Annotated in this window: 59 protein-coding genes, 1 other RNA gene, 1 pseudogene and 1 riboswitch (2 of these 62 running past the window's edge); of the genes and pseudogenes, 55 read left to right on the forward strand and 6 right to left on the reverse strand. The window is 36.2% G+C overall.

Going from position 1 to position 57,671, the window contains the following annotated elements; translation table 11 throughout:
- The 19 genes from ABH957_RS22000 to ABH957_RS22090 all read left to right on the forward strand — a co-directional run.
- Nucleotides 1–304, forward strand: the end of a protein-coding gene (locus ABH957_RS22000) for a heptaprenyl diphosphate synthase component 1 (protein ID WP_215587527.1). The gene continues 449 nt to the left of window position 1, outside the view; 304 of the gene's 753 nt are visible here — the last part of the coding sequence; its start codon lies beyond the left edge, outside the window; it ends in the stop codon at nucleotides 302–304.
- Nucleotides 305–333: 29 nt separating this feature from the next.
- Nucleotides 334–1,047 carry a 2-heptaprenyl-1,4-naphthoquinone methyltransferase gene (gene menG, locus ABH957_RS22005; protein ID WP_002086620.1) on the forward strand — a complete coding sequence of 238 codons (714 nt, stop codon included), beginning with the start codon at nucleotides 334–336 and terminating at the stop codon, nucleotides 1,045–1,047.
- 38 nt (nucleotides 1,048–1,085) lie between these two features.
- Nucleotides 1,086–2,048, forward strand: a complete 963-nt coding sequence (gene hepT / locus ABH957_RS22010; protein WP_002011823.1) for a heptaprenyl diphosphate synthase component II — start codon at nucleotides 1,086–1,088, stop codon at nucleotides 2,046–2,048.
- A 124-nt stretch (nucleotides 2,049–2,172) separates the two neighbouring features.
- Complete coding sequence (gene ndk / locus ABH957_RS22015) at nucleotides 2,173–2,619, forward strand: nucleoside-diphosphate kinase (RefSeq protein ID WP_000415879.1); 447 nt, start codon at nucleotides 2,173–2,175, stop codon at nucleotides 2,617–2,619.
- Nucleotides 2,620–2,919: 300 nt separating this feature from the next.
- The gene (aroC, locus tag ABH957_RS22020; protein ID WP_404512210.1) at nucleotides 2,920–4,092 is read left to right on the forward strand and encodes a chorismate synthase; all 1,173 of its coding nucleotides are present in this window, start codon (nucleotides 2,920–2,922) and stop codon (nucleotides 4,090–4,092) included.
- A complete protein-coding gene (aroB, locus tag ABH957_RS22025) occupies nucleotides 4,092–5,177 on the forward strand; it encodes a 3-dehydroquinate synthase (RefSeq protein ID WP_002011826.1) in 1,086 nt (361 codons plus the stop codon). Before aroC ends, aroB begins: the two co-directional genes overlap by 1 nt.
- 117 nt (nucleotides 5,178–5,294) lie before the next feature.
- The gene (gene hisC, locus ABH957_RS22030) at nucleotides 5,295–6,407 is read left to right on the forward strand and encodes a histidinol-phosphate transaminase (RefSeq protein WP_404512212.1); all 1,113 of its coding nucleotides are present in this window, start codon (nucleotides 5,295–5,297) and stop codon (nucleotides 6,405–6,407) included.
- A gap of 158 nt (nucleotides 6,408–6,565) precedes the next feature.
- Entirely contained in the window at nucleotides 6,566–7,840 is a 1,275-nt protein-coding gene (gene aroA / locus ABH957_RS22035; RefSeq protein ID WP_404447436.1) for a 3-phosphoshikimate 1-carboxyvinyltransferase, read from the forward strand.
- A gap of 107 nt (nucleotides 7,841–7,947) precedes the next feature.
- Nucleotides 7,948–9,210: a tetratricopeptide repeat protein gene (locus ABH957_RS22040; protein ID WP_002086616.1), complete on the forward strand. Its 1,263-nt coding sequence runs from the start codon at nucleotides 7,948–7,950 to the stop codon at nucleotides 9,208–9,210.
- Nucleotides 9,211–9,283: 73 nt separating this feature from the next.
- Nucleotides 9,284–9,820 carry a ReoY family proteolytic degradation factor gene (locus tag ABH957_RS22045; protein WP_002086615.1) on the forward strand — a complete coding sequence of 179 codons (537 nt, stop codon included), beginning with the start codon at nucleotides 9,284–9,286 and terminating at the stop codon, nucleotides 9,818–9,820.
- 153 nt (nucleotides 9,821–9,973) lie between these two features.
- Nucleotides 9,974–10,429 (forward strand): YpiF family protein, encoded by a 456-nt coding sequence (locus ABH957_RS22050; protein ID WP_002064531.1) that lies wholly within the window; start codon nucleotides 9,974–9,976, stop codon nucleotides 10,427–10,429.
- 144 nt (nucleotides 10,430–10,573) lie between these two features.
- Nucleotides 10,574–11,086 (forward strand): menaquinol-cytochrome c reductase iron-sulfur subunit, encoded by a 513-nt coding sequence (gene qcrA / locus ABH957_RS22055; RefSeq protein ID WP_002135282.1) that lies wholly within the window; start codon nucleotides 10,574–10,576, stop codon nucleotides 11,084–11,086.
- Nucleotides 11,087–11,761: a menaquinol-cytochrome c reductase cytochrome b subunit gene (qcrB, locus tag ABH957_RS22060; RefSeq protein WP_000932700.1), complete on the forward strand. Its 675-nt coding sequence runs from the start codon at nucleotides 11,087–11,089 to the stop codon at nucleotides 11,759–11,761. It begins immediately after the preceding gene.
- Between the two features lie 43 nt (nucleotides 11,762–11,804).
- Complete coding sequence (qcrC, locus tag ABH957_RS22065) at nucleotides 11,805–12,572, forward strand: menaquinol-cytochrome c reductase cytochrome b/c subunit (protein WP_002011836.1); 768 nt, start codon at nucleotides 11,805–11,807, stop codon at nucleotides 12,570–12,572.
- A gap of 499 nt (nucleotides 12,573–13,071) precedes the next feature.
- On the forward strand, nucleotides 13,072–13,662 hold the full coding sequence (lhaT, locus tag ABH957_RS22070; protein ID WP_404512214.1) for a lipoprotein heptaprenylglyceryl N-acetyltransferase LhaT: 591 nt from the start codon (nucleotides 13,072–13,074) through the stop codon (nucleotides 13,660–13,662).
- 25 nt (nucleotides 13,663–13,687) lie between these two features.
- Nucleotides 13,688–14,374, forward strand: coding sequence for a lipoprotein intramolecular transacylase Lit (gene lit, locus ABH957_RS22075; RefSeq protein WP_002064533.1), 687 nt, complete (start codon nucleotides 13,688–13,690; stop codon nucleotides 14,372–14,374).
- Nucleotides 14,375–14,481: 107 nt separating this feature from the next.
- A complete protein-coding gene (gene ypjB / locus ABH957_RS22080; RefSeq protein ID WP_002141040.1) occupies nucleotides 14,482–15,267 on the forward strand; it encodes a sporulation protein YpjB in 786 nt (261 codons plus the stop codon).
- A gap of 105 nt (nucleotides 15,268–15,372) precedes the next feature.
- Nucleotides 15,373–16,053: a zinc metallopeptidase gene (locus tag ABH957_RS22085; RefSeq protein ID WP_002086606.1), complete on the forward strand. Its 681-nt coding sequence runs from the start codon at nucleotides 15,373–15,375 to the stop codon at nucleotides 16,051–16,053.
- A gap of 133 nt (nucleotides 16,054–16,186) precedes the next feature.
- Nucleotides 16,187–16,837, forward strand: a complete 651-nt coding sequence (locus ABH957_RS22090) for a uracil-DNA glycosylase (RefSeq protein ID WP_404447426.1) — start codon at nucleotides 16,187–16,189, stop codon at nucleotides 16,835–16,837.
- Between the two features lie 28 nt (nucleotides 16,838–16,865).
- On the opposite strand, the gene ABH957_RS22095 is transcribed toward ABH957_RS22090, so the two are convergent.
- Nucleotides 16,866–17,747, reverse strand: a complete 882-nt coding sequence (locus ABH957_RS22095; RefSeq protein ID WP_404447424.1) for a YitT family protein — start codon at nucleotides 17,745–17,747, stop codon at nucleotides 16,866–16,868.
- A 615-nt stretch (nucleotides 17,748–18,362) separates the two neighbouring features.
- Here ABH957_RS22095 and ABH957_RS22100 point away from each other — a divergent pair.
- From ABH957_RS22100 to ABH957_RS22185, 18 genes and pseudogenes are all read left to right on the forward strand, one after another.
- A pseudogene (locus ABH957_RS22100) lies at nucleotides 18,363–19,718 on the forward strand (RNA-guided endonuclease TnpB family protein).
- 396 nt (nucleotides 19,719–20,114) lie between these two features.
- A complete protein-coding gene (locus tag ABH957_RS22105) occupies nucleotides 20,115–20,459 on the forward strand; it encodes a nucleotide pyrophosphohydrolase (RefSeq protein ID WP_002011846.1) in 345 nt (114 codons plus the stop codon).
- On the forward strand, nucleotides 20,456–21,256 hold the full coding sequence (dapB, locus tag ABH957_RS22110) for a dihydrodipicolinate reductase (protein ID WP_404512216.1): 801 nt from the start codon (nucleotides 20,456–20,458) through the stop codon (nucleotides 21,254–21,256). The genes ABH957_RS22105 and dapB overlap by 4 nt, the downstream gene beginning before the upstream one ends.
- A gap of 14 nt (nucleotides 21,257–21,270) precedes the next feature.
- The gene (mgsA, locus tag ABH957_RS22115; RefSeq protein ID WP_000684753.1) at nucleotides 21,271–21,666 is read left to right on the forward strand and encodes a methylglyoxal synthase; all 396 of its coding nucleotides are present in this window, start codon (nucleotides 21,271–21,273) and stop codon (nucleotides 21,664–21,666) included.
- 11 nt (nucleotides 21,667–21,677) lie between these two features.
- Nucleotides 21,678–22,382, forward strand: a complete 705-nt coding sequence (gene bshB1 / locus ABH957_RS22120) for a bacillithiol biosynthesis deacetylase BshB1 (protein WP_404512218.1) — start codon at nucleotides 21,678–21,680, stop codon at nucleotides 22,380–22,382.
- Nucleotides 22,379–23,524, forward strand: coding sequence for an N-acetyl-alpha-D-glucosaminyl L-malate synthase BshA (gene bshA / locus ABH957_RS22125; protein ID WP_002086596.1), 1,146 nt, complete (start codon nucleotides 22,379–22,381; stop codon nucleotides 23,522–23,524). Before bshB1 ends, bshA begins: the two co-directional genes overlap by 4 nt.
- Nucleotides 23,511–24,704, forward strand: a complete 1,194-nt coding sequence (locus ABH957_RS22130; protein ID WP_404512220.1) for a CCA tRNA nucleotidyltransferase — start codon at nucleotides 23,511–23,513, stop codon at nucleotides 24,702–24,704. The genes bshA and ABH957_RS22130 overlap by 14 nt, the downstream gene beginning before the upstream one ends.
- Nucleotides 24,689–25,669, forward strand: coding sequence for a biotin--[acetyl-CoA-carboxylase] ligase (locus ABH957_RS22135; RefSeq protein ID WP_002086594.1), 981 nt, complete (start codon nucleotides 24,689–24,691; stop codon nucleotides 25,667–25,669). The genes ABH957_RS22130 and ABH957_RS22135 overlap by 16 nt, the downstream gene beginning before the upstream one ends.
- Nucleotides 25,670–26,011: 342 nt before the next feature.
- Nucleotides 26,012–26,848: a 3-methyl-2-oxobutanoate hydroxymethyltransferase gene (panB, locus tag ABH957_RS22140; protein ID WP_404447414.1), complete on the forward strand. Its 837-nt coding sequence runs from the start codon at nucleotides 26,012–26,014 to the stop codon at nucleotides 26,846–26,848.
- Entirely contained in the window at nucleotides 26,848–27,696 is an 849-nt protein-coding gene (panC, locus tag ABH957_RS22145) for a pantoate--beta-alanine ligase (protein WP_002086591.1), read from the forward strand. The genes panB and panC overlap by 1 nt, the downstream gene beginning before the upstream one ends.
- A gap of 12 nt (nucleotides 27,697–27,708) precedes the next feature.
- The gene (gene panD, locus ABH957_RS22150; RefSeq protein WP_000490176.1) at nucleotides 27,709–28,092 is read left to right on the forward strand and encodes an aspartate 1-decarboxylase; all 384 of its coding nucleotides are present in this window, start codon (nucleotides 27,709–27,711) and stop codon (nucleotides 28,090–28,092) included.
- A 130-nt stretch (nucleotides 28,093–28,222) separates the two neighbouring features.
- The gene (gene dinG, locus ABH957_RS22155; RefSeq protein ID WP_404512222.1) at nucleotides 28,223–31,027 is read left to right on the forward strand and encodes an ATP-dependent DNA helicase DinG; all 2,805 of its coding nucleotides are present in this window, start codon (nucleotides 28,223–28,225) and stop codon (nucleotides 31,025–31,027) included.
- A 250-nt stretch (nucleotides 31,028–31,277) separates the two neighbouring features.
- Nucleotides 31,278–31,448 (forward strand): YpmA family protein, encoded by a 171-nt coding sequence (locus ABH957_RS22160; protein ID WP_002086589.1) that lies wholly within the window; start codon nucleotides 31,278–31,280, stop codon nucleotides 31,446–31,448.
- Nucleotides 31,449–31,455: 7 nt separating this feature from the next.
- Nucleotides 31,456–31,959: a cell wall elongation regulator TseB-like domain-containing protein gene (locus ABH957_RS22165; RefSeq protein WP_113937064.1), complete on the forward strand. Its 504-nt coding sequence runs from the start codon at nucleotides 31,456–31,458 to the stop codon at nucleotides 31,957–31,959.
- A gap of 18 nt (nucleotides 31,960–31,977) precedes the next feature.
- Entirely contained in the window at nucleotides 31,978–33,165 is a 1,188-nt protein-coding gene (gene aspB / locus ABH957_RS22170) for an aspartate transaminase AspB (RefSeq protein WP_113937065.1), read from the forward strand.
- Between the two features lie 121 nt (nucleotides 33,166–33,286).
- On the forward strand, nucleotides 33,287–33,994 hold the full coding sequence (gene dnaD / locus ABH957_RS22175) for a DNA replication protein DnaD (RefSeq protein WP_000728546.1): 708 nt from the start codon (nucleotides 33,287–33,289) through the stop codon (nucleotides 33,992–33,994).
- 15 nt (nucleotides 33,995–34,009) lie between these two features.
- On the forward strand, nucleotides 34,010–34,657 hold the full coding sequence (gene nth, locus ABH957_RS22180; RefSeq protein ID WP_000933020.1) for an endonuclease III: 648 nt from the start codon (nucleotides 34,010–34,012) through the stop codon (nucleotides 34,655–34,657).
- Between the two features lie 3 nt (nucleotides 34,658–34,660).
- The gene (locus ABH957_RS22185) at nucleotides 34,661–35,179 is read left to right on the forward strand and encodes a YpoC family protein (protein ID WP_113937066.1); all 519 of its coding nucleotides are present in this window, start codon (nucleotides 34,661–34,663) and stop codon (nucleotides 35,177–35,179) included.
- Between the two features lie 26 nt (nucleotides 35,180–35,205).
- Here the strand turns inward: ABH957_RS22185 and ABH957_RS22190 are convergent, their stop codons facing one another.
- Both ABH957_RS22190 and recU read right to left on the reverse strand, forming a co-directional pair.
- Nucleotides 35,206–37,926 carry a PBP1A family penicillin-binding protein gene (locus ABH957_RS22190; protein ID WP_404512224.1) on the reverse strand — a complete coding sequence of 907 codons (2,721 nt, stop codon included), beginning with the start codon at nucleotides 37,924–37,926 and terminating at the stop codon, nucleotides 35,206–35,208.
- 66 nt (nucleotides 37,927–37,992) lie between these two features.
- Entirely contained in the window at nucleotides 37,993–38,595 is a 603-nt protein-coding gene (gene recU / locus ABH957_RS22195; protein WP_002030800.1) for a Holliday junction resolvase RecU, read from the reverse strand.
- Nucleotides 38,596–38,698: 103 nt separating this feature from the next.
- Between recU and ABH957_RS22200 the strand changes: the two genes are divergently transcribed.
- Nucleotides 38,699–39,724 carry a DUF2515 domain-containing protein gene (locus ABH957_RS22200; RefSeq protein WP_219301832.1) on the forward strand — a complete coding sequence of 342 codons (1,026 nt, stop codon included), beginning with the start codon at nucleotides 38,699–38,701 and terminating at the stop codon, nucleotides 39,722–39,724.
- A gap of 343 nt (nucleotides 39,725–40,067) precedes the next feature.
- Here ABH957_RS22200 and ABH957_RS22205 read toward each other — a convergent pair whose 3' ends face one another.
- On the reverse strand, nucleotides 40,068–40,214 hold the full coding sequence (locus ABH957_RS22205) for a phage portal protein (RefSeq protein ID WP_306475192.1): 147 nt from the start codon (nucleotides 40,212–40,214) through the stop codon (nucleotides 40,068–40,070).
- Between the two features lie 118 nt (nucleotides 40,215–40,332).
- Between ABH957_RS22205 and ABH957_RS22210 the strand changes: the two genes are divergently transcribed.
- Entirely contained in the window at nucleotides 40,333–40,575 is a 243-nt protein-coding gene (locus ABH957_RS22210) for a hypothetical protein (RefSeq protein WP_002011865.1), read from the forward strand.
- Nucleotides 40,576–40,590: 15 nt separating this feature from the next.
- Nucleotides 40,591–40,935: a YppE family protein gene (locus ABH957_RS22215; protein ID WP_002011864.1), complete on the forward strand. Its 345-nt coding sequence runs from the start codon at nucleotides 40,591–40,593 to the stop codon at nucleotides 40,933–40,935.
- Nucleotides 40,936–40,960: 25 nt separating this feature from the next.
- On the opposite strand, the gene ABH957_RS22220 is transcribed toward ABH957_RS22215, so the two are convergent.
- Nucleotides 40,961–41,152: a YppF family protein gene (locus ABH957_RS22220; RefSeq protein WP_404512226.1), complete on the reverse strand. Its 192-nt coding sequence runs from the start codon at nucleotides 41,150–41,152 to the stop codon at nucleotides 40,961–40,963.
- A gap of 177 nt (nucleotides 41,153–41,329) precedes the next feature.
- Here ABH957_RS22220 and ABH957_RS22225 point away from each other — a divergent pair, with 177 nt between their 5' ends.
- The 13 genes from ABH957_RS22225 (at nucleotide 41,330) to pbuX (ending at nucleotide 53,040) form a co-directional block, all read left to right on the forward strand.
- Nucleotides 41,330–41,992 (forward strand): YppG family protein, encoded by a 663-nt coding sequence (locus tag ABH957_RS22225; protein ID WP_305927271.1) that lies wholly within the window; start codon nucleotides 41,330–41,332, stop codon nucleotides 41,990–41,992.
- A gap of 156 nt (nucleotides 41,993–42,148) precedes the next feature.
- On the forward strand, nucleotides 42,149–42,574 hold the full coding sequence (locus ABH957_RS22230; RefSeq protein ID WP_002011871.1) for a CotD family spore coat protein: 426 nt from the start codon (nucleotides 42,149–42,151) through the stop codon (nucleotides 42,572–42,574).
- A 56-nt stretch (nucleotides 42,575–42,630) separates the two neighbouring features.
- A complete protein-coding gene (locus ABH957_RS22235) occupies nucleotides 42,631–43,185 on the forward strand; it encodes an SLOG family protein (protein WP_002011870.1) in 555 nt (184 codons plus the stop codon).
- Nucleotides 43,186–43,282: 97 nt separating this feature from the next.
- Entirely contained in the window at nucleotides 43,283–43,618 is a 336-nt protein-coding gene (gene gpsB / locus ABH957_RS22240) for a cell division regulator GpsB (RefSeq protein ID WP_000622428.1), read from the forward strand.
- 87 nt (nucleotides 43,619–43,705) lie between these two features.
- Nucleotides 43,706–44,097: RNase P RNA component class B (gene rnpB / locus ABH957_RS22245), an RNA gene on the forward strand.
- 180 nt (nucleotides 44,098–44,277) lie between these two features.
- Entirely contained in the window at nucleotides 44,278–45,417 is a 1,140-nt protein-coding gene (locus tag ABH957_RS22250; protein WP_002011868.1) for a THUMP domain-containing class I SAM-dependent RNA methyltransferase, read from the forward strand.
- A gap of 61 nt (nucleotides 45,418–45,478) precedes the next feature.
- Entirely contained in the window at nucleotides 45,479–45,661 is a 183-nt protein-coding gene (locus ABH957_RS22255; RefSeq protein WP_113937070.1) for a DUF3921 family protein, read from the forward strand.
- A gap of 138 nt (nucleotides 45,662–45,799) precedes the next feature.
- The gene (locus ABH957_RS22260) at nucleotides 45,800–47,737 is read left to right on the forward strand and encodes an ATP-dependent DNA helicase (RefSeq protein ID WP_002011942.1); all 1,938 of its coding nucleotides are present in this window, start codon (nucleotides 45,800–45,802) and stop codon (nucleotides 47,735–47,737) included.
- A gap of 118 nt (nucleotides 47,738–47,855) precedes the next feature.
- Nucleotides 47,856–49,373 carry a carboxypeptidase gene (ypwA, locus tag ABH957_RS22265; RefSeq protein WP_404447386.1) on the forward strand — a complete coding sequence of 506 codons (1,518 nt, stop codon included), beginning with the start codon at nucleotides 47,856–47,858 and terminating at the stop codon, nucleotides 49,371–49,373.
- A 48-nt stretch (nucleotides 49,374–49,421) separates the two neighbouring features.
- The gene (locus ABH957_RS22270) at nucleotides 49,422–49,895 is read left to right on the forward strand and encodes a GNAT family N-acetyltransferase (protein ID WP_113937072.1); all 474 of its coding nucleotides are present in this window, start codon (nucleotides 49,422–49,424) and stop codon (nucleotides 49,893–49,895) included.
- Nucleotides 49,896–50,049: 154 nt separating this feature from the next.
- On the forward strand, nucleotides 50,050–50,796 hold the full coding sequence (locus tag ABH957_RS22275; protein WP_016101466.1) for a type I methionyl aminopeptidase: 747 nt from the start codon (nucleotides 50,050–50,052) through the stop codon (nucleotides 50,794–50,796).
- 116 nt (nucleotides 50,797–50,912) lie between these two features.
- Nucleotides 50,913–51,014: riboswitch (purine riboswitch) on the forward strand.
- A 107-nt stretch (nucleotides 51,015–51,121) separates the two neighbouring features.
- A complete protein-coding gene (locus tag ABH957_RS22280) occupies nucleotides 51,122–51,715 on the forward strand; it encodes a xanthine phosphoribosyltransferase (RefSeq protein ID WP_002086571.1) in 594 nt (197 codons plus the stop codon).
- Nucleotides 51,716–51,717: 2 nt separating this feature from the next.
- Nucleotides 51,718–53,040, forward strand: a complete 1,323-nt coding sequence (pbuX, locus tag ABH957_RS22285; protein ID WP_404447378.1) for a xanthine permease PbuX — start codon at nucleotides 51,718–51,720, stop codon at nucleotides 53,038–53,040.
- A gap of 14 nt (nucleotides 53,041–53,054) precedes the next feature.
- Here the strand turns inward: pbuX and ABH957_RS22290 are convergent, their stop codons facing one another.
- On the reverse strand, nucleotides 53,055–54,218 hold the full coding sequence (locus tag ABH957_RS22290) for a DUF418 domain-containing protein (RefSeq protein ID WP_404491134.1): 1,164 nt from the start codon (nucleotides 54,216–54,218) through the stop codon (nucleotides 53,055–53,057).
- Nucleotides 54,219–54,454: 236 nt separating this feature from the next.
- On the opposite strand from ABH957_RS22290, the gene ABH957_RS22295 reads away from it, so the two are divergent.
- Together ABH957_RS22295 and ABH957_RS22300 are read left to right on the forward strand one after the other, a co-directional pair.
- A complete protein-coding gene (locus ABH957_RS22295) occupies nucleotides 54,455–54,577 on the forward strand; it encodes a hypothetical protein (protein ID WP_273541939.1) in 123 nt (40 codons plus the stop codon).
- Nucleotides 54,578–54,795: 218 nt separating this feature from the next.
- A protein-coding gene (locus tag ABH957_RS22300) for a dynamin family protein (protein ID WP_404512228.1) crosses the window boundary here: on the forward strand, nucleotides 54,796–57,671 show its 5' portion. It continues 784 nt past the right edge of the window; 2,876 of the gene's 3,660 nt are visible here — the first part of the coding sequence; it begins with the start codon at nucleotides 54,796–54,798; its stop codon lies beyond the right edge, outside the window.

Below are 57,671 nucleotides of genomic sequence, written 5' to 3' on the forward strand. Positions count from 1 at the left end.
AATAATTGAATCTGCGCTTTTGCAAAAAACATGTGATCATTTTCAGTTATCTAATTGGAAACCATATATAACTTATGTGTTAGGAAAAAATCGTCTTCAAAAAGAGTGTCAATTGTATGCTGATAAACAAAATTCACCTGTTTTTCAAGCAGTCCAAAAAATCTCATTGGATGATGATAAAAATCTGGAAACAGTAATTAATGAATGGCTTATGGAAATGAGAAAGCAGGAAGAAAATTTTTTAGAGAATCATACAGAAGTTAATGAGATAATTTCTATGTTAAGAGATAAATCAAGGAAATAAGCAACTTTACATTGGAAGAAGGTACGAGCATGCAACAATCAAAAGAAGAAAGAGTACATGACGTATTTGAGAAAATTTCTGATAAATACGATGTGATGAATTCTGTAATTAGTTTTCAAAGGCATAAGGCATGGCGCAAAGAAACGATGCGAATTATGGATGTGAAACCCGGGAGTAAGGCACTTGATGTATGCTGCGGGACGGCAGATTGGACAATTGCACTAGCGGGAGCTGTAGGTGAAGATGGGAAGGTTTACGGTTTAGACTTTAGCGAAAATATGCTAGCTGTCGGTAAACAAAAGGTAGAAGCTTTAGAATTAAAGCAAGTAGAACTTATGCATGGAAATGCAATGGAACTTCCTTATGAAGATAATACGTTTGATTATGTAACGATTGGTTTTGGGTTACGTAACGTTCCGGATTACATGCAAGTATTAAAAGAAATGACGCGTGTAGTAAAGCCTGGTGGAAAAGTAATTTGCCTGGAAACATCCCAACCAACGATGATAGGTTTTCGTCAAGGGTATGTCTTATACTTTAAATATATCATGCCGTTATTTGGAAAGATGTTTGCGAAAAGTTATAAAGAATATTCATGGCTTCAGGAATCTGCTAGTACATTCCCAGGGATGAAAGAGTTAGCACGTATGTTTGAAGAAGCTGGGCTTAAGAATGTGCAAGTGAAACCATTTACTTTTGGTGTAGCAGCTATGCATTTAGGTATTAAACCAGAATCAAAATAGAAAATAGAAAAAAGACGTTTTAGGTTAAGGTGAACAATATGAAGTTACAACTTATGTACTCTTTTTTACGATCGGATATTAATGTTATAGAAAAAGAATTGAAGAAGACAGTTGCTTCTGAGCAGCCGTTAGTAGAAGAAGCGGCATTACAGCTTATTGAAGCAGGTGGGAAGCGGATTCGCCCTGTTTTTGTTTTGCTTGCAGGGAAATTTGGGGATTATAAGTTAGATGCAATTAAGCATGTTGCGGTTGCATTAGAACTAATTCATATGGCTTCGCTTGTTCACGATGATGTCATTGATGCTGCGTTTTTACGACGCGGTAGCGCAACAGTGAATGCGAAATGGGGAGATCGTATTGCAATGTATACAGGAGACTACTTGTTTGCGAAGTCTCTTGAATGTATAACAAATATAGAAATTCCAGATGCACATCAAGCGTTGTCTCATACAATTTTAGAAGTTTGTAAAGGTGAAATCGAACAAATTAAAGATAAGTATAACTATGATCAAAATTTAAGAACGTATTTAAGAAGGATAAAACGAAAAACAGCATTGTTAATCGCCGCAAGTTGTCAGTTGGGAGCGATTGCTGCTGGTGCTAATCGTGATACTGTAAATCGTCTATTTTGGTACGGATATTTTGTTGGTATGTCTTATCAAATTATTGATGATATTTTAGATTTCGTATCGACAGAAGAGAAGCTTGGAAAGCCTGCTGGTGGTGATTTATTACAAGGTAACATTACATTACCTGTTTTGTATGCCATGGAAGATCCAGTTCTTCGTCAAAAAATTACATCTGTACATGAAAATACAACAGCAAGTGAAATGAAAGAAATTATTGATGATATTAAAGCGAGCGAAGCTATTGATAAAGCATTTTCATTTAGTGAACGTTATTTACATAAAGCATTAGAAATAATAAAACCACTCCCTCGTGGACAGGCGAAGTATGCGTTGCAAAATGTCGCAAAGTATATTGGAAAACGAAAATTTTAGTGTTTTGTCTAAAAAATAAAATAATCTCTCTATTTCAAAACTATTGCGCAATTGTGATAAGGGTGTTAATATGTGTGTGGGGATATACAATTACATACATAATTCAGAAGTGGAGAGATTTTTTATGGAAAAAACATTTCTAATGGTAAAACCAGACGGTGTACAACGTGCCTTCATTGGGGAAATTGTAGCTCGTTTTGAGAAAAAGGGCTTTCAATTAGTTGGTGCAAAATTAATGCAAGTTACTCCGGAAATTGCTGAACAACACTACGGTGAGCATAAAGAAAGACCTTTCTTTGGTGAATTAGTAGACTTTATTACATCTGGTCCTGTATTCGCAATGGTATGGCAAGGTGAAGGTGTAGTAGATACAGCACGCAATATGATGGGTAAAACACGACCACATGAAGCTGCTCCTGGAACAATTCGTGGAGATTTCGGTGTAACTGTTGCGAAAAACATTATCCACGGTTCGGATTCTTTAGAAAGTGCAGAACGCGAGATTGCTATTTTCTTTAAGGAAGAAGAATTAGTAGACTACTCAAAATTAATGAATCAATGGATTTACTAATTATTTTGAAATAATTTGTAAACGCTTTAATAACTGTGATAATAGTAAAAAGTGCGAGAAGAATAGGGGTATTCTTCTTGCACTTTTTTTATTTCGATCAGTTACGAAGTTAGGACTGTTATGATATATTGGTATGTAAAGTAAAAGGTCTACTATTATGAAAATAATCGAGCAATTACAAGTAGGGAAAGCAAACATTCGATTTACTATATAATTTCTTTGTATTTTAAAGAGTGATGGAAGATAATATAGCTGCTTTATGTAGCGGGATAAATACATATGCGAAAAGAGGAATAACGTATGCGATATATTACAGCTGGTGAATCCCACGGTCCGCAACTTACGACAATTTTAGAAGGTGTTCCGGCAGGGTTATCTTTAGTAGCGAATGATATAAATGAAGAATTAGCTAGAAGACAAAAAGGATATGGACGCGGTAGACGCATGCAAATTGAGAAAGACCAAGTGCAAATTGTAAGTGGTGTTAGGCATGGGAAGACGATGGGGTCCCCGATTGCACTTGTTGTTGAAAATCGTGATTTTACACATTGGACAAAGGTTATGGGTGCAGAGCAGTTAACTGAGCAGGAAGAGAAAGAAATGAAAAGACAAGTTACGAAACCTAGACCTGGACACGCTGATTTAAATGGTGCGATTAAATATGGTCATAGAGATATGAGGAATGTATTAGAGCGTTCTTCAGCACGTGAAACGACAGTTCGTGTTGCAGCTGGTGCAGTTGCAAAAAAAATATTGGCGGAATTAGGTATACAAGTAGCGGGACATGTTATCGAGATTGGTGGTGTACAGGCAGCAAATATTAAATATAACTCTATTGTGGAATTACAAAGTACTACAGAAGCATCTCCTGTACGTTGTTTAGATGAAGAGGCCGGTAAAAAGATGATGCAAGCAATTGATGATGCGAAGGCAAATGGTGATTCTATCGGTGGTATTGTTGAAGTAGTTGTAGAAGGAATGCCAATTGGGGTAGGTAGCTATGTACATTATGATAGAAAATTAGATGCAAAATTAGCAGCGGCAATTATGAGTATTAACGCTTTTAAAGGTGTTGAAATTGGAATTGGTTTTGAAGCAGCACATAGACCTGGAAGTGAAGTGCATGATGAAATCCTTTGGGATGAAGTGCAAGGGTACAGAAGAAAAACGAACAATGCAGGTGGATTAGAAGGTGGCATGACAACTGGTATGCCGGTTGTTGTGCGCGGTGTTATGAAACCGATACCGACATTATATAAACCGCTTCAAAGTGTTGATATTGATACGAAAGAACCTTTTACAGCGAGTATTGAACGTTCAGATAGTTGTGCAGTGCCAGCAGCTAGCGTTGTGGCTGAAGCTGTTGTGGCTTGGGAGCTCGCAACAGCTTTAATTGAACAATTTGGATTAGATCGTATCGATCTTATACGTGAAAATATTGAGAAACATAATGAATATGCGAGGGGATTTTAATGGAGAACATACATATTCAAACGAAATCAAAAGAATATGATGTACATGTTGGAAGGGAGGCGTTGTCACACTTAACAACGCTTATTCAAAAAATGAATCCTGCAGTATCGAACATAATGATCATTTCTGATGAAGCTGTTGCATCACTGCATTTACAGACAGTTGTTGATGCATTGCAAGTAGAGCAAAAAGTATTTTCGTTTGTTGTACCGAGTGGCGAAAAAGAGAAGTCTTTTGAAAATTTCTATGAGGCTCACACTTCGGCTCTTGAAAATAAATTAGATAGAAATTCTTTAATCATCGCACTTGGAGGCGGAATGATTGGAGATTTGGCTGGATTTGTTGCTGCGTCGTTTATGCGTGGTATTCGCTTTGTCCAAGTTCCAACGACTTTATTAGCTCACGATAGCGCAGTAGGCGGGAAAGTAGCAATTAACCATCCACTAGGAAAAAATATGATTGGAGCATTTCATCAGCCAGAAGCTGTTGTATATCATACGCCATTTTTACATTCACTTCCTGAAAAAGAGTGGCGATCAGGTTATGCAGAAGTGATAAAGCATGCTCTTATTGGTGATGTAGAGCTATATCATTGGTTAAAAGAAGAAGTGCAAACGTTAACGGATCTTCGTGATGAAAAGTTAATTCATATATTAACGAAGGCGATTCCTGTGAAAGCGAATATTGTGTCGCAAGACGAAACAGAAAAAGGTGTACGTGCCCATTTGAATTTTGGGCATACGTTAGGACATGCTCTTGAAAAAGAGTTAGGATATGGGAATATTACTCACGGTGATGGAGTAGCGGTTGGCATGCTATTTGCTATGTTTTTAAGTGAGCAAGTGTACAAAGTTGATCTTTCTTATGAAGAAATGAAGCAGTGGTTCTTGAAATACGGTTATCCAAAAATGCCAAGTGACTTGAATGTAGAACGTCTCGTTCAGTTGATGAAACAAGATAAAAAAGCAAATGCTGGAACAATTCATATGGTGCTTATGCAGGAATATGGGGGAGTGAATGTCGTATCTATTTCAGATGAGACTGTTCATATTGCGTTAGAAGCATTTCAAAAGGATATGGTGTAAAAAAGTCGTAGAACAGGTATGAAATGCATATTTAAAGGTATTCTCGTAATGGTGACGGTTATGATTAAAGGTGACAGTAAGACATTATAAATCATATCAATGACTGGGGGAAGAAAAGTGAGAGTAAAAGAGCAATTGTTAACTTTGAGAGCATATGTACCTGGGAAAAATATTGAAGAAGTAAAAAGAGAATATGGATTGTCAAAAATTGTGAAGTTAGCGTCGAATGAAAACCCATTTGGCTGCTCTGCGCGTGTGACAGAAGCATTAACTTCGTTAGCTAATCAATATGCACTCTATCCGGACGGGGCGGCTTTTGAGCTTCGTGAGAAAGTAGCAGAGCATTTAGGTGTAAAAGCGGAACAACTTTTATTTGGTAGTGGGCTAGATGAAGTCATTCAAATGATTAGTCGTGCTTTGCTACGTAATGGAACAAATGTTGTAATGGCGAACCCTACGTTCTCGCAATACCATCACCATGCTGTTATTGAAGGAGCAGAAGTTCGTGAAGTACCACTTAAAGATGGCATTCACGATTTAGATGCAATGTTACAACAAGTAGATGAGAAAACGAAGATTGTATGGATTTGTAATCCGAATAATCCGACAGGTACATATGTAGAAAAACAAAAATTACTTTCATTTTTAGAATCAGTTCCAAAGTCAGCGCTCGTTATTGTGGACGAAGCATATTATGAATATGCTGGGGCAGAAGATTATCCGCAAACATTACCTCTTCTTGAAAAGTACGAAAATCTTATGGTGCTACGCACATTCTCAAAAGCATATGGATTAGCTGCTTTTCGTATTGGATATGCGATTGGTGATGCAAAGCTTATTGGGCAGCTAGAGGTAGCAAGACTACCATTTAACACATCGACTATCGCCCAAGCGGTAGCATTAGCGGCAATAGAGGATCAACAGTTTTTACAAGAGTGTGTGAAGAAAAATGCCGGAGGATTAAATCAATATTATGGATTTTGTAAGGAATATAACGTATTCTACTATCCATCTCAAGCGAATTTCATTTTCTTGAAACTTGGTATACCTGGTAATGAAGCTTTCGAACGATTAATGAAAAAAGGATATATCGTTCGTTCTGGTGCAGCATTTGGTATGCATGATGGTATTCGTATTACTGTTGGATTAAAAGAAGAAAATGATGAGATTATTGAATTACTTACGGAACTTGTAAAAGAACAAGTGAAGAAAGAAGAAACGTATTCTTAAGAAATGGTGGAGGCTCCTGTTACAGGAGCCTTTTTCATTTGAACTTGCAATAAGGGGAGTTGTTTGCACGTTCAAGAAAGAAAACGTTACAATAGAAGTAGACGTATAAGAAGAACTATTGTACATATAACTTATTTAAAATGTGAGGAGGATACAGTTTGAAACTAGTAGGACGAAAAAATAGTTTGAATGGGAAAATTGTTGTTCCAGGAGATAAATCTATTTCGCATCGCTCTGTTATGTTTGGAGCGATAGCGGAAGGGACGACGAAAGTATCAAATTTTTTATTAGGAGAAGATTGTTTAAGTACAATTGCATGTTTTCAAAAACTAGGTGTCCAGATTGAACAGTTTGGTAACGATGTCACGATTTACGGTAAAGGATTACATAATTTACAAGAACCGAAAGAAGTATTAGATGTGGGGAATTCAGGGACGACTATTCGTCTTATGCTTGGGATTTTAGCAAATACACCGTTCCATAGTACGATAATTGGTGATGCATCAATTGGAAAACGTCCTATGAAACGTGTTACAGACCCGCTTAGTAAGATGAATGCTCAAATTGATGGTAGAGAAAACGGACAATATACACCTTTATCTATTCGCGGTGGTAAAGTAAAAGGTATGCATTACCATTCACCAGTAGCAAGCGCACAAGTGAAGTCAGCAGTTTTACTTGCGGGTTTGCAAGGAGAAGGGATTACTACGGTAACAGAGCCTATGCAATCTCGTGATCATACGGAAAGAATGTTGCGTGCATTCGGTTGTACCGTAGATGTTAATGGACGGACCGTTTCATTACAAGGTGGACAACAACTTAAAGGTGCAGACATAGAAGTTCCAGGAGATATTTCTTCGGCGGCATTTTTCTTAGTAGCTGGTGCAATTGTCCAAAATAGTAAGCTTGTATTGGAAAACGTTGGTTTAAATCCGACGAGAACAGGGATTTTAGATGTATTAACAAAGATGGGTGCACTTATTTCTATCGATCATATTAGAAATAAAGAGTTTGAACCGTGCGGGGATATTACGATTGAAACATCTAAACTAAAAGGAATAGAAATTGGTGGAACTCTTATTCCAAGATTAATTGATGAAATTCCTGTAATTGCTTTATTGGCAACGCAGGCAGAAGGAATTACTGTTATTAAAAACGCTGAGGAGTTAAAAGTAAAAGAAACAAATCGTATCGATACGGTTGTAGATGAATTAGGCAAATTAGGTGCGAAGATTGAAGCTACACCAGATGGTATGATTATATATGGTAAACAAAGTTTAAAAGGAAATACTGTTAATAGTCACGGCGATCATCGTATTGGGATGATGCTTGCAATCGCATCGTGTATTATAGATGGAGAAGTGAAAATAGAGAATAGTGATGCGATCGCTGTATCGTATCCGGAATTTTTCGAACAATTAGCTGCGCTATGAGAGAAAGTATAGGAAGAGGTAGCTCACTCAAAAGGTTGCGTTCTTACACCTAGTTGCTTATGATAAATGAACAGAAGAGAATATTTTTTGAATTAAAGGAGACGTTTATGCAAAAGTTTGAACAGGCTGTTTCTTATATTGAAAACGGTGAAGCAGAAAAAGGATTACAATTATTAAAAGAACAACTACGAGTTGCTAATGATGAAGAGAAGTATGATATCGCTCGTTACTATCATACACTTGGGTTTATGGATGAGGCGTTAGCAATTACTGAAGACTTACGCTTGCTATATCCGGAAGAAAGTGAATTTACGGTATTTTTAGCAGAATTATATATTGATTTAGATAAAGAAGATGAAGCGATTGAAGTGCTTCATGATATTCCAGAAAACGATGATTTATATGTTCAATCGTTATTACTTGTAGCGGATTTATTCCAAATGCAAGGTTTTGATGATGTAGCAGAACAAAAACTATTAAAGGCGAAAGAAATGATGCCAGACGAACCTGTTATTACGTTTGGGTTAGCAGAATTATATAGTAGTAAAGGTGAAGAGCAAAAGGCGATCACTTATTATGAATCGTTACTAGCAGAACATAAAGTTATGGGTGGTGTTGTCATTGCGCTTCGTCTAGCAGAAACTTTAAGTGCTATTGGAAACTGGGAAGAGGCAATCTCTTACTATGAAGCGGGGTTAGAAGAGCAAAAAGATATTCACTCATTATTTGGATATGCCTTCACATTATACCAAGGAGAAGAATATCAAAGAGCAATTGGTGCTTGGCAAGAATTAAAAGAATTAGATCCTGAATACGCATCGTTATACATGTATTTAGCGAAAAGCTATGAAAAAGAAGGCATGCTTCAAGAAAGCTATGAAACACTTCAAGAAGGAATTAAAGTAGATGAGCTGTCTGTTCCTTTCTATGTAGAATTAGCGAATATTGCGGCGAAATTAGGTAAAATAGCGGAGGCTGAAGAAGTGCTTCAAAAAGCGCTGGAGCTAGATCCGGGACATTTAGGTGCGATATTAAAATATGCGTATATTTTAAAAGAACAAGAGAAATACGAAGAGCTAATTGCAGTTGTAGAGCGTGCAATTGACAGTGGAGAACCAGATACACAACTACTTTGGGATCTTGCATTTGCAAAAAAACAATTAGAAATGTATTCGGATGCATTAAAACACTATGAAAGTGCATATACTTCTTTTAAGAATCATCCAGATTTCTTGGAAGAGTACGGTTATTTCTTATTAGAAGAAGGAATGCGAAAAGAGGCGAAAGAAGTATTTACGCAGTTAATACAACTAGACCCGACACAAATTCATATTGAAGAATTGTTATATAATTTAGAGGATTTTTCATAAGTTGGAAGGAAACTGAATGCCGCTTCTTGAATCTAAAAAGAAAAGAGAAAGACAGAGGAGGGACTTAATCGCTATGAATACCCCTGTTTCTGTAAACGAGAAGAAGGATTTTGTAAAATGGTTTTTGAATAATTACCAACTGAAACAGCGTGAATGTGTATGGATTTTGAATTATTTAATGAGTCACGATCAATTAATGCATAAAGTCCACTTCGTAGAACATGCAAAATATTGTCCGCGTGGCTTAGTAATGTCAGCAAATTGTGTGAAAGACACACCGTTTCACTTTTTCAAACAAAATGTAATGACAACAGATGCAGAAAAATCGTTTCATGATATTCGTTTGAATCGAGATGAGGATATTTATATTCAGCTTAATTTTAAATCATCGTTCCAAAATGCAAACTATGTAGCTGTATTAGAAGAAAACCCATATTTGCCAAAGCATATTGAAGTGAATGAAAAAGATCGATTGCTTGCAGAACGATTTTTAGAAGAAAGTGTATTCTCATTTAGAAGAGAACGTCTTTTGAAACAAATTGATGAAGCTTTGGATAAGCAAGATAAGGAAGCATTTCATAGGTTAACAGCAGAGTTGAAAATTTTATAGAATTCATTTTGATTATGTAATCTTTACGAAATTCAGACTTTTTAAGAAAAACTACTTAATAATAGGTAGTTTTTCTTTTTTTACCTCTTTTAGTATGGTTTAATATATATAAAGTGAAAGTTCTGTTATTTAGAATGGAGGAGGGGAGAAAAGGTGAAATGGATTGTAAAAGATGTAGAACAGTTTGAGCAAGCGAGGGAGTATGTAGATACAGGGATTATACCCCTTTTGTCTATTTCGGCAGCAAAAGGGATGAAAATGGTTGTAGAGCAAGGCGAATTTATTGAGGCTTTGAGTATGGAGTTGGAAAGGGAGTATAAAGGAAGAGTGCTTTTACTGCCCGCATTTACGTATTTGGTAGAGAGCCAAAAGAATGAAAAAGACCGTTTGCAAGAATGGACAGATCATTTGCAAAGGCAAGGTTTTAAGCATATTGCCTATGTGACAAGTGACTTTTCATGGAAAGAAGATATGAGAGATGTGCAGGGTGATTTATTTTGGTTTCCATCGTTATCATTAGAGCAATTTAGTGACCAAGCGAAAAGGGAAGTTATTCGTGCACACATAAAAAATATTATGGAAATGTTGGAAGAAAGATGGATAAAATAATAATAAACAGAAAGTTCTTATTATTATGAGTAGTATGATATTGACCTATACAAGAGGGTATTATATCATGATAGTGTCCTAGTTTTTATTTTTTATATAATTTTTTCACGAGGGGACAATTTCTGATAGAGGGGGGAAATTTTCGTGAGCGAGAAAGAACATCGTGTGTCAAGAAGACAGTTTTTAAATTACACACTTACAGGGGTAGGAGGCTTTATGGCGGCGGGTATTTTACTGCCGATGACGAGGTTTGCGCTTGATCCGGTGTTAAGAAAAGAAGCGGGAACAGATATGGTTGCTGTTGGGCAAGTAAAGGATATTACAACAGAGCCGAAGCGCTTCGATTTTAAGGTGAAGCAGGTTGACGGATGGTACAAGTCTGAAGAGCCAAAATCTGCTTGGGTGCATAAAGATGAAAGTGGAGAAATTGTTGCGTTTTCTCCAGTATGTAAACATTTAGGTTGCACAGTGAACTGGAATTCGGACAAAGCACATCCTAATCAATTCTTTTGCCCGTGTCACGGGGGACGTTACACAAAAGATGGGATGAACATTAAAGGCACACCGCCTCTTGCTCCGCTTGATGTGTACGAGTCTAAAGTGAAAGATGGAACGCTGTATTTAGGAAAAGCGAAGCCAAGAGGGGGTGCAAAGTAGATGCTAAATAAAATTTATGATTGGGTAGACGAACGTTTAGATATTACACCGATATGGCGTGATATCGCTGATCATGAAGTACCTGAGCATGTTAACCCGGCACATCACTTTTCTGCATTCGTCTATTGCTTTGGAGGACTTACCTTTTTCGTTACAGTAATTCAAATTTTGTCCGGAATGTTTTTGACGATGTATTATGTGCCGGATATTAAAAATGCTTGGGAGTCGGTTTATTATTTACAAAATGAAGTAGCTTACGGGCAAATTGTTCGTGGTATGCATCACTGGGGCGCTAGTCTCGTAATTGTAATGATGTTTTTACATACACTCAGAGTTTTCTTCCAAGGTGCGTATAAAAAGCCTCGTGAGTTAAACTGGATTGTTGGTGTTCTTATTTTCTTTGTTATGTTAGGTCTTGGTTTTACCGGATATTTATTACCGTGGGATATGAAAGCGTTATTTGCTACGAAAGTAGGGATTCAAATTGCAGAGCAAACGCCGCTCATTGGTCCTTATATTAAAACATTACTCGCTGGTCATTCCGAAATCGTTGGCGCTCAAACATTAACCCGCTTCTTTGCTATTCACGTCTTCTTCTTACCAGCAGCACTTCTAGGTTTAATGGCCTTCCACTTCATCATGATTCGCAAACAAGGTATTTCCGGTCCGCTATAAGAGATTGCTAAATTAAAGGGGAAAGAACAAAAGGAGGGAGATTATGCATCGCGGCAAAGGGATGAAGTTTGTAGGAGATTCTCGGGTACCAGTAGCCCGGAAACCAAATATTCCAAAAGATTATTCTGAATATCCAGGGAAAACAGAAGCGTTTTGGCCGAATTTCTTGTTAAAAGAATGGATGGTTGGTGCAGTTTTTTTAGTCGGTTATTTATGTTTAACAGTGGCGCATCCGTCACCGCTTGAGAGAATGGCGGATCCTACAGATGCAGGATATATACCACTTCCAGATTGGTATTTCTTATTCTTGTATCAGTTATTAAAGTATTCGTATGCTTCAGGCTCATTTACTGTAATTGGTGCGTTTATTATGCCGGGGATTGCGTTTGGAGCGTTACTATTAGCTCCGTTTCTAGATCGAGGCCCAGAAAGAGCGCCATTGAAGCGTCCTGTAGCAACGGGGTTTATGCTTTTAGCAATTGCATCGATTATTTTTTTAACTTGGGAATCTGTAGCACACCACGATTGGGAAGCTGCAAAAAAACAAGGAGCAATTGTAAAAACAGCACCAGTTGATAAAAATGATGACGGCTACAAGTTGATGCAAAAAAATACTTGTTTAACATGTCATGGTGACAATTTACAGGGCGGAGCGGCAGCACCGGCTTTGCAAAACTTAACTTTAAAACCAGAAGAAATCGCTAAAATTGCGAAAGATGGAAAAGGTTCAATGCCTAAAGGTGTATTTAAAGGTACAGATGAGGAACTGAAAAAGCTTTCGGAATTCGTTGCAAAGTATAATAAAAAATAATAGAAAAGCTGACTACAAAATCTGTGGTCAGCTTTTTATTTTGCGTGCCCAGCTAAGCTGGGCACTGTTTGATGGTGAAAGGTTTAAATAGAATTCTACAAGGATTCAAAAATTATTATAGTCTATCTTCAATTGGACAGAAGTGGCTCGGTAAAATAAATTGGTACGTCTTAGAACGGCTTAACCTTTTCTGGAATAAGAAAAGAAACATGGTCGTATCAAGGACTTGATGTAGAAAATAACATACACACTCGTGAAAGTAGGAAGCTAGAACAAACTGAAAGCTAAAGAAGGAAGAGCATCGGAAAGCTGTATGAGGGAAAACCTCACGTACGGTTTGATGAGGGGAAGCTGAAACAGAAAAGGGATAGCAAAGCCATCCCTAAAGAAAATTTAATCTGTTTCAGTTTTCTACTCTACGATGACGGAAAGTTTGCTATATAATAGAGTAGAGTTCGATGAAAGAATTACTTTGTTTGAAAGGTGTTGGACATACAGCTTGGCTTACTTGTATGCAATGTTAAGGCAACGTTCGGTACTATTATTTTTATTGGTTGTTAACGTATTAGGTACAATTTACGGATTCATATGGTATGGAAATCAATTAAAAGAAACCTCACCTATATTTTGGCCGTTTGTACCAGATAGCCCTATGGCGACTCTCTTTTTTGTCTTTGTTTTAATTGCTTTTTTGATGAAGAAGAACTGGGGGTTAATAGAAGCGCTAGCGATAGTTACTTTAATAAAATATGGTGTTTGGGCTGTTGTTGTAAATGCAATTATGATTTATGTAAAAGGCCCTATTGGCCTTATGGGATATATGTTAATGTTATCTCATTTTGCGATGGCAGTGCAGGGAATGTTATATGCTCCGTTTTATCGGATAAAAAAATGGCACTTCACTGTAGCTGGCATATGGACATTACATAATGATGCAATTGATTATTTATTTTGGCAAATGCCGAGATATGGGATTATGCATTTGTTTGTAGAGAAAATTGGTTATTTTACGTTTTGGTTAAGTATTGCTGTACTGTGTATTACATATTATTATTGCTTACGTGAGAACCGAAAACAGTTTTCTTTATGATGGTGAGGACATTTAGGGGGAGAAAATGAAGAAAAATAAGAGCGGTATAAACATATTGGATCGATTAATCACTTTAGTAGTTTCCTATAGCATAGCATTTTCTGTTTTCGCTCTCGCGACAACGGTAGTTGTATATGGAAAATGGTTGTATTATTTTGAAATTGATTTTTTAAATATTCCAGATTTAGCGGATATGACGAAAGATGAAATTAAGAGAAACTATGATGTGCTTATTACATATTTATCGCCGTTTTATGAAGGTGCATTACAATTGCCGACATTAGATATGTCCACAAATGGACGCATTCATTTTGTAGATGTTAAAAATATTTTAGTAAAGATTCAATATATAATGTATGGAACGATTGTAATTGCTGTATTAGGAGGAGCGTATTTATTAAAAAAGAAAAAAGAAAAGTTTTTACTTCACGGAGCGATTCTTACAATTATTTTTCCAATAGCTCTTACGTTACCAATTGCTATTAATTTTGAAAAGAGTTTCGTATTATTTCATAAGCTTTTATTTAGCAATGATTATTGGATGTTTGATATTGAAACAGATCCGGTTATTTTAATGTTACCGGAAGAATTCTTTATGCATGCTGCATGTATTATTTTATTATTGATTTTAGGTGGTAGCATGCTTTGTTACGGTGTGTATAAATATTTAGTGAAAAAGAAAAGGGTTTCAAAGAAAAAATTCTCTGTTTAAAGAGAATTTTTTTGTTTTCATAGAGATAATATATTTTTTGGTTTTGTTCTGTTCTATTCTTGTCCAATTCCACATATTTTGTACTAGTAGTTATAGGGGGGACCGGGATGAAGAGAACATTAATTGGACTGATAGCATTTCTAATTATAATGTTTCCAGTACGTATATATGCTGAAGAGTGGAGCGAACTAACTGGATTGCTAGATGACTCTTTGCAGTTAGTGAAGAAAAAAGAAGATGAAAAGGCAATACAAGTACTGTACCATTTCTCAGAGCAATTTCTATCAAAGGAGAATGAAAATAATTCAAAAGTAACTCCGGGACAAATTAGAGTCGTTTCTTTAGCATACGATAAGGCGAAACAATCTCTCGCGGAAGATTCAGATAGGCAAGTTAAAGTGGATAATATGTTAGCGTTACAACTTGCTGTTGATGCACAAGTATCTAAATATCAGCCACTTTGGATGGAAAGAGAAAGAAAGATAATGAATGCTTTTTCTCAAGTAGAAAAGGCGATGGAAAAAGAAGATGATGGACAGTTCCAACAGACGCTAAATACATTTTTAAATGAATTTAATATTATTTATCCTAGTTTAATGATTGCTCTGCCAGAAAACGAAGCGCAGCGTGTAAATGCACATTTATCTTATTTGGATGAATTTCGTAACGTTATGTTAAAAACGAAAGGTGGACAAATGCAACTAGGGATTATTAAAGGTGATTTGCAAAAAATATTTCATACAGTAAAAAAAGATGAGATTGCTCCCTCTCTCATTTGGTTTATGACAATTACTGGAGGACTTATTTTGTTCACTTTAACGTATGTTGGATGGAGAAAGTATAAAGGGGAGAGAGAGAAGCGGAGAAGCAACTTGCATTCTAAAGATAGGTAATACGCATAAATAAAGATACGGATTGTAAGGTTTATTTATTGACAACGGTGGAAGAAAAAAATAGAATGAGAAGTACTATAATTAAAACTTCAATGGAGGTTTATGATGTTTTATTTAATTTACTTCGCGATCATTTTGATCATACCGTTGTATGCACAGTCAAAAGTACGTAGTGCCTATAGCAAGTATTCACAAGTTTATTCAACATCAGGTATGACAGGAGCGGAAGTGGCTCGAAAAATTTTAGATGAAAATGGATTGTACAATGTAGCCGTAGAAGAAACGCCAGGTCATTTGTCAGATCATTATGACCCGCGTGTAAAGACGGTTAGATTATCGACAGATAACTATTATGGTCATTCAGTTGCTGGTACAGCTGTAGCAGCACATGAAGTAGGACACGCAATTCAAGATGCGAAAGATTATAACTTTATGCGTGTACGCCATTCGTTAGTGCCAGTTGCTAATTTTGGTTCAAACATGTCATGGGTTTTTGTCCTAATTGGTGTATTTGCGCAAATGTCTGGTTTGTTGTTACTAGGAATTATTTTAATGGCAGCAGGTGTTATTTTCCAACTTGTTACATTACCAGTTGAGTTTGATGCATCAAAACGCGCAATGCAACAAATTGAAGCACTTGGTATCGTATCAACAGATGAGTACGGTCAAGCTCGTAAAGTATTAAATGCGGCAGCATTAACATATGTAGCAGCAGCTGCTGTAGCAGTATTTGAATTATTACGTCTCGTATTAATTTATACTGGTATGCAGCGTAGCGACGATTAAAGACTATCAATTTTGATAGTCTTTTTTTGTTTTGTGGATTGAATCTTATAATATGTTACAAATGGAAATAATAGAGAGAATATGGGGTATAGAACTAGTTAAAATAAAGGTAAGTATGGAATGATGAAAGAAGGTGACGGACATAGAATATCCATATTATTTAGTTAAACAAGTGAAGGAGCGTAGTGCTACATACCAATTAGAAGGTTTTTTAAGTGGACAGGGCCCTAAAAACCCGAAATTAATGCTTGTTGGAGAAGCACCTGGTGAAACAGAAATTAATAATGGGATTCCATTTAGTGGGAGAGCGGGAAAACATTTAATGGAATTTTTAGAACTTATTCACGTTACAAGGGAAGAAGTATATATTACGAGTGCGGTCCGGAGTAGACCTTATAAATGGAGAGAGAAAAGGGAACGAAATGGCGAAATAATACAGAAGAAGTACAATAGAACACCGAATCAAGGTGAGATACTTGCCCATGCACCTTTGCTAGATTATGAACTGGAATTTATACAGCAGCCGGTTATTGTCACACTTGGTAATATTGCATTACAGCGTTTAGTTGGTAAAAATAATAAAATTACGGATGTTCATGGAGAATTGTTAAAGCAACCTGTGCAGCGATTGAAAGATAGCAGCAGTACAGAATTTATTTGGTCAGAAGAAGAATATCATATTTTTCCGACCTTTCATCCAGCTTCTATTTTCTATAATCGGAGTTTGTTAGAGCTTATTTATGAGGATTTGGAGAAACTTAAAAGATTTATAATAAAAAACTAGAAAAGCTACAGAGCTTTTCTAGTTGAATTTAATTATGTAACGGATTTTTATTTTCATCTAACGTAAAACCTTCACCAACTACATCATGTACATCACTTACAGCGACAAAGGCATGTGGATCTACTGAAATAATGATATTTTTTAATTTTACAATTTCATTTTTAGCAACAACACAATATAGTACATTACGTTCTATTTTTGTATAGGATCCAACTGCTTTTAAAAAGGTTGCTCCGCGCTCCATTTCTGATAAAATTTTTGAAGCAATCTCATCGTTTTTATCAGAAATAATAGTTGCTCCTTTTGCTGCATAAGCACCTTCTTGCATGAAATCAATAACCTTAGCCCCGATAAAAACAGCAACTAACGTATACATGCCCTCGCGATATGATAAATATGTAAGAATAGAGATAATGATAACGACCGCATCAAACATAAACATCGTTTTTCCCATACTCCAGCCAACATATTTGTGAGCTAGCCTTGCGATAATATCAACACCGCCAGTAGTCCCGCCGTATTTGAATATAATTCCAAGTCCTATGCCGATAAATGCCCCAGCGAATAAAGCAGCCAGTGTCATATCATTTTGCAAGTTTAAATGTAAGTTGAGAACCTCGTAGCGCTGAAACACCCAAAGGAATAAAGAGACGCTAAATGTACCGATTAATGTGTATAAAAATGTTGTTCGGCCGAGTAATTTCCAGCCAATGAAAAATAGAGGGACGTTTAAAATTAAGTTTGTATAGGAAGGATCAAGTGAAAATTTAAAATATAATAATAGCGTAATGCCGGTAAATCCACCCTCTGCAAGATGGTTTTCAATATTGATATTCACAATACCGAAAGAAAAAATAGCGGAACCGATTAAAATAAAAATGATATTTCGAATCTTCAAGTTTGCTTTCATATAGAAATCCCCCTAGTTATGTAATGATTGGAATTGCTCCGCTTAAACGGTAAGACATAATAATAAGTAATTTCTAGTTGTTAGTAAAAATAGTGAAGGCTAAAAAAATCCGATTGGTTTTGGCTAATCTTTTGCGAAAAGCGTGCAAAAGAAGTTTCACTTTCTCCCGTTCCAACGCCTGGTAGGAGGTAAAGCAAAGAAGAAAGGCGAACCAGCCGTTGGAACCCGATTGGTACGGGCTAATTTTTTGCAAAAATCGCAAAAGAAAGTTTCACTTTATTCCTTTAGGCAAGAAGATTCCATCTGATTTGTGTTACGGGTGAAACCCAACAATTAAGGTGGAGAGGAATTGCCGTCAGAAGGTAGACCAAACACTTTTTTTCGTTCATAACAATTTTTTTGAGGGCGAATATTTGTTTCTTTTTATCTTACGATATAATCTGTCGTAGATAAAGAGGGAATATATCGTAAGAAAACGAAATTGGATAATAATAATCATTCGGTTACTTGAATCAAAAGGAATCACGATGAAGACCATGTTCACATTTTGTTCCGTTCAGTTCCAATATTGATTTGTCAATAGTAATGAACCTTCTAAGAAAGGTGGTGAAAACAATGGCTAAAAAGAAAGCAGTGAAAGTATTACGTAAACAAAAGAAAAGAGAAAACCTGCAACGATTCACTCAAAAACAAAATATCGGACGAGCTTGCCTTACTGCAAAAGAATTTCGTTTACTTCAACGCATGTCGCATAGTTCAAAAGCGTTGCGAAATGTTGGATTGTACACCATAAAACAAAGTTTTTTGAACCATAATAAAATGGCTACTGTAAAAGAAGTGGACACTGCCATGCAAGCCGATATGAACTACTAGGGCATGCAATCAAACTCTGTTCAAGCGATTCGTAGAGCCTTATTTACAGAAGTGAAGAGCTTTTTTAAAGCATTGGAACAGTGGACGAAAAACCCTGAAATATTCACAGGTCGTCCTAAGTTTCCGAATTATTCTGGTTCAACTGACAAACGAATCATTGAAATCTATCAAGTTCCAAAAGTTGATGATAACGGGTATTGGATGATTCCGATGAATGTTGCATGCAGAAAAAAATTCGGTTCCATTAAAATACGTATGCCTAAAAATGTAAGAAATAAAAAAATCTCCTACATTGAGATTGTACCGAAGCAAAAAGGTCGGTTCTTTGAGGTGCATTATACATATGAGATGCACGTTTCTCAAATGAAGAAACAATCAACGACTACTAGTAACGCTTTGAGTTGCGATTTAGGTGTAGACAGATTATTAAGGTGTGCAACAAATGCAGGTGATACATTCTTAATTGATGGAAAAAAATTAAAATCCATTAACCAATACTTCAACAAAATGATACGTAATCTGCAACAGAAAAATAGGGGGAATGGACTTTCAAAACGAGTTGTAACGAATCAAATGGCTGCACTTTGGCATAAACGAGAACGACAAATAAATGGTTACATTTCACAAACTGTAGGCCTGTTGTTCAAAAAAGTGAAAGCATTTAACATAGATACGGTTGTCGTAGGGTATAACGCTGGTTGGAAACAAAAATCTGATATGGGAAAAAAGAATAATCAAACATTTGTTCAAATCCCATTTCATAAACTGATTGCAGCAATTGAGAATAAATGTGTAAAAGAAGGCATCCGATTTTTGAAACAAGAAGAAAGCTATACTTCAAAAGCTAGTTTTCTTGATAAAGATAGGGTTCCAGTTTGGTCTAAGGATGATAGGATGCATTATCACTTTAGTGGCAAACGAATCACGCGTGGTCTGTACCAAAGTAAAGCAGGAACATGTATCCATACTGATATTAATGGTGCATTGAATACATTGCAAAAATCAAAAGTTGTAGAATTGGATGAAAATCTCAAAGTGAAAACGCCGATTCTATTAGAAGTGCAAAAACGTAAGGCTGTTGCTTCGCGCATAGCTTAGTGGGTGTGTCAACCATCCATGTGTACTCGACTTGTCGGGGCTTGTAGCACACGCCAGATTCATCTGAGTGGTGGCTTCTTCTATAAGGAAGAACTGCTCTTTTTCGAAAGGGTGGTGCAAGTGAGAAAACAATAGTTCGTTGCCAGTACCAACCAAAAACATACTTGGGGTGTTACCGTAAGGTGGCATGAATTCTAGAGCGTCAAACTGTCTAGCGATAGATGAAAAGACCTAGATTTCTAACTCAAGCCTCTACTGAAACGTTTCAACTCAGTGGAGGGAGTTGACTATAGTCTATCCTAAAAAGAGTCGTAAATAGTGATATGAGGGAATAATATTTGTCAAATCGCGATGAATTGGCTAACATGAAAGAGGAAGGAATAAGAGGTGACTAGTATGGAAGCAAAAACGATGAAAGATATGCAGAAAGAAGTAGATGCATATATCGGTCAATTTAAAGAAGGTTATTTTAGTCCGCTTGCAATGATGGCTCGTTTAACTGAAGAAATGGGAGAGCTTGCAAGAGAGGTTAATCATTATTATGGTGAGAAACCAAAGAAAACGACTGAGAAAGAACGAAGTGTTGAGGAAGAGCTTGGAGATGTTTTATTTGTTATGATTTGTATGGCAAATAGTTTAAATATTGATTTAGAAACAGCGCATAACATTGTAATGAATAAATTTAATACACGTGATAAAGATCGTTGGACACGTATTGATGAGGGAGAGAAAGACGCATGAAAGAAATTAAAGTAATTATCGCTGGACCACGAGGACGCATGGGATATGAAGCAGTCCTTCTTATGGAAAGAACAGCGCATTTCAATTTAGTAGCAGCAATTGATTATAAGCATGGCGGAGAAAAAATTTCTGATTTACCGGGAATGCCAGCGCTAGATGCACCTATTTACGCGGATTTACATACTTGTTTAGATGAAGTAGAAGCAGATGTATTGTTAGATTTAACAACACCAGAAATTGGAAATAAACATGTGACACTTGCAGTTGAACGTGGACTTCGATCAGTTATTGGTACAACTGGATTTACTGAAGAAGAACTAAAGCAATTAACAGAAAACGCAAAAGAAAAAGAAGTAGGAACAATTATCGCTCCAAATTTTGCGATTGGTGCAGTTCTTATGATGAAATTTTCACAAATGGCAGCGAAGTACTTCCAAGATGTTGAAGTAATTGAATTACACCATGATCAAAAATTAGACGCACCATCTGGTACAGCTGTAAAAACAGTAGAATTAATCCGTCAAAATCGTGTGCCAAAAGAGCAAGGGCATCCTAATGAAACGGAACAATTAGAAGGGGCACGTGGTGCAAATGTAGACGGTATTCACATTCATAGCGTACGTCTACCAGGGCTTATTGCACACCAAGAAGTAATGTTCGGCGGAGATGGACAAATGTTAACAGTTCGTCATGATTCATTCAACCGTGCATCATTTATGTCAGGTGTAAAACTATCAATTGAAACAGTAATGAACCTTGATCATCTTGTGTACGGTTTAGAAAATATTATCGACTAAAGGGGAGACAACGGATGAAAATTGCCTTAATCGCACATGACAAAAAGAAAGATGATATGGTTTCGTTCGCATACGCATATAAACCAATTTTTGAAAAACATGAACTTTTTGCAACAGGAACGACAGGACTTCGTATTATGGAGGCAACTGGTTTAGTTGTAACAAGATATCAATCCGGTCCTCTTGGTGGCGATCAAGAAATTGGTGCAATGATTGCAAAAAATGAGATGGATATGGTGATTTTTTTCCGGGATCCACTAACAGCCCAGCCGCATGAACCAGATGTTAATGCGTTACTTCGTTTATGTGATGTATACGCCATCCCATTAGCAACAAATATGGCAAGTGCTGAAATGCTAATGCATGCATTAGAGCGGGGAGATTTAGATTACCGAAAGTTAAGAAAATGAGGGGAACAATTATGAATGGATTACATATATTAGCGTTTGGTGCTCATGCCGATGATGTTGAAATCGGCATGGCAGGTACCATTGCAAAGTATACGAAGCAAGGATATGAAGTAGGCATTTGCGATTTAACAGAAGCTGATCTTTCTTCAAATGGAACGGTAGAACTAAGAAAAGAAGAAGCAAAGGCTGCAGCTCGTATTATGGGAGTAAAAACGAGAATTAATTTAGCAATGCCAGACCGTGGTTTGTATATGAAAGAAGAATATATACGTGAAATTGTAAAGATTATTCGTACATATAAACCAACACTAATTTTCGCACCATACTACGAAGATCGTCATCCAGACCATGCTAATTGCGCGAAACTTGTGGAAGAAGCTATCTTTTCAGCGGGAATTCGTAAATATATGCCTGAACTTCCGCCGCACCGTGTAGAGTCTTTTTATAATTATATGATTAATGGTTTTCATAAACCGAATTTTTGTATAGATATTAGTGAATACCTTTCTAAAAAGGTGGAAGCGTTAGAAGCGTATGAAAGTCAGTTTTCAACAGGGAGTGATGGTGTTAAGACGCCATTAACCGAAGGATACGTTGAAACTGTAATCGCTCGGGAGAAGATGTTTGGGAAAGAAGTTGGAGTGCTGTATGCCGAAGGATTTATGAGTAAGAAACCGGTTTTATTACATGCTGATTTAATAGGGGGATGTAAATGAAATTGAAAATAGGTATTACATGTTATCCTTCTGTAGGTGGTTCTGGGGTTGTTGGGACAGAGTTAGGAAAGCAATTGGCGGAACGCGGGCATGAAATTCATTTTATTACATCGGGTGTACCATTTCGGTTGAATAAAGTGTACCCGAATATTTATTTTCACGAAGTAACAGTAAATCAATATTCTGTTTTTCAATATCCACCTTACGATTTAGCATTAGCGAGTAAAATGGCAGAGGTTGCTCAAAGAGAAAACCTTGATATTTTACATGTGCATTATGCAATCCCTCATGCTATTTGTGCATATTTAGCAAAACAAATGATTGGGGAGCGTATTAAAATTGTTACGACCTTACATGGAACGGATATTACTGTGTTAGGTTCCGACCCTTCGTTAAATAATTTAATTCGCTTTGGTATTGAACAATCTGATGTTGTTACAGCTGTGTCACATTCGTTAATTGAAGAAACAAATGAACTTGTAAAACCAGATAAAGAAATTGAGACGGTATACAATTTTGTAGATGAACGTGTTTATTTCAAACGTGATATGTCTCAATTAAAAAAAGAATATGGTATACGAGAAAATGAAAAAGTGTTGATTCATATTTCAAATTTCCGAAAGGTTAAGCGTGTACAGGATGTTGTGCAGTCATTTGCCAAAATTGTAAAGGAAGTAGATGCGAAATTGCTTCTTGTTGGTGATGGACCAGAGTTCTGTACTATTTTACAATTGGTGAAAAGTTTACATATTGAGGAACGTGTCTTATTCCTAGGAAAGCAAGATAATGTTGCAGAGCTTCTTGCGATGAGTGATTTAATGCTACTTTTATCAGAAAAGGAAAGTTTTGGTCTTGTTATATTAGAAGCGATGGCGTGTGGTGTGCCTAGTATCGGAACGAGGGTTGGGGGCATTCCAGAGGTCATTCAACATGGTGAAACAGGATATATATGTGAAGTTGGAGATACAGACGGAATAGCTAAGCAAGCAATTCAGCTACTAGAAAATGAAGAACTTCACCGTAATATGGGAGAGCGAGCGATGAAATCTGTATATGAGCAGTTTCGTTCGGAAAAAATCGTTTCACAGTATGAGGCGATTTATTATGACATACTAAGGGATGACAAGAATGGAAAGATTTAAAAAAGCTAGTTCAATTATTGAGATGTTAAAACAGCACGGACATGAGGCTTACTTCGTTGGTGGAAGTGTACGCGATCTTATTATCGATAGACCGATTGGAGATATCGATATCGCAACATCTGCTTTACCAGAAGAAGTAATGGCTATTTTCCCAAGACATGTTCCGGTTGGTCTTGAGCATGGAACTGTAATTGTTGTAGAAAATGGTGAACCGTATGAGGTAACTACTTTTCGAACAGAAAGCGAATATGAAGATTTTCGAAGACCTAGTAGTGTTCAATTTGTCCGTTCATTAGAAGAGGATTTAAAACGACGTGATTTCACGATGAATGCAATTGCAATGACAGAGGAAGGCGAAATGGTTGATTTATTTGATGGGAAAGAAGCGATTCGTCTGAAGGAAATTACAACGGTTGGAGATGCTGCAGACCGTTTTCAAGAAGATGCACTGCGAATGATGCGTGGTATTCGGTTCGTAAGTACGTTAGGTTTCTCTTTGGAAATAAAGACGAAACAAGCAATTGAAACGTATGGGCATTTGCTCGAACATATAGCGATTGAAAGAATTACAGTTGAATTTGAAAAATTGTTGACCGGTACATATTGTGTGAATGGTCTTCAAGAGTTAGTAGAAACTAAGCTATTTTCTCATCTGCCATATTTGCAAATGTCAGAAGAAGGACTCTTGAAAGCTACGCAGTATAAATGGGATTCTTTTGAAACAGACGTTGAGGCATGGGCATTTTTCTTATATTGTATCGGAGAAGAGCATCCATCTGTCTTTTTGCGTCAATGGAAGTTCTCGAATAAAAAGATTAAAGATATCGTAGCGGTTATATTAGCAATTCGTTCTAGAAAGGAGAAGGAGTGGGATACAATCCTTCTTTATAAAACTGGGATTCGCATCGCTGAGATGGCGGAAAGAGTATATGAAGCGATAATAGAAAGTTATAATAGTGCATCTGTTAAGCAAGTACAATCATTATTTCATGCATTGCCGATAAAAAATCGTCAAGAAATGAATGTGACTGGTAATGATTTATTAAGCTGGACAGATAAAAAGCCAGGTCCGTGGGTTGCCGAAATGCTTCAAAATATTGAAGAAGCAATCGTACAAGGAGATTTAGTTAATAAGAAAGAGGATATAAGGGAGTGGCTACAAAGATGCAATCTACTATAAGAAAGCAGTTATTACAAGTTTTTTCTGAAGCAGATGGTGCATTTGTATCTGGTCAAATACTTAGTGACAAACTTGGTTGTTCGAGAACCGCTGTATGGAAGCATATGGAGGACCTTCGTAATGAAGGGTATGAACTAGAAGCTGTACGCCGCTTAGGGTACCGAATTGCTAGTAAACCAGATAAAGTAACTGCGAATGAGATTCAATTAGGATTACAAACAGAGCGTATCGGTAGAACGGTTTATTTTGAAGAATCGGTTGAGTCTACTCAGCATATTGCAGCGAGACTTGCTTATGAAGGCGCAGAAGAGGGAACAATTGTCGTTGCTGAAGAACAAACAGCAGGTAGAGGACGTTTAAGTAGAAAATGGTATTCCCCAAAAGGAACAGGAATTTGGATGAGTATTATTTTGCGTCCCTCGATTCCAGTTCATCATGCACCACAGCTTACTTTATTAGCAGCTGTTAGCGTAGCGCAAGCAATTGAAAAATGTACCGGTGTAAACGTAGGGATTAAATGGCCGAATGATATTTTAATTCAAGGTAAAAAAGCTGTCGGTATATTAACGGAGATGCAAGCTGATCCAGATAAAATTAATGCTGTTATTATGGGAATTGGCATTAATGCAAATCAGAAACAAGAACATTTTGATGAGGAAATTCAGCAAATTGCAACTTCATTAGCAATTGAATCGGGTAAGCCGATTGTTCGTGCGGAACTTATGCAACAAATTTTCTTGCAACTAGAGAAATTGTATGAAGAGTATTTAAAAAATGGCTTCTCTGTTATTAAAATTCTTTGGGAAAGTTACGCAGTAAGTATCGGAAAAGAAATTACAGCTCGAACGATGAAGGAAACTATTAATGGGCTAGCAAAAGGAATTACGGAGGATGGTGTATTGTTACTTGAGGATCATCAAGGACAAGTGCACCACATTCATTCTGCTGATATAGAAATTAAGTAAAAGAAGTTCCTATTTTGGAGCTTCTTTTTGTCATTTAGATACTAATAAATTTCACATACCGTAATAGGGATAGAAAATTATTTTTTCGAAAAAATGTAGCAATTCCTTTTCAGAGTTTGCTATAATTAGTTCGAATATGGGCAGTATCAAAGCGAACTGCACCATTATTTTACGCAGTATGAAAAAATAATAATTTGGATTCTGCCTTGATCCAATAACGGACTGGGACAGAGGGATGAATAATGCCGACTAACACACAACCCTTCTGCCCTTTTATGGCCAGAGGGGTTTTTTATATGATTTCGGCCATCTCCTCTCTCCTGCATAAAGGAGGAGTAGTTTTTGAAAACAACAACAGATTTTTTGAAAATGAAAGAGCAAGGTGAGCCGATTACAATGCTAACGGCGTATGATTATCCATCTGCTAAATTAGCAGAAGAAGCTAAAGTCGATATGATTTTAGTGGGTGATTCTCTAGGAATGGTTGTACTTGGGTATGATTCAACAGTTCCAGTAACAGTAGAGGATATGATTCATCATACGAAAGCTGTACGCCGCGGAGCGAAAGAGACGTTTATTGTAACTGATATGCCATTTATGTCTTATCATGTCTCATTGCAAGATACGATGATTAATGCACGTCGCATTGTTCAAGAGAGCGGGGCACATGCATTAAAGGTAGAAGGTGCTGGAGAAGTTATATCAACTATTCACTACTTAACGAATGCGGGAATTCCCGTTGTGGCGCATTTAGGTTTAACTCCTCAATCTGTAGGAGTGCTAGGTGGGTATAAAGTACAAGGGAAAGATGCTGAAAGTGCAAAAAAATTAATAGAAGATGCAAAGAAATGTGAGGAAGCTGGTGCGATAGCACTTGTGCTAGAATGTGTGCCAATGCAATTAGCAGAACTTATTTCAGAGCAGTTAGCAATTCCTACAATCGGAATTGGAGCAGGACAAAAAGTAGATGGGCAAGTTCTTGTATACCACGATCTTATCTCGTACGGCGTAAATCGTGTTCCGAAATTTGTGAAGCAATATACGTCTGTTCAAGAGGAGATTGTGCGAGGGATTTCGCAATACGTTACTGAAGTAAAGACAGGGCAATTTCCTGAAGAAAAACATTCATTCACAATGAAAGAGGAAGAGTGCTTAGCGTTATACGGAGGAAAACAATAATGAAAATCATAACTACAGTGCAAGAGATGCAGCAAATTACAAACGAACTGCATGCAAGTGGAAAAAGTATCGGTTTTGTTCCAACGATGGGGTATTTACATGAAGGGCATGCTACGTTACTACGTAAGGCAAGGGAAGAAAATGAAATTGTAGTTTTAAGTGTATTTGTAAATCCACTACAATTTGGACCAAATGAAGATTTAGATCGATACCCACGTGATATTGATAGAGATGAAAATGTAGCAAAAGAAAATGGTGTTGATTATTTATTTTATCCGAGTGTAGAAGAGATGTATCCAGCAGAACAAACGACAACAGTAGAAGTTGTGAAGCGTACCGACGTATTATGTGGCAAACAAAGACCTGGTCATTTCGCTGGTGTTGCGACTGTACTAATGAAACTATTTAATATTACATTGCCAACGCGTGCTTATTTCGGTATGAAAGATGCACAGCAAGTAGCTGTAATTGAAGGATTCGTAACTGATTTTAATATTCCCGTTACGATCGTACCAGTTGATATTGTAAGGGAAGAAGATGGATTAGCGAAAAGTTCTCGTAATGTGTATTTATCACTAGAAGAACGTGAAGAGGCTCCTCATTTATACGGCAGTCTATGTATAGCGAAAGAACGAATTGAGGCAGGCGAACGTAATCCGGAAATCATTATGAATCTTGTGAAAGAGCATATTGAGAAGTATACGAAAGGCACTGTAGATTATGCTGATTTATATGCATATCCTTCTTTAAAAGCAATAAATAAAATTGAAGGAAGAATCATTTTAGCGATTGCAGTTAAGTTTGAAAATGTACGATTAATTGACAATATAACATTAATGGGGAAATAAGGGGGAGCATCTATGTTTCGCACAATGATGAGAGCGAAGTTACATCGTGCAACTGTAACAGAAGCAAATTTAAATTATGTAGGTAGTATTACAATTGATGAAGATTTAATGGATGCGGTAAATATTGTAGAAAATGAAAAAGTACAAATTGTAAATAACAACAATGGAGCTCGCTTAGAGACATATGTTATTAAAGGAGAGCGCGGTAGCGGTGTTGTGTGTTTAAATGGTGCAGCTGCAAGGCTTGTACAACCGGGTGATAAAGTTATTATTATTTGCTATGGTTTAGTGGCAGAAGAAAATATTCATAAACAAGAGCCGAAAATTGCAGTATTAGACGATGATAATCAAATTATTGAAATGTTAGGTGCTGAAAAAGCTGGCACGATATTATAAGTAGGAAGGCTATCTCTAATTAAGGAGATAGCTTTTTTGTGCATCTTTTCATTAAGATGAGGTAAAACGTGGTATAGTAACATTATATAATTTTTGTGTTTGATAGGTAAGAAATTGAGGTGTTACATATATGAGTAAGCGTTATGTCGTTGTTGATTTAGAGACGACAGGGAACTCCTGGAAGGATGGGAAGGATAAAATCACCCAAATTGCAGCTGTTGTAGTGGAAGATGGAGAGATATTAGAGATTTTTTCATCTTTTATTAATCCGAAGAGAGAGATTCCCCTATTTATTACAGAATTAACTGGGATTGATGAAGATCTTGTAAAACAAGCCCCGTTATTTCGAGATGTAGCCCCGATGATTGTTGAGCTATTACAAGGTGCGGCTTTTGTTGCACATAACGTTCACTTTGATTGGAATTTTTTAAATGAAGAATTAAGGCAGGCTGGATATACAGAAGTACATTGTCCTAAAATTGATACAGTTGAATTGGCGCAAATTCTTTTGCCGACAGCTGATAGTTATAAATTACGTGATTTAGCTAAGCAGCATGAACTAGAGCACGATCAACCACATCGTGCGGATAGTGATGCTCTTGCAACAGCGGAGTTGTTTTTACAATTTTTAAGTGAAATTGAAAAGTTACCACTTGTCACATTACAATCGCTTTATGAATTAAGTGATGTTTTCCAAAGTGATATAGCTGATGTACTTTCTGAAAATATTTTAAAGAAAATGATGCATGGTAAAGAAGAGGCAGAGGATTATGAGGTGTATCGAAATATTGCGCTTCGAAAGCGGAATTATTCTTTAAGCCTCAGTGAAATATACTCATCTAAATTTGATGCTTTCTTACATAAGACAATCGATAAACTTGAATTGAATATGCCAAAGTTTGAAAAAAGAGAAAGCCAACAGATTATGATGAAGGAAATATATACAGCGCTAAGAGATTCTAGGTTTTCACTGATTGAAGCAGGAACAGGTACGGGGAAGACGCTTGCATATTTACTTCCAAGTATTTATTTCGCAAAGAAAAAAGAAGAACCTGTCATTATAAGTACACAAACTGTACAATTGCAACAACAAATACTAGAAAAAGAAATTCCTTTATTAAAGAAAATAATGCCATTTTCATTTGAAGTAGCTCTTCTGAAAGGAAGAAAGCATTATCTGTGTCTACATAAATTTGAATATGCTTTGCAAGAGGAAGAGAAAAATTATGATATGGCGCTCACAAAAGCAAAAATTTTAGTGTGGTTATTGCAAACGGAAACTGGCGATCGTGATGAATTAAATATTCCTGAGGGCGGCAAGTTACTTTGGAACCGTATTTGTAGTGATGTACATAGTCCAGGCGGGATGCAAAGCAACTGGTATAGTCGTTGTTTTTATCAAAGAGCAAAGAATAAAGCATTATTTGCAGATATCGTTATTACAAATCATGCGTTATTATTTCAAGATTTTTCAAGTGAAGAACCACTATTTGCTTCATGTGAACATATTATTTTTGATGAAGCTCATCATATCGAGGAAGCGGCGAGTAGAACATTAGGTGAACAGTTCTCATGCATGTATTTTCAAGTAGTTTTATCTCGTCTTGGTACGCTAGAAACAGATGATGTACTTTCTAAAGTATATAAAATGATGAAAAAATCAGAGCAAGCATCGCGTTCGACTTTCCGTATGGTGAGTCATAGTTTGAAGGAATTGAAATTTGATGCGGATGAACTATTTCAAATGTTACGGACTTTCGTATTTAAACAAACAAAGCAGGAACAAGGGATGAGCAATATGCCACTCATTTATCGATATAACACGGAAGTAGAGAAAGGTAAGTTATGGGATAGCATTACCGAGTTAACAAATCGATTTGTGTATGATGTAAGAAAGTTATTGACTACACTTGAGAAGCAAGTTGAAATATTGCAAAGTAAATTAGAATGGGAGATGCATGTCGTTACAGGTGAATTTATGCATTTAATTGAGTTGTTGAGAAAGATGGCACAATCTTTACAATTACTCATTTTAGAAAAAAATTCATACGTGACATGGATGGAGACTGAAACGAAGGGAACGATTCATTCAACAGTTCTATATGCGCAGCCTGTTCATATTGGTGAAAGATTTGCTGATGAATTTTCAACCCAGAAAAAGAGTGTTATTTTCACATCAGCAACGTTAACAGTTAATGATTCATTCGACTATATAAAAGAGGAGCTAGGTTTACATGATTTTGCTCCCAATACATTAAAGGTTCCATCACCATTCCGTTTTGAAGAGCAAATGAAATTAATGGTTTCAACGGATGTACCTTTTATTAAGAAAGCAAGTAATGAAGAATATATTGAGTCTATATCGGCACATATTGCGAAAATAGCGAAAGCTACAAAAGGTAGAATGCTCGTTTTATTCACTTCGTATGAAATGTTGAAAGAAGCGTATACGAATTTGAAAAATGATGAGACATTAGAAGGATATTTATTATTAACGCAAAGTGTGAATAATAAGAGCCGAAGTCGTCTAATCCGCAAATTCCAGGAGTTCGACAAATCGATTTTGTTAGGAACAAGTAGTTTTTGGGAAGGGATAGATATACCTGGAGATGCTCTGAGTTGTCTTGTCATTGTCCGTCTGCCTTTTACCCCTCCTCATCAGCCGATGATGGAAGCAAAAGGAGAGTGGTTAAAAAATCAAGGAGAAGACGTATTCGATAAGTTGGCGCTCCCACAAGCAATCTTGCGTTTTAAACAAGGGTTTGGTCGTCTTATTAGAACAAATACAGATACGGGAACTGTATTTGTATTAGATCGTCGTTTGACAAGTTCTTCTTATGGAAAAAGATTTTTACAATCAATCCCAACTGTACCGCTCTATGAAGGACCGTTAGAAGAATTGTTAGTACAGTTAGAAGAATCGTCAAATGAATAAAATTGGAAGAAAAATACGCCTGAAGTACATTTAAACTTCAGGCGTAAAAAATGTGGGTAGGAGGAATTTTATTTTTCTTACTTCTTGTATACAAAATATATTGCTTTTCGATTTGAAACCTTTTTTTGCTGTACATGTCCTGCTATAATAGATGGGTGATGAAGCAGGGGTTGTAAAGAATGTACTCTTATTGTAACCGCATTGCGTTCTTCTATAATTAGAAATTTTTGTGTAACGGAGGAGTTTTTTCATGGATAAGAAAATCGAAGTCCTATCAACGACGCGTATTAAATATTCGTCTGACTTGTATAAAATTGTTGATGGTTTGAATCGTACGTTAAAAGAGCAGGACCTCATGTTCGGATTAGCATTAGACGAAAAAGATAAAGAAACAGCTGTATTTACGATTTACAGAACGTAGTGATACAATGAAAAAGTGGATCTTTACAATCATTATCGTTATCGTTGCTAGCGGAATATATGGGGCATATGTTTATAATAAAGCGATGGAAAAGAAAATTCCAAAAGAGTCAAAGTCTGTAGAAATTGCGAAAGAAAAGGCAAAGCTTACAAAGGTAAATACTGTTGATTATTATAATGGAAAATCTTCATATACAGTCGTACAAGGTGCAGATGAAAAAGGAGAACAACTTATCGTTTGGGTGCCTGATAAAAAAGGAAATGTCCTTGTGAAGAAAAAGAGCGAAGGTATTTCTAAAAAAGAAGCTTTGCAAAAATTGGCTGAACAAGCTACAGGAGAAGGTGCTGAGCCGAAGCCGAAACCAAAAGAAATTATAAAAGTAAAATTAGGTGCTCAAAACGATATTCCATTGTGGGAAATTACATATATTGATCAGGAAGATCGTTATACGTATTACTATTTAGAGTTTCAAAATGGGGTTTATGCTGGACACTATAGCATTGAAAAATAGATGTAGGGGGAACTACAAATGAAATTAGCAAAGCGAGTAGCTGCTTTAACACCATCTGCAACTTTAGAAATTACAGCAAAGGCACAAGCATTAAAAGCAGAAGGTCATGATGTAATTGCATTAGGAGCAGGAGAACCTGACTTTAATACGCCAAAACATATTATGGATGCTGCGCATAAAGCGATGTTAGAAGGACATACGAAATATACACCAACAGGTGGATTACAAGCGTTAAAACAAGAAATTGTGAAGAAGTTTACTCGTGATCAAGGAATTGCGTATGATCCATCTGAAATTATTGTATGTAATGGTGCCAAGCATGCATTATATACATTATTCCAAGTGTTACTTGATGAAGGAGATGAAGTTATCATCCCAACTCCTTATTGGGTAAGTTATCCTGAGCAAGTAAAGCTTGCTGGTGGTAAGCCAGTTTATGTAGAAGGTCTAGAAGGCAATGAGTACAAAATTACAGCAAAGCAGCTGCGTGAGGCAATTACAGAGAAAACGAAAGCTGTTATTATTAATTCACCGAGCAATCCAACAGGGATGATTTACAGCAAAGAAGAATTACAACAGCTTGGAGAAGTATGTTTAGAGCATGATATCTTAATCGTTTCAGATGAGATTTATGAAAAATTAATTTATGGTGACGCGGAATATACTTCAATTGCCCAGCTTTCTAATGCACTAAAAGAACAAACACTTATTATTAATGGTGTATCTAAATCACATTCTATGACAGGTTGGCGTATTGGATATGCAGCAGGAAATAAGCAGCTTATTAAAGCGATGACGAACTTAGCGAGTCATAGTACGTCAAACCCTACTTCAATTGCTCAATACGGTGCAATTGCTGCGTATGCAGGCTCACAAGAACCCGTAGAAACAATGCGTCAAGCGTTTGAAGAAAGATTGAACATTATTTATGATAAATTAATTCAAATTCCTGGTTTCACTTGTATCAAACCACACGGTGCTTTTTACTTATTCCCAAATGTAAAAGAAGCCGTAGCGTTAGCTGGGTATGATACAGTTGATGAGTGGGCAAAAGCATTATTAGAAGAAGAAAAGGTGGCTCTTGTTCCAGGTACAGGATTTGGTGCACCAAATAACGTTCGATTATCGTATGCGACATCTCTTGAGCAAGTTGAGAAAGCATTAGAACGAATTCATACGTTCATGAAAAGTAAGGTACAGGCTTAATCGTCTGTTTCTTGTAGTAAATGGTAAAAAACCTCCCTATATATAGGGAGGTTTTTTTGACGAATTGTGGCAAAAAGAAATGGCTAAAGGTGTGTTATACTAGAGAACGAGGTGTTTGGTGATGAAAAAGAAAATGATGTTACAATGGTTTGAACAGGGAAGCATAGCGATTCCTAAATTGCTTATGATGCATTATAAAAAGCTAGGTTTAAATGAGACGGAATTTATGGTAGTACTTCATGTACACACATTTTTAGAATCAGGTAATTCGTTCCCGACTCCTTCGGAGATTTCAGAACGGATGACGATAACAGAAATGAAATGCATGGAAGTGATTCAGACTTTAATCCAAAAAGGTTTTTTAGCACTAGAAGGTGGACGAAGATCTGAAGCGATGATGTGTGAAAGTTATTCTTTACAACCACTGTGGGAAAAAATATTGCACTTTTTAATGAATGAATCTATAGAGGAAGAGCAAAAAGAACAAAAACAAATTCAAGTAAATTTATATACAGTATTTGAAAAAGAATTCGGAAGACCACTTTCGCCATTTGAATGTGAAACATTAGGGATGTGGGAAGATCAAGATCAACACCATCCGAATTTAATTCAAGCGGCTCTTCGTGAAGCTGTTATGAGTGGTAAACTTAATTTCCGGTATATTGATCGTATTTTGTTTGAGTGGAAAAAGAACGGAATTAAAACGGTAGATCAAGCGCAAAATCAAGGCCAGAAATTTAGAGCGAATCAACAACGCACACAACAAACGACAAAACAAGAGACGAAATTTACTGGGAAAGTGCCTTTTTATAATTGGTTGGAGCAGTAGTGTAGGAGGAAAGATATGTTGAACAAAACGCAAATTCGTTATTGTTTAGATACAATGGCGGATATGTATCCAGAAGCGCATTGTGAATTAATTCATGATAATCCATTTGAACTTGTAATCGCAGTGGCATTATCTGCACAATGCACAGATGCACTTGTGAATAAGGTGACGAAAAACTTATTTCAAAAATATAAAACACCAGAAGATTATTTAAGTGTGTCTTTAGAAGAATTACAACAAGATATACGTTCCATTGGATTGTTTAGAAATAAGGCGAAAAATATTCAAAAATTGTGCCGGATGTTACTAGATGATTATAACGGGAAAGTTCCAGAAGACCGTGATGAGCTGACGAAATTACCAGGAGTAGGGAGAAAGACAGCGAATGTAGTTGTCTCGGTAGCATTTGGGATTCCAGCGATTGCTGTTGATACGCATGTAGAGAGAGTGAGTAAACGGTTAGCAATTTGTAGATGGAAAGATTCTGTGTTAGAAGTGGAAAAGACATTGATGAAGAAAATTCCAATGGATGAGTGGGGAGTTACACACCACCGTATGATTTTCTTCGGACGTTATTACTGTAAGGCGCAGCGACCACAATGTGAAGAGTGTCGATTACTAGAAATATGTCGTGAAGGAAAGAAACGAATGAAGGGGAAATAAAGGATGGAGCGAGTTATAGAAATACCGAAAGAGTTTCGGTGCGTACCATTTTTTAAAGAGAGTGCAAATTCGATTACGTATCACACAGACCAATCTTTTGAAGAAATAATACAAAATACTTACTTTATATTTGATATTGAAAGACAATATGAACCATGGAATGAAATTGAAACAAGTATTCCAGCGGTGTTAAATATATGGAAAAGCAAGCATGAAGAAATTGCTATACTATTTCGGAACAGAAAAAAACAAGAAGCTGAGGGTCCGATGATTCTTTTTGCAGCGCACTTTCTATCGGTTATATATTGGTTAAATGAGCAGCCTGTTCATAGTTTGAATGAGATGCAAGTAAATACGAATAAATTGGAAGTACAACCTGTTAACTTTATGGAGCGATATTCATTTATTATAAAGAAACCGAGTAATTACCATTCGTATATTCAATTAGTACAGTTGTATATCGAAATAGAAAAGCTATATGTAAAGAAAATGATAACAAAAAAGAAGTCGATTTCTCATTAAGAGAAACCGACTTCTTTTTTTGTTTATTAAGACTCTGTTGTAACAACATTTCCGTCCGCGTGAGGTGTATCTCCTCCGGTATTTTGTTGGTGTTGTTGCTCTTCAGCTTTTTTTCTAGCTTCTTCGTCAGCTTTTCTCTTAGCTTCTTCGTCGGCTTTTCTCTTAGCTTCTTCGTCAGCTTTCTTCTTAGCCTCTTCATCAGCGGCTTTCTTTTGAGCTTCTTCTTGCTGTTTACGTTGTTGTTCTTGTTGCTGCTGTTGTTCTTGTTGTTTACGTTGTTGTTCTTGCTGTTGCTGTTGCTGTTGCTGCTGTTCTTGCTGTTTACGCTGATCTTCATCAGCTTTTTTCTTAGCTTCTTCTTGTTTTAGTTTATCTTCATTGGTCTTTTTCAGGGCTTCTTCGTCAGCTTTTTTCTTAGCTTCTTCGTCAGCTTTTTTCGCATCTGGAGTTCCGCCAGGGGCAGTGAAGGATGCACCAACTGCAGGGCTTGTTCCAGTACCCTTTTTCGCTACTACAGAGAAACTGTAAGTAACACCTGGTTTAATACCACCAAGAGTAGCTGTCGTACCGCTTACTGATAAGCTACCACTAGAACCGTCAGTAGCTTTATAGCTTGCTGCGTATGCATCAACATTTGATGATGGTCCAGACCAGTTCAGTGTCACTGTGCTAGCGCCATCGAAAGCGACATTAAGGCCACTAGGTGGATCTACTTTAATTTCTTTAACTGCATCTTTTTTCGCACCTTTAATGTACAGTTCTCCATTTAATTCTTGTACAGAAGAAGGGCGCTCGAAACGAGAATTATCCGTAGCAAATTTGCTCATCATTGCTTGGAACATTTGCTGAGCAATTCTAGTAGAACGATCGCTAATGTAATTTTCCGGGCTATCTTTTTCATAACCAGTCCATACAGCCATTGTATATTGTGGTGTATATCCTGCGAACCAACTATCTCTGTTGGCATCTGCTGGAATACCGTATTTTTTAATAACAGATTTATCAAAGTTTTGTGTTCCGGTTTTACCTGCTAGGTCTACACCTGAAACATATGCTGTTGGACCTGTACCGCCAGAACCAGGTTTTACTACGTCACGAAGAACGTCAGTGACCATGTAAGCTGTATAGTCATGCATTGCGCGTTGTTCTTTCGGTTTAAAGCTTTTCTTTTTTCCATCTGGGAAAATAACTTCTTTAACGAAATGAGGTTTATTGTATACACCGTCATTTCCAAATGCTGCATAAGCTCCAGCGACATCTAACGGAGAGCCTTCATTACTACCGATTGCAGTAGATTCATATGCTTTCCCATCTTTAAACGTCATTCCTAAACCTTCAGCAAACTCTTGTGCCTTAGGAATACCGACTGCTTGAGCTGTTTTTAAAGCCGGGATGTTTAATGACTTCTTCAATGCTTCACGAAGTGAAACGTCACCTTTAAAATTACCCGTAGCATTTTTAATCTTTGTGCCATCAGAGTAAGTATATTCAGAGTCATTTAATTGATGATAAGTAGACCATTGAAGGTTTTCAATTGCAGGACCATAGTCGAAAATTGGTTTCATTGTTGAACCAACTTGGCGTTTTAAATCAACTGCCATATTATGACCTTTGAAAGTAGACTTACTTTCTTTACGACCAGCGCCGATTGCTCGAACTTCTCCAGACTGAGTATCCATAAATACGAATGATCCTTGGAATTGATCGTTTGGATACTTGATGAGATTCCCATCCATAATTTTTTCAGCGTAATCTTGAGCATCTTGATCAAGTGTTGTATGAATCGTTAAACCATCTGAACCGATATTTACATCAGGGTATTCTTTTTCAACTTCCTTTACAGCAGCATCTATAAATGCTTGATACTTCATTTCAGTCACTTCTGAAGATGGAAGAAGTCCTTGTGTTACAGAGATTTGCATTGCGTCATTCATTTCTTGTTTCGTTATATACCCGTGTCGGTTCATTAATGTTAATACGATATTACGACGTTTCGTTGCTCTATCAACGTTATCTGGTTTTGTTGGATCATAAATGTTAGGACCTTGGGGTAAACCAGCGAGCATTGCAGCTTCGTGTAGTTGTATGTCTTTTAAATCTTTGCCGTAATATTTTTTTGCTGCTGTTGAAATACCGTAAGAGCGATTACCGAGGTTAATCTTATTTAAGTACATTTCTAAAATTTCATGTTTTGAGTACTGTTGCTCTAACTTATAAGATAAGTACCATTCCTGCACTTTTCTTTTTGCAGTTTTGTCCATCGTTAGAAAATAGTTTTTAACTACTTGCTGTGTAATCGTACTACCACCTTGTGATCCAAAACCACCAGTGACATTTTCCATGACTGCCATTCCAGTACGTCTAAAATCAATTCCATTATGATCGTAGAAACGAGCATCCTCAGTCGCAAGGAATGCACTTTCAATTACTTTTGGAATTTGATCGTATGTAACATGGGTTCGTTTTTCAGCACCGTATTCATAGAAGAAATTCCCGTTTTTATCAAGGAATTTTGTTGATAAAGGATTGACTAGCTTTGATTTGTCTAGTTTTGGAGCGTCCTTTACCATAACAAAGAAGGCCGAAACGCCAGCTACGAGACCGACGATACCAAGAAGTAGACAACCTATAAGAAATCTCTTGAAAAAGGAACCTTTTTTCTTTGGTTTTTCTTCTTTATTATTTGTTTCTTTCGTTTGATTTTTTACATGATTTCGTTCTGTACGAGAACGATAATTATCTGACATTATACTTTCTCCTACCTTTCATTCTCTCCCCCAAAAGTCGAAAAAAGAGCCTTAGTGATGACTCTATCACGAAAAATAAACCGTGTCTAGTACGCGGATATAATCAATTCGAGGGTGATAACCGCATGATAATAAAGACCCATGCTCTTCTATTTCTTGTTTTGTAATCGATTTACGTCCACCAGTATTTTGACGATTCCAAAATGCAATAATATGTTTTGCATCTAATAAATAAAATTCATCAAAAAGTGTAAATTTAATAATAACAAATGCAATTCCATTATGAGCGACTACTTGCTTCATATGTTCAATTTGATGAAGGTGGAAGTTTTGAAGTGGAAAGCTGGTTTTATTTTTAGTTTCTTTCGCTTCAAAATCGATGTATTTCCCTTTGTATACACCGTTGTAATCTGTTGTAGAAGGTTGTTTGAAATACGCTTCTTTTACCACTGCAGCACTTCGAGCGGGGTAATCTACTTTTACAATTTGAAGAGGTGTAGGTTTTTTATGTACGCATGCAATATTATGGGTTAAGTAATATTGATTGGTGTCATTCAATTCCTCTTCAAGGGACATACCTCTATTACTGTAAGTATGTTTTTTTATTGGTGTTTTATGAGGTTGTGAAGCTTGATCGTACCTTTTTCCATTTGGGTAACGAATGGTCATATTTTGTCCACTCCCAACTTGATAAGATTTACTTACAAAGGTGATTATATCAAAAAATGAAAAAAGATGTGACCTTTTTCAAGAAAGGTATGGTGACTTACTCATGTTTCGATGGAATGATTACGAAAAAATTAAACAGACCCGTAATGATATTTTTTGTACAGAAGAGGAAAAAGCTATAGTTCTTAATATTAAGGAGAGCACGGATGTAGCTAACGTAGATAATATTTCACGTACACAATCTTACCAAGAATATTATTTGAGAAATAGAGAAATTAGATGGTCTTTTTTAGCAAGCATGGTTTCAAGGAATGGGGGATGGAACATGACAGATTTAGAAGGAGAATATTATTCTAATCTTTTATCTCAAACAGTTAAGAGACGATTATTTCTTTTGTATGAGAAAGCCAATTGGCTCATTTTTTTAGATGCATTTCCTCAACTATTACTGTATGAGGAAAGTAAAAAGAGATGTGCACCGCTCTTTCATTTGTTACAATTTTTCAACATATCAATTTTTATGGAAAAAGAATGGGTCGCGTTTTGGGAGAAAAAAGATATAAATAGGCTTATGACGGCACTTATTATTAATGAACAAAATAAAATTCAAAAACCAGTAATTGAGAATGCATACTTTCAAAAACATGTATTTGATACTGCACTATTCAAATTTCAAGAAATATTTCACGTTAGTGCAGTTATTTTTCCAATGGTGGAAGGGGGAATGTATGGATTTTCAGTTTATCAATTTGAAACGTTGCAAAAACGTATAGAACTGGGGAAGCAATTAGCTTGGTTATTATTTCATTCAAAGTATAAGGCTTCTTTTTATAAATTTGCAGTGCAAACTAGGCATACAGGATCTAGGATGGATTATGAATGTAATATAAGGGGAATTAGAAAATCATGTACGCCGGCTCTTCGGGATGTGTATTCTATTGTCACTCATGAAAAATTAATTGAAAAAGATTGGTTTAGTGACGGGTTGGAAATAGATTCATTATTTTTACTTGAAAAACCTAAGGGGGAAATTAATATAACAGAATGGTATAGAAAGAAGAGGGAGCAAATACATACTCTTTCTATATTAAGTAGTTTTGTTAAAAGAATAGATGAGTTCATGATATAATAAAGAAGTCCCGCCTTCTTAAATGAAGGCGGGACTTCTTTATTAAAAGTAATATGCTCTACAACAAGTTACTTTCTAATCGGCTATTTGCCGGCAGTACGATTTTAACTTCAACACTTATCGAAAGCGAAGAGGTAAGGTAGACTAGAAAATAGTTGTTTGTAAAAGCCACTTTGATTAAAGTGTCTTTTTATCAAGCTATTTGCGGACAGTAAAACTCCCACCTCAAAATTTGGCTGGAGCAAAGAAGGTAGGTGGAAGCCCTGCTGCCCGTAAACACCCGATTGGTGCGGGCTAATAATCAGTGGGGGATGAACAAAACCCCACTGATTAAAGTTTCACTTTATGTAGCGGGGAAATTTGGACCATCAAGCTTTGGATTCCCAGTCTCAGGTTTGTTTTGTTGTTTGTTTTGCTTTTTCTTTTTTTCGTTTTTATTTTTTGCCATCGTAATACACCTCCTTTTTGTATTGTTACCATTTCTAAAAATGGCATACTAAATGATTTCTTTGACGAATATCAACTAGTTTTGTCATGTGAGAAGGAGTAATTAATCAATCGGCGAAATTACATGACAAAGGAAAGGCAAAGAAGGGGGCGTTTTAAATATGGCGATGGTTCAGAAGGAAGATGTTATGAAAAAAATGGATCAAATGTTAAGTTCTCTCGATTTGCTGGAAATGAAGATTGGGATTAGAATGAATCATGCATTGAAGGATAAAGGTGAAAAAATATGCAATAAGATAGAAATAACAGAAATGCATATAGAACATATGGAAAATAAATTAGTGCATCACGAAGAAAAAGGGAGCTGGGTAAAGACATTTCAAAACGTCGTAGTGAGTGCATAATAAGGTGGGAACAAAATGGGACATGAAGCATTAATCCAGTCTTCGGAGAAGTTAATGCAGTATAATGATGAAGCGAATGTGAAAAAAAGAGAGATGGCTGAATATGATTTTTATAAGGATATGAAGCCATTTGTTGATATTGTAGATGCTGAGTTAGAGATGTGGAAAGAATTAGCTTATAGGTGGATAAAGGAAGAAAGACCTAAGTATATACATGTACAACAAATTGATCAAGTGTATGATAATTTACAAACTAATGTGCTACAATGTTTTGTTAATAAGGGAAAAGGTAAACGTTTCTTTGAAACTCATCAAGCTATTTCGTATACTTTGCAAAATATCGTAGATCAATGTAAATAACAAGAGGGAAAACCCTCTTGTTTTTTTATGCCTCGGTCACTGTTGTAGGTTTTGTTGCACCGTTTATTTCTAATTCACGTATTAATGTTCGGTAATCTGATATGCATATTTTTCCTTCAAGATAAAAATGTCTTGCAAAGTCTAACAGTTCATTCGAATTTTCTGTGTAATACCCCTTTTTTTGAGAAAACGCTTGTTTTAAATCCCCTAATACCATGTTGATTCCTCCCCCATGAGAATCTTCTTCCTTATTATCATAGCATGGAAGGGTTTACTTTCTAATTTTTTTAAAAATTTAAACTTCCGACAAAAACAGACAGGTAATCCGTCACACATTTTATTTTATAGGTACATATTCTATATGTAGAAACTTATGCCAAGGAGGAGAGAATGCATGTTTCAACAACCTAATGTATATCAGCAAGCAAATCCATATGCACAGCAAAATATGTACCAATATAATGAGGATACATATTTACGATATAATATGTATCCTTTCGAGCCTCATTATGGAAACCAAAATTATTATCAACCATTTGAAGTGTCTTTTGGGAATCAACCGCAGCAAGCGCATATGAATCAACCGCAACAAGCATATACGAATCAACCACAGCAAGCGCATATGAATCAACCGCAACAAGCATATACGAATCAACCACAGCAAGCGCATATGAATCAGTCGCAACAAGCGTATACGAATCAACCGCAGCAACCGCACATGGATCAGTCGCAACAACCGCATATGAATCAGCCGCAGCAAATGTATACGAATCAACCACAGCAAGCGTATATGAATTCACAAAACTACATGTCGCCAGCTCAATATGTAAATCAACAAGCTATGTTTTATCCACCAAAACAACCATATCCAACGATGAATAAACAAAAGCAACAGCAACAGCAACCAAGTCAGTTTTCTAGTTTTGTTTCACAATTTAAATCATCAGATGGTAACTACGATGTAAATAAAATGATGAACACAGCTGGACAAATGATGAACGCGATGAATCAAGTAACAGGGATTGTTAAGCAAGTCGGGGGCTTTTTTGGTAAATAATAGTAGGGGGTTGTCTATAATAGGTATTACGTATGAATTTGGATACTAGACAAATTTCCATGAAATAAATGGGTATATATAACAAGCGGCTTTACCCCCTCGCTCATATTGTAAAGTGTAGTCAGATTTTTTTAATGAGAGAGGAGAGAAAAAACTATGCATCATTGTCATCCTTGCTTTGGAGGGCATAAGCCTGTAGGACCTATTTGTACGACAGCTCCTGTCATTCATCCAACAAAACAATGCGTAACACATTCTTTTTCAACAACGGTGGTGCCACACATTTTTCCAACCCATACAACGCATGTTCATCATCAACAAATTAAAAATCAAAGCTTCTTTCCACAAACAAACTCGAACGTAAACGTTGTAGATCCTGGTGATCCAGGATTCGGCGGAGGATGTGGACCATGCGGTCATGGCCATCATCACCATGGGCATCAAATATCACCATTTGGACCAGGACCGAATGTATCACCATTTGGACCAGGACCGAACGTATCACCATTTGGACCAGGACCGAATGTATCACCATTTGGACCAAATATCGGACCAAACGTTGGTGGAATGTTTAAAAAGTAAATGATATGTTAGAACTAGCGAAATGCTAGTTCTTTTTTTGTAATTGGAGTGTTGATATGAAGGTTGTTGCTGTAACAGGATATAAGCCGTTTGAACTTGGAATATTTAAAAATGATCATCCAGGAGTAGAGTGTATAAAAAAGGCGCTGCGTCGTAAATTAACTGTTTTTGTAGAAGAAGGCTTGGAATGGGTTATTATTAGCGGCCAGTTAGGAGTAGAGCTATGGGCTGCTGAAGTTGTTTTTGAAATTCAAGTAGAATATCCAGATTTAAAATTAGCGGTATTTACTCCTTTTTTAGAACAAGAAGAAAATTGGAAGGAAGATAACCGTGAATATTACGAATTTATTCTTTCGCAAGCAGATCACATTGATAGTATTACGAAACGGAAGTACGAAAGCCCAGAGCAATTTAAATTAAAGAATCAGTTTTTTATTGAAAAAAGCGATGCACTTTTAGCTGTATATGATGAAGAAAAGTCTGGGAGCCCTAAATATATTGTAGAAGCAGCTAAGAAAAAAGGAGAAATAGAAAATTATCACAGTTATTTTATTCTTTTTTCTGATTTACAAGATATAATGGAAGAGGAACAGTGGAATAATGCAGAGTAATATGTAATATAGTACTCGTATATTTGATTGACAAAAGGCATTGTTTCTGAAAAAATTTAGTTAATGAAAGCTTTGGCAAAAATTAGAGGTGAAGAAAATGATTTCGGATAAAATTAAATTAACAGCGAAAGATATTTTAGAAAAAGAATTTAAAACAGGTATGAGAGGTTATCAACAAGAAGAAGTAGATAAGTTTCTTGATATGATTATTAAAGATTATGAAGCTTTTCATAAGGAATTTGATCAATTAAAACAACAAAACGTTCGTTTGAAACGTGAATTAGAAGAGCAGAAAGTAGCGGCAACACAAGTTCCGCAACAACCTGTACAAACACCAGTTGCACAACCAGTGTATAACAATACGAATACGGATATTTTAAAACGTCTATCTAATTTAGAAAAAGCTGTATTTGGAAGTAAGTTATACGAATAAATTAAGGTAACAAAAAGGTTAAAGTATTTTACATAGAAAAAAACATTGCAAAATCTTTTTGTTTCCACTATACTAATGTTTGTCATAACGTTTGGGTAATCGCTGCAACGCCAACGTTGTAGAGGAAAGTCCATGCTCGCACGGCCTGAGATGGCTGTAGTGTTCGTGCCTAGCCAAGTCATAAGCTAGGGTATTCTGGCTGCAAGGCTGGTTTAACGGCAGGGAAAAAACCTAAGTCCTTTCGGATATGGTTTGACTACCTTTAAAGTGCCACAGTGACGAAGTCCTTGAAGAAATGATAGGAGTGGAACGAGGTAAACCCCACGAGCGAGAAACCCAAATAATGGTAGGGGAATCTTTTCCAAGGAAATGAACGATGGGAAAGGACAGGTTTTCGTAACCTGTAGATAGATGATTACCACCGGAGTACGAGGCGTGGGCCGTTTGCAGTACAAAGGAACAGAACATGGCTTACAGAACGTTATGAACCAACTATGAAATAACTCAGCTCTCCTTTGTTAGAGGAGGGCTTTTTATTTGTATGAAGTTATAAATTGTGAGTTAAAATGGTAAATGAGAATATTCTTCGTAATATGTGATAATTAATAGGAAAACATGTTATTAATTATTGTTTGATTATACATAAGAGGTGAATGCAAATGGGAAAAGTTACTTTAATTGCAACAGCGGCAATGGGTATAGAAGCGTTAGTTGCCCGAGAAGTTCGCGATCTTGGTTATGAATGTGAAGTGGAAAACGGAAAGGTAACGTTTGAAGCGGATGAAAAAGCGATTTGTCGTACGAATTTATGGTTACGTACTGCAGACCGTGTGAAAATTAAAGTCGGTGAATTTAAAGCAACAACATTCGATGAGTTATTTGAAAAAACAAAAGCGTTAAACTGGGGAGATTATATTCCAGAGAACGGAGAATTCCCTGTTATTGGGAAATCTTTGAAATCAACATTATTTAGCGTTTCAGACTGCCAACGTATCGTTAAAAAGGCTGTTGTTGAGAAATTAAAAACAACGTATAGACGCACAACTTGGTTTGAAGAAGATGGACCGTTATTCCGTATTGAAATTGCAATGCTCAAGGATATTGCGACGTTAACAATCGATGCGAGTGGTGTAGGTCTTCATAAACGTGGATACCGTCTTGAGCAAGGTGAAGCGCCTTTAAAAGAAACATTAGCTGCGTCTTTAATTAAGTTAACAAACTGGAAGGCGGATCGTCCTTTCGTTGATCCTTTCTGTGGATCTGGTACAATTCCAATTGAAGCTGCATTAATTGGACAAAATATCGCACCAGGATTTAACCGAGGTTTTGCATCGGATGAATGGGGCTGGGTTGGTAAACAAAATTGGCGCGAAGCTCGTCAAGAAGCTGAAGATTTAGCTAATTATAATCAACCATTGCAAATCATTGGATCAGATATCGATCACCGTATGATAAGAGTTGCCCAAGATAACGCAGAAGAAGTTGGATTAGGGGATCTTATATCATTTAAACAAATGCAAGTAAAAGATTTCACGACAAAAGAGGAATATGGCTATGTTGTAACGAATCCTCCATACGGAGAACGTTTAAGTGAAAGAGCGCTTGTTGAAAAATTATATAAAGAAATGGGAGAGGTATTCCGCCCATTAGATACGTGGTCAATGTATTTATTAACAAGTTATGAAGCATTTGAGAAATGTTATGGGAAAGATGCATCGAAAAAGCGTAAACTGTTTAACGGATTTATCCGTACAGATTACTATCAATACTTCGGAAAGCGTCCACCGCGTAATTCATAGTATAAAACTCCTCCAGCACGCATATACTGGCTATTATGTAATGCGTAAAGGAGGAAGTGATATGGATAGTTTCCAATTCTCGATGATTCAAAAAGCTATTCACCGTACGTATGATGAGCTCGGAAAAGAAGTGGATAGTCAAGGTGCAATTGTAGAGGGAATACAAAAAGCGCAGGAAGAATATTTGTCAGCTCTTTCACATGAAACAGCGATTGATAAACGTTATTTAAGGTCATTAATATAGAAAAAAATTTTCCTTTTTCGAAAGGAAAATTTTTTTTCGTGTATTTCTATGTATTGTAACAGGGGAAAGTGGCTGCACACATGTGAGTAGCAGTTGCTATATCTTTTTATAGAAAAACTGTTTGGTTGGAGGCTAAGGATGTTTACTGAGAATAGGTTACCATTTGAAGTAGGAAAACAAGATAATTTTTATGATAAGTTGAATGAGTGGATTGGAGATGTGTTTTACGACATTCTTCCGGAAAAAGGTTTTGAAGAGCGTGATGAACAGATTTTTATGGCGTTTCAGTTAGAGCGCGCTTTCCAAGAGAAGAAAGTTATGTTTGCAGAAGCAGGTGTAGGAACAGGGAAAACAATTGTATATCTTCTATATGCAATTTGTTATGCACGTTATACAGGGAAGCCGGCTATTATCGCTTGTGCAGATGAAACGTTAATTGAGCAGCTTGTGAAAGAAGAAGGAGACATTGCTAAGTTATCTGAAGCATTAGGGCTATCTGTTGATGTTAGACTTGCGAAGTCAATGGATAATTATTTATGTTTACGTAAACTTGAAGATGTTATGAGTGGACGAGCTCCAGAAGTAATTGAAGATGTATATTACGAATTACCTCAGTTCGTATTCGATCATGGTACGATGCAGAACTTTACTCACTATGGTGATCGAAAAGAATTTCCACTGTTAAATGACGAGGAATGGTCAAAGGTAAACTGGGATTACTTCCAAGATTGCTTCACTTGTGATTCTCGTCATCGTTGTGGTCAAACTCTTTCGCGCGAGCATTATCGTAAAGCGGCAGATTTAATCATTTGTTCTCAAGATTTCTATATGGATCATATTTGGACGTACGAAGCTCGCAAACGTGAAGGACAAATTCCGTTATTACCAGAAAGTAGCTGCGTTGTATTCGATGAAGGGCATCTTGTAGAATATGCAGCTCAAAAAGCTTTAACGTACCGTTTAAAACAAACGATGATGGAGCAACTTTTAACGAGATTATTACAAAATGATATTCGTGAAGAGTTCGCACATTTAGTAGAAGAAACAATTTGGCAAACTGAACAATTCTTTGGGGTACTACAAGAGAATAAAAAGGAAATTGAAGGTTCTGATCGTTTAGAAATTACTGTGACAGAAAAGGTAACTGCAGAAGCGAAAAGACTTTATGCGAAAATCGGTGAAGTCGGTGATGCATTAGTATTTGAAAGTGAAATGCATACAGTAAACACATACGATTTAAATATTGTTGATGAGCATTTAGATGTGTTAGAGCATTCACTTCGTCTTTTCATGCACGAGAAAAATGTAATTACGTGGGGTGAAGAAGGCGATGGTGCTTTCACGTTAGTTATTATGCCGCGTGCAGTTGAAGAAGTGTTACAAGAAAAAGTATTCTCGAAGAAGATTCCATATATTTTCTCTTCTGCGACATTATCTGACAATGATTCGTTCGCATTTACTGCAAATAGTCTAGGGGTAAAAGATTACTTATCATTCTCAGTTGCTTCGCCGTTTGATTATGAAGAGCAAATGACAGTAAACTTACTTCCGTATACGAAAGAAAATGAATGGGAAAGAAAGTGTCAATATACACTTGAAAATATACAAAAAACAAATGGACGTACACTCGTATTATTCCGTACAACGCAAGAACTTGCAGCGTTTAAAGAATATGTAAGTAAAGAGCAAATGTCAGTGCCGTTTCTATATGAAGGAGATCAAGAAATTAGTCAGCTCGTTTCTCGTTTCCAAAATGAAGAAGAGACTGTACTTTGTGCCGTTCATTTATGGGAAGGTTTAGACATTCCAGGTTCATCATTATCACATGTTATTATTTGGTCATTACCATTCCCTCCAAACGATCCTGTGTTTGAGGCGAAGCGTAAACATGTGAATGATCCATTCTGGGACGTAGATGTGCCTTATATGATTTTACGTCTTCGCCAAGGAATTGGACGTTTAATTCGTACAAGTGAAGATAAAGGTGCTATATCATTATTCTTATCAGATAATGAAGATGAAAAAGTGATAGAAGCAGTGAAGAAAGTACTTCCGGTAGAAGGAAAAGTACTTTAAGCGAAAAAATGTTGTAGGGAAAAGTTTGGCATTTGCCAAGCTTTTTTTCTATTAGAAAAGGAATTTATGTTTCAGTGTCGAAATAAGTTTGAGGTAGAAAAAGGAGGTTTTTTATACTATGACAGTTGCTACATATGAAGTGGAAAAACAATTTTTAACATATGTGAAGAAGATAGAGAATTACGGAGAGGCATTAAGCTTAATGTTTTGGGATTTAAGAACAGGTGCACCAAAGCAAGGAGTAGACCAGCGTTCAGAAGTAATTGGAATGCTTTCATCCGAAGTGTTTGCGATGTCGACTTCAGATGAGATGGGGAACTATTTAACTGAACTAGAATCTTTAATTATTGAAAATAAACTTTCTGAAACGACAAAGAAAATGGTTGAAGAGTGTCGTAAAGAATATGATAGAAATAAGAAAATTCCACAAGCGGAATATGAAGCGTATGTGAAATTAGAAGCGAAAGCGGAAAGTGTATGGGAAGAAGCTCGCGAAAAATCTGACTTCGAAATGTTCCGTCCGTATTTAGAAAAAATTGTTGAATTCAAAAAGAAGTTTATTACATATTGGGGTTACGAAACGTACAAATATAACACGCTATTAGACATGTATGAGCCGGGAATCACAGTAGAAGTGTTAGATCATGTATTTGGTCAACTACGTGAACGTATCGTTCCGCTTGTGAAAGAAATTTCTGAGTCTAAAAAAGAGTTAAAAACAAATGCTTTAGCTGAACATTTTTCAAAAGAAAAACAAAAGAATTTTACTTTAGAGTTATTAAAACAATTGAACTATAACTTTGAAGCGGGTCGTCTTGATGAAACGGTACATCCTTTTGAAATTACATTAAATAGAGGGGATGTTCGTATTACGACTCGTTACGATGAGAAAGACTTCCGTATGGCTGTTTTCGGCACGATTCATGAATGTGGTCATGCTGTATATGAACAAAATATTGCAGAGAAATTTGAAGGTACACCGCTATGTAGTGGAACTTCTATGGGTATTCATGAGTCACAATCATTATTCTTTGAGAACTTTATCGGTCGTAATAAATCATTCTGGAAGAAAAATTATGATTTATTAAAAGAGTATAGCGATGGTCAATTCAATGATATATCAGTAGATGAGTTTTATGATGCGATTAACGAATCGAAGCCATCGTTTATTCGTATAGAAGCAGATGAGCTTACATATCCGCTTCACGTCATGGTTCGTTATGAACTTGAGAAAGAATTATTTGATGGTACATTACAAGTGAAGGATTTGCCAGCGGCTTGGAATGATAAGATGGAAGCATATTTAGGAATTCGTCCGGAAAACGATGCACAAGGTGTATTGCAAGATGTTCACTGGGCTGGTGGTTCATTTGGATACTTCCCATCTTATGCGCTTGGTTATATGTATGCAGCGCAATTTAAACATAGGATGCTAAAGGATATTCCAAACTTTGATGCATTATTAGAAGAAGGAAACGTGACACCAATTCGTGAATGGTTAACAGAGAATATTCACCAATATGGCAAAACGAAAAAACCACTTGAAATTTTAAAAGATGTGACAGGTGAAGGTTTAAATGCAAACTACTTAGCTGATTATTTAGAAGCTAAATATAAAGAGATTTATGAGTTATAAAACAGGAGCTGCTTAATTGCAGCTTTTTTTTATGAGGGAGTGAGAGAAATGGGCTATATGTTTACAGTAATGTCGCAAGCGGAAGCAGAAGAAATTGCATACAACTGGCATTATGAAGGGGAGTATTCCTTTTATGATATAGAGGCAGATGAAGAAGATTTAGCTGAGTTTTTAGAGGATGAGAGTAGAGGGAATCATACATTTTCTGTGAAGGAAAATGGTACTCTCATTGGTTTCTTTAGTTTTAGTAACATAAATAATCAAACAGTTGATATAGGACTTGGAATGAGACCTGATATAACAGGCAATGGATTAGGTTTACAGTTCGTAAAAGCTGGATTAGATTTTAGTAAAGAAAAATACGGATGCAATTATATAACACTATCAGTAGCGACATTTAATGAAAGAGCGATTAAAGTGTATAAAAGAGCAGGATTCGAAGCTGTTGGAACGTTTATACAGAAAACAAATGGTAGTTGTTTTGAGTTTTTGAAAATGAATTATATATGTGAAAATGATTAAAAAACAGAGGAGAGCTTCTGTTTTTTTATTTTGATGTAGAAATAAATGATGTTTGTTTTTGTACTTGTTGTAATTAGAAGTTTTGAAATTTTGGAAGAGGATGTGTATGATTGAAGTTTAGTAGCAAATAGCAAGTTTAGTAAGGAGAGGTAGTATGATTATAATTAAAACGAAAAATGAAATAGATTTGATGCATGAATCGGGGAAGTTACTAGCTTCTTGTCATAGAGAAATTGCAAAAATGATGAAACCAGGTATCACTACACAAGAAATTGATACGTTTGTTGAAGCATATTTAGAAGAGCATGGTGCCAGATCCGAACAGAAAGGGTATAACGATTATCCATACGCAATATGTGCATCTGTGAACAATGAAATGTGTCATGGGTTTCCAACAGATGTTCCTTTAAGTGAAGGAGATATTGTGACAATTGACATGGTAGTAAACTTAAATGGTGCGCTTTCGGATTCTGCATGGACGTATATAGTTGGAGATATTTCTGATGAAGCAAAAAGGTTATTGTTAGTAGCAGAGAGTGCTTTATATAAAGGGATTGAGCAAGCAATAAGTGGTAACCATGTTGGAGATATTGGATACGCAATTGAAAGTTATGTAGCCTCTGAAGGGTTTTCTGTTGCAAGAGACTTTACGGGACACGGAATTGGTAAAGAAATTCATGAGGAACCAGCAATTTTTCATTTTGGTAAGCCAAGGCAAGGACCAGAATTACAAGAAGGAATGGTAATTACAATTGAACCTATTGTAAATGCCGGTATGCGATATTCTAAAGTAGATTTAAACGGATGGACTGCACGGACGATGGATGGGAAATTATCTGCACAGTATGAGCATACAATTGCGATTACGAAGGATGGTCCTATCATATTAACGACGTTGTAATATGAAATGTGAAAGTTTGAAAAACTCGAACAAAAATGGTATTTTCATAAAATTCGTACGTGTTTTTTCGATAAATGCTTTTCAAAGTGAAAAAAGTGCGTTATAATCCTTCTATAAATAAATAAGTTAGCTACACTCATATAATCGCGGGGATATGGCCTGCAAGTTTCTACCGAAGTACCGTAAATACTTTGACTATGAGTGAGGACGAATATATTTGCTTGTTTAGCATTCTTTTTTGCGAAACTCCAAAAGCACGTCTCTCACTTGTAACGAGTGGTGGCGGCTTTTGGAGTTTTTTATTTGCATAAGAGGAGGAACTAACATGAAAGTATTACAAGAAAAGATTTTGAACGAAGGAAAGGTTTTATCTGGTGATGTATTAAAGGTAGATGCATTTTTAAATCATCAAATTGATCCAGTACTTATGCAAGAAATCGGAAAAGAATTTGCTAAGCGTTTTAAAGAAGAGAACATTACAAAAATCGTGACGATTGAATCTTCAGGCATTGCGCCAGCGGTTATGGCTGCTTTAGAGCTTGGTGTAAAAGTAGTTTTTGCAAGAAAGCGTAAATCGTTAACGTTACAAGATAATATGTATGTTGCAAACGTATATTCATTTACAAAACAAGAAACGAACGAGATTTCATTATCTCGAAATCATATTGATGAAAATGATCATGTATTAATTATTGATGACTTTTTAGCAAATGGTCAGGCTGCTTTAGGTTTAATGAGTTTAGTAGAGCAAGCCGGGGCAAGTATTGCGGGAATTGGCATTGTTATTGAAAAAGCATTTCAAGATGGAGGAAAGAAGCTGCGTGAACAGGGTGTTCGTGTTGAATCACTAGCAGAAATTGCATCACTTGATAACGGCACAGTTACATTTGTACAGCAAGAAACTGCGGAGGTGAACTAACGATGAAGCAGCACCCATTTAAAATCGCATCGCTTGGTATTCAGCACATGCTTGCCATGTACGCTGGCGCAATTATTGTTCCTCTTATTGTCGGCGGGGGACTTGGTTTAAATCAACAAGAATTAACGTATTTAGTATCGATTGACTTATTAATGTGCGGCGTAGCAACGATTTTACAAGCATTATCAAATCGCTTTTTCGGTATTGGGCTTCCGGTTGTACTTGGTTGTACATTTACAGCGGTTGGACCGATGATTGCAATTGGTAAACAATACGGCGTGTCCTCTATATATGGAGCAATTATTGCTGCGGGATTATTTGTTGTTATTTTCGCGAAATTATTTGGGAGGCTTGTAAAACTGTTTCCTCCTGTTGTAACAGGATCTGTCGTTACAGTTATTGGGGTTACACTTGTTCCAGCAGCTATTAATGATATGGCTGGAGGAGTTGGAAGTAAAGATTTCGGAAGTCTAGAAAATTTAGCGTTAGCATTTGGTGTTTTATTATTTATCATTATTATGTATCGTTTCTTTGATGGATTTATCCGTTCAATCTCTATATTACTTGGTCTTTTGTTCGGTACAATCGTCGCAGCATTTATGGGGAAAGTAAGCTTGCAAGCGGTTGGAGAGGCAGATTGGTTCCACGGTATTCAGCCGTTTTACTTCGGTACACCAACATTTGAATTAACGCCAATTATTACGATGATTCTCGTTGCTTGCGTAGGAATTGTGGAAGCAACAGGGGTATATTTTGCATTATCTGATATTTGTAATAAGAAGATCGGTGAAAAAGAATTAACAAAAGGTTATCGCGCAGAAGGATTGGCAATGGTTCTAGGTGGTATTTTTAACGCATTTCCATACACAACATATTCTCAAAACGTAGGACTTGTTCAATTAACTGGAGTAAGAAATCGCGTCATTATCTATACTTGTGGTGGTATGTTAATTGCTCTTGGGTTTATTCCTAAAATCGCAGCCATTACAACAATTATTCCGAAATCAGTACTTGGCGGTGCAATGCTAGCAATGTTCGGCATGGTTATGGCATATGGTATTAAAATGTTAAGCAGTGTTGATTTTGGAAAACAAGAAAATTTATTAATTGTCGCATGTTCTGTCGGAATCGGACTTGGAGTTACAGTTGTTCCAACGTTATTTTCACAGCTTCCGGAAAACATCCGTATTTTAACAGATAACGGAATTGTACTTGGAAGTGCGTCAGCAGTACTTTTAAATATCGTATTTAATATGGTGCCGCATCGCAAAGTAAAAGTAAAAGAAGAACCAGTCTCTATGCAAAGTGCAGTAAGAGAAGCGTAAAAAGCAAGGTCTCATTATGAGACCTTGCTTTTCTTTTTAAGTGGCATCATCTTACCGTACGTACCAAGGCGCCAAATGTATTCAAGTGGCCCATATTGGTAACGTGAAAGCCACCAGCGGCTAATAAAGATTTGTAACGTATAAAAGCCGATGCAAAATAGTGGTCCCACCCATAATGGAGCGGGATAATACTTTTTGAAAAATAGGCCGAATACAAGTAACGTAATAATCGTATGCGTGATGTAATTTGTTAACGCCATTCGTCCGACATATTGGAATGGGCGTAATAATGTTTGCCATCTTTCTTTTTGTAATAAACGCATGAGTGTGAAAATGTAGAAGATGAATAATGTTTTTCCGCTAAACATTGTAAAGGCACTCATGTAAATCGGATCATAAGGTTGTTTTGACAAGAAATAACGAACCATAAAGAACCACATTGGTAATGTTAAAACGAACATAATGATTTGCCATTTTTTAAGCTTTGGATCTAATTCTTTTGAGCGGCGGAAAATATCTTTTTTGCCAGCATATAAACCAAGCAAAAATAATCCAACTGTTTCTGGAAGCATGAATGCACTTAGCCCAATTGCTTCAGAATAAAACGCATGGAAACGATTTTGTATTTGTAACATCCAGTCCTCTAATGGCATGATTGGTAAGGAGAGTCCTAGCTCATCTCTTGGCATTAAGGCAATTCCAATGCTAGTAATTAGCATTAAAAATTGAAAAATGCTTAGTAAAACTAATGCCCAAATCAAAATAGTACGAGGTTCTCTCTTATAAAATAACAATAAGAAAAATCCAGCGATTGCATAACTATGTAAAATGTCCCCGTCCCATAAAAGAACGTAATGCAAGAACCCAAATAATAATAAAATGAGCAAGCGGCGAACAAATAAAGTTTTCGGATGATCTGTTTTCGCCTCAGCACGACTCATAAAGATATAAAAACCTAATCCGAATAAAAATGAAAAAATAGTATAAAATTTTGTTTGAATAAACATGTCATAAAACAAGCGAATATAGCTGTCTAATCCATCATAAACGCCGGAAATGTCTCGAGAATCAATCCCAGCGATAACAGGCCAGTTAACAAGAAAAATACCTAGTACAGCTATTCCTCTAATAATATCGATGGAATGTATCCTCTCGCCTTGTGAAATATTTTGTGTCATTATTTTCCTCCTTGTTAAGTAATTCCCTTTTATTATACAAAATGTAAAGAGGAGGGTATATAGGTAATTTCCAATTTTTAAAACTGCTAAGATGTGTATTATGAGATATAATAAGAGTGCACAGCAAGTTTTAAACTTCTTTAAAACAGGCAGTAAAGCTCCTTTTCCCGAAGGAGCTTTCTTTTTTTATAAATTTGTTGATAATGATTCTCTTTAATGATAAAATGTATTCAAAAGTGATAATCATTATCAAAAAAGGTTGGTGTGTTAATATGGTATATGCACTTGTTGCAGGAACGATTGCTATATATGTTGGTGTTACAAAGTATGTATTAAATGGAGTAGGAACAACAAAATGAATAATATTACATAAAATCCCTTTCATTTGTAAAAAGAATGAAAGGGATTTTTTATTTTTGATGTGAATATGCTGAAAATTTAGTATGATAATAAAGTGAAACTTTAATCAGCGGGGAGGTCTATCCCTCACTGATTACTATCCCGTACGAAACGGGTTTTTACTGCCCACAAATAGCGGGATAAAGTATATACATCTTGGATAAAGGGGAACAAGGGGATGACGAACATAGTACAGACAAACGGTATGAAAAAACTTGTTTGTTTTTATGAAGAGTGGCAAAAAAACGGTGATGTAGAGAATAGTTTGAAGTTGTTTGAAGTGATTCAAAAATATAAACAAGAGCAGCTTATGCTAGCTTTTTGTGGTCATTTTTCTGCGGGGAAATCGACAATGATGAATCACCTATATAAAGCGCAATTATTACCGACAAGTCCGATTCCAACGAGTGCTAACGTTGTTAAAATTGAAAGAGGATCTGATCGTGTTGTTGTAACGATTAAGTCTGGAGAACAGTATGAATATGACGGCGCATATTCAGCAGAAGAATTAAAACAAATATGTAAAGACGGTGATGAAGTAATTGGTGTTCATATTTATCGAAATGATGCGCCAATTCCTGATGGGGTTATGTTAGTTGATACGCCGGGAATTGATTCTACAGATGATGCTCACCAATTAGCAACAGAATCAACACTCCATCTTGCAGATGTTATTTTCTATATGATGGATTATAACCATGTCCAATCAGAGGTTAACTTACAATTTGTTAAAGAATTGAAAGAACGTAATAAAACGGTTTATCTCGTTGTAAACCAAATAGATAAACATAAAGCAAATGAGTTATCGTTTGAAGAGTATAGAGATAGTGTAAAACAGTCGTTTTCTAACTGGGATATTGAAGTAGATGGTATTTTTTATACATCATTGCGAATGATGAATCATCCATACAATGAAATTCAAAGTTTAGAAGCATTAATCTTTTCTATCATGAAAGAAAAAGAGCAGTATGTAAGAAAGGGAATGGAGCGAGAAACAGAATATTTACTGCAAGAACATTGTTCGTTTATTCTTTCTGAAAATGAAAAACATCTCATGAAATATGAAGAAGAATTAACATCACCACTGTCACTTTCAGAGATAGTTGAAAAAAAGGAAGAGTTAACTGAAAATAAAAATCGGGTGGCTAGTAAAGAATCTGATGTGAGAAATGAATTTATAAAAGGTTTACAAGCCATATTAGATAACGCGTATTTAATGCCATTTGAAATGAGAGAATTGGCAAATAAATATTTAGAAACGAAATTAACGAAGTTTAAAGTTGGCTTGTTATTTGCGAAAGGAAAGACGGAGCAAGAAAAACAGAGACGTGTAGATGCTTTTTATTCTGCTCTTCAAAAGACTGTTGAAACGCAACTTGATTTTCATGTGAAAGAATTTATTGTAGCCTTCTTAAAAGAAGAAGGGTTATTTACAGAGGAAATAGGGAAAGACATATATGCGTTAGAAATTGCTTTCGGACCGGAAGTGTTGGCTGAAACAATTAAACAGGGGGCTGGATTTACCGGTGATTACTTACTTCTTTATACTGCTGACGTTGCAAATGAGTTAAAGAAAAGATACTTTATGAAATCTCAGCAAATCTTTGGAAAAAGTACGGGTATATTGCAGAAGAAAGTGAAGATAGAAGTTGCACGTATTGAAGAAGAAATTGAAAAATACACGATGTTACAAACAGCAAAAGAAACAAAATTACAGTACATTAAGACGTATGAGGAATATGAGAGCTATTTAGGAGATATTTGGAATGAAAATATTTCTATACCAGATGGATTGCAAATAGACGAAATATTACAAAGTAAAAAACAAGTTGTTAGTGAGAAGTTTACACTACAAGAGCAAGAAATTGTAAATGATAACGTAGCGGCTAGTGAAGAAGAGATTAAAGGAACGAAAGCTTTAAATATTCAGCGTATATTAGAAAAAGTGAAGAAAGCTGAAACGATATTAGATCCATTGCCTACACTGAAACATCTACAGCAAGAGGTAGTTGGCAAAAGACAGCGTGTAGAAACGAAGCAATTTACAGTAGCGTTATTTGGAGCTTTTAGTGCTGGGAAATCATCATTTGCTAACGCATTGCTCGGTGAAAAGGTACTTCCTGTATCGCCAAACCCAACGACAGCAACAATAAATCAAATTTTGCCAGTTACAGAAGATAAACAACATGGAACGGTAATTGTCCAGTTTAAATCAGAGCAAGCGCTGTTAGAAGATATGAAAGCTGTTTATAAAATGTTTAACTATGAAATTGCTACATTGGAAGAAGCGTTAACGAAAATTGATCAAATTATGAAATACCCTTCACCAAGTGGGAAGCAAAAAACAACATTTAGCTTTTTGCGAGCGGTACAAAAAGGATATGAGGCAGTTGCTAATCATTTAGGGGAACAATTACAAGTTACGTTAGAGGAGTTCTCTGATTATGTAGCTAATGAAGAAAAATCATGCTTTGTTGAGTATATGGAGCTTTATTATGATTGTGCTTTAACAAGGCAAGGAGTAGCTCTTGTAGATACACCAGGGGCGGATTCTATTAACGCGCGCCATACGGATGTTGCATTCCAGTATATTAAAAACGCAGATGCTATTTTATTCGTAACATACTATAATCATGTTTTCTCTCGTGCAGATCGTGAATTTTTAATTCAGCTCGGTCGTGTAAAGGATACATTTGCACTTGATAAAATGTTCTTCTTAATAAATGCTGCCGATTTAGCACAATCTGAAGAAGAACTTGAAATGGTAAAAGGTTATATTGCTGATCAGCTCCTGCAATACGGTATTAGAAATCCACGTTTATTTGCAATTTCAAGTTTATGTGCGCTTGAAGAAAAGCAAGGGAAAAGTATTGATAAAGAAAAGTATGGTATTTTACAAAACTCCGGGATTACTAAGTTTGAAGAATCATTTACGTCCTTTATGATGAGGGATTTAATGCTTGTATCTGTGCATGCTTTATATGGTGCATTGCAAGGAGCGAATCAGCTTCTTGTAAATATGATAAATGGCGCAAAGCAGGGAAATGATGAGAA

It is taken from the genome of Bacillus sp. RC242 (genome assembly GCF_044908245.1).
Taxonomy (GTDB): Bacteria; Bacillota; Bacilli; order Bacillales; family Bacillaceae_G; genus Bacillus_A; species Bacillus_A mycoides.

Coding starts and splice junctions, on each gene's coding strand:
- menG (WP_002086620.1), top strand. CDS start 334: ATGCAACAATCAAAAGAAGAAAGAGTACATGACGTATTTGAGAAAATT.
- hepT (WP_002011823.1), top strand. CDS start 1,086: ATGAAGTTACAACTTATGTACTCTTTTTTACGATCGGATATTAATGTT.
- ndk (WP_000415879.1), top strand. CDS start 2,173: ATGGAAAAAACATTTCTAATGGTAAAACCAGACGGTGTACAACGTGCC.
- aroC (WP_404512210.1), top strand. CDS start 2,920: ATGCGATATATTACAGCTGGTGAATCCCACGGTCCGCAACTTACGACA.
- aroB (WP_002011826.1), top strand. CDS start 4,092: ATGGAGAACATACATATTCAAACGAAATCAAAAGAATATGATGTACAT.
- ABH957_RS22040 (WP_002086616.1), top strand. CDS start 7,948: ATGCAAAAGTTTGAACAGGCTGTTTCTTATATTGAAAACGGTGAAGCA.
- ABH957_RS22045 (WP_002086615.1), top strand. CDS start 9,284: ATGAATACCCCTGTTTCTGTAAACGAGAAGAAGGATTTTGTAAAATGG.
- qcrB (WP_000932700.1), top strand. CDS start 11,087: ATGCTAAATAAAATTTATGATTGGGTAGACGAACGTTTAGATATTACA.
- qcrC (WP_002011836.1), top strand. CDS start 11,805: ATGCATCGCGGCAAAGGGATGAAGTTTGTAGGAGATTCTCGGGTACCA.
- lit (WP_002064533.1), top strand. CDS start 13,688: ATGAAGAAAAATAAGAGCGGTATAAACATATTGGATCGATTAATCACT.
- ypjB (WP_002141040.1), top strand. CDS start 14,482: ATGAAGAGAACATTAATTGGACTGATAGCATTTCTAATTATAATGTTT.
- ABH957_RS22085 (WP_002086606.1), top strand. CDS start 15,373: ATGTTTTATTTAATTTACTTCGCGATCATTTTGATCATACCGTTGTAT.
- ABH957_RS22095 (WP_404447424.1), bottom strand. CDS start 17,747: ATGAAAGCAAACTTGAAGATTCGAAATATCATTTTTATTTTAATCGGT.
- ABH957_RS22105 (WP_002011846.1), top strand. CDS start 20,115: ATGGAAGCAAAAACGATGAAAGATATGCAGAAAGAAGTAGATGCATAT.
- dapB (WP_404512216.1), top strand. CDS start 20,456: ATGAAAGAAATTAAAGTAATTATCGCTGGACCACGAGGACGCATGGGA.
- mgsA (WP_000684753.1), top strand. CDS start 21,271: ATGAAAATTGCCTTAATCGCACATGACAAAAAGAAAGATGATATGGTT.
- bshB1 (WP_404512218.1), top strand. CDS start 21,678: ATGAATGGATTACATATATTAGCGTTTGGTGCTCATGCCGATGATGTT.
- bshA (WP_002086596.1), top strand. CDS start 22,379: ATGAAATTGAAAATAGGTATTACATGTTATCCTTCTGTAGGTGGTTCT.
- ABH957_RS22130 (WP_404512220.1), top strand. CDS start 23,511: ATGGAAAGATTTAAAAAAGCTAGTTCAATTATTGAGATGTTAAAACAG.
- ABH957_RS22135 (WP_002086594.1), top strand. CDS start 24,689: ATGCAATCTACTATAAGAAAGCAGTTATTACAAGTTTTTTCTGAAGCA.
- panC (WP_002086591.1), top strand. CDS start 26,848: ATGAAAATCATAACTACAGTGCAAGAGATGCAGCAAATTACAAACGAA.
- panD (WP_000490176.1), top strand. CDS start 27,709: ATGTTTCGCACAATGATGAGAGCGAAGTTACATCGTGCAACTGTAACA.
- dinG (WP_404512222.1), top strand. CDS start 28,223: ATGAGTAAGCGTTATGTCGTTGTTGATTTAGAGACGACAGGGAACTCC.
- ABH957_RS22160 (WP_002086589.1), top strand. CDS start 31,278: ATGGATAAGAAAATCGAAGTCCTATCAACGACGCGTATTAAATATTCG.
- ABH957_RS22165 (WP_113937064.1), top strand. CDS start 31,456: ATGAAAAAGTGGATCTTTACAATCATTATCGTTATCGTTGCTAGCGGA.
- aspB (WP_113937065.1), top strand. CDS start 31,978: ATGAAATTAGCAAAGCGAGTAGCTGCTTTAACACCATCTGCAACTTTA.
- dnaD (WP_000728546.1), top strand. CDS start 33,287: ATGAAAAAGAAAATGATGTTACAATGGTTTGAACAGGGAAGCATAGCG.
- nth (WP_000933020.1), top strand. CDS start 34,010: ATGTTGAACAAAACGCAAATTCGTTATTGTTTAGATACAATGGCGGAT.
- ABH957_RS22185 (WP_113937066.1), top strand. CDS start 34,661: ATGGAGCGAGTTATAGAAATACCGAAAGAGTTTCGGTGCGTACCATTT.
- ABH957_RS22190 (WP_404512224.1), bottom strand. CDS start 37,926: ATGTCAGATAATTATCGTTCTCGTACAGAACGAAATCATGTAAAAAAT.
- recU (WP_002030800.1), bottom strand. CDS start 38,595: ATGACCATTCGTTACCCAAATGGAAAAAGGTACGATCAAGCTTCACAA.
- ABH957_RS22200 (WP_219301832.1), top strand. CDS start 38,699: ATGTTTCGATGGAATGATTACGAAAAAATTAAACAGACCCGTAATGAT.
- ABH957_RS22210 (WP_002011865.1), top strand. CDS start 40,333: ATGGCGATGGTTCAGAAGGAAGATGTTATGAAAAAAATGGATCAAATG.
- ABH957_RS22215 (WP_002011864.1), top strand. CDS start 40,591: ATGGGACATGAAGCATTAATCCAGTCTTCGGAGAAGTTAATGCAGTAT.
- ABH957_RS22220 (WP_404512226.1), bottom strand. CDS start 41,152: ATGGTATTAGGGGATTTAAAACAAGCGTTTTCTCAAAAAAAGGGGTAT.
- ABH957_RS22225 (WP_305927271.1), top strand. CDS start 41,330: ATGTTTCAACAACCTAATGTATATCAGCAAGCAAATCCATATGCACAG.
- ABH957_RS22230 (WP_002011871.1), top strand. CDS start 42,149: ATGCATCATTGTCATCCTTGCTTTGGAGGGCATAAGCCTGTAGGACCT.
- ABH957_RS22235 (WP_002011870.1), top strand. CDS start 42,631: ATGAAGGTTGTTGCTGTAACAGGATATAAGCCGTTTGAACTTGGAATA.
- gpsB (WP_000622428.1), top strand. CDS start 43,283: ATGATTTCGGATAAAATTAAATTAACAGCGAAAGATATTTTAGAAAAA.
- ABH957_RS22250 (WP_002011868.1), top strand. CDS start 44,278: ATGGGAAAAGTTACTTTAATTGCAACAGCGGCAATGGGTATAGAAGCG.
- ABH957_RS22255 (WP_113937070.1), top strand. CDS start 45,479: ATGGATAGTTTCCAATTCTCGATGATTCAAAAAGCTATTCACCGTACG.
- ABH957_RS22260 (WP_002011942.1), top strand. CDS start 45,800: ATGTTTACTGAGAATAGGTTACCATTTGAAGTAGGAAAACAAGATAAT.
- ypwA (WP_404447386.1), top strand. CDS start 47,856: ATGACAGTTGCTACATATGAAGTGGAAAAACAATTTTTAACATATGTG.
- ABH957_RS22270 (WP_113937072.1), top strand. CDS start 49,422: ATGGGCTATATGTTTACAGTAATGTCGCAAGCGGAAGCAGAAGAAATT.
- ABH957_RS22275 (WP_016101466.1), top strand. CDS start 50,050: ATGATTATAATTAAAACGAAAAATGAAATAGATTTGATGCATGAATCG.
- ABH957_RS22280 (WP_002086571.1), top strand. CDS start 51,122: ATGAAAGTATTACAAGAAAAGATTTTGAACGAAGGAAAGGTTTTATCT.
- pbuX (WP_404447378.1), top strand. CDS start 51,718: ATGAAGCAGCACCCATTTAAAATCGCATCGCTTGGTATTCAGCACATG.
- ABH957_RS22290 (WP_404491134.1), bottom strand. CDS start 54,218: ATGACACAAAATATTTCACAAGGCGAGAGGATACATTCCATCGATATT.